The organism is Paracoccus homiensis (genome assembly GCF_900111675.1).
GTDB classification, from domain to species: Bacteria; Pseudomonadota; Alphaproteobacteria; order Rhodobacterales; family Rhodobacteraceae; genus Paracoccus; species Paracoccus homiensis.
Genome location: NZ_FOHO01000012.1, coordinates 1 through 55,714, shown reverse-complemented (window position 1 = coordinate 55,714; position 55,714 = coordinate 1). Strand labels below are relative to the sequence as shown.

Genomic DNA, 55,714 nt, shown 5'->3' with positions numbered 1-55,714 from the left:
GTTGAGGCCGACATACTTGGCCGACTCGGCATCGCGACCATCGCGCTCAATCGCAGTTGGACACGACCTGTAGTGTTCCTTGGTGTTGTTTTTGTCGCCATCAGTTTCGCGCTGCGTGGTGATGCAACCGGAGATCCGAGGTTGGCGCTTTCGACGCTTTTCGTCATCCATATCCTTGCTGCGAGCTTCTGGATCGGGGGCTTCTATCCGCTCCATGACATGGCTGGCAGCGGCAACGAGGCGGCGGTCCGGACTGTCGAGCGGTTCGGTCAGGCGGCGCTGGTCATGGTCGGGCTGCTTGTTGCAGCAGGCGTCGTGATCCTGCTGATCTTGGCAGAACATCCGATCGCGGTCCTGACTCATCCCTGAAGGCAGTTCCTGACGCTGAAACTGGCCGTCGTGGCCCTGCTTCTCGGCCTCGGCGGGTTGAACAAGCTTCGGCTGACCACGGCCCTGGTCGAGACCGGAAACGCTGGCGCGCTGAGGGCGTCGATACGGTGGGAGGTCGCGGCCTTCCTCGTGATCCTGCTGGTCACTGCCACCTTCACATCCACGGTCGCGCCCGAGCACGTCGGCTAAGCCGGAAAGACACCGGGGGCGTTACGACGACGCCCCCGTTTCTCATCTCAGCCCCCGAGGGCGTGCAAACCCATCCAGAGGCCCATCACGATCATCATCAGGTTCTCGGTCAGGGAAATAAAGCCAAGCGGCACGTTGGAGTTCCCGCCGACGCAGGCACATTTCAATTCGCGCTTGTCGATGTAGACAGCCTTGAACACGCTGACCGCCCCAATGGTGCCGATGAACAGGGCAACGGGCGCGGAAATCCATGTCAGGACGCCCGCAGTCATCAGGATGCCAGCCAGCGCCTCGCCGTAGGGATAGGCCTTGCCGTAGGGCACCCAACGTTTCGCCAGCAGGTCGTAGTTCAGGAACATGGTCGAGAACTGCTCGACGTCCTGAAGCTTCTGGATCGCAAGCACGGTCATGGACAGCGAGATGAACCACTGGAAGCTCTGCCAGGTCAGGATCGTCCCGTATTGGTGCCACGCCAGCCCAAGCGCCAGCAGGGCACATACCGAAAAGATCGCGATAACAGGGCGGTAGGTCGTGTCGCTCTGTTCTTCCTTCGGCGGGTCGATCCCGAGGAAGATGCGCAGATCGTCATGACCCCCGATCCGTTCCCCGTCGATGAAGGTCTGCGGCGTCGTCTTGACGTCATGCTCGCGCTTGAAAGCCTCGGTCTCGTCCTTGGTCTTCAGGTGGTGATCTTCGACGACGTAGCCTTTGCGCTCCAGCAAATCTTTGGATTTCAGACCAAAGGGGCATGTGTGCTCAGGCATGACCATGCGGTATAGAACGGCGGTTTTCTCGGTATCGTTTGGCATGATCATTTTCCTCAATTCTCGCAGCGGTACTGGCCGCGGAAACCGGCTTCGTAGTCAGGGCCCGCGCTGATGACGAAGTCCTGAAGACCATCATCTTCCCTGTCGCGCACCTGAATCGTGATCGGGTCAGCCTTGAAGCTTCCTCCCGCGCCATCGAGGCGGACAAGATCCCCGCTGATCTTGACCAAGGCGGTGCCGTTTCCAGACACGAACACGGGCGGGCTCGTTTCAGTGTAGGTGGAGCTGCACGCGGCCCCATCCGGGAAGACCTGGGCGATATCTGCCTGCGTCAGGAACTCCGGATCGACCTTGGAAACGACCTCGCTGGACAGGGCGTCCTGAGCGGGCTTCAGTTCGGCTACCGGTGCATCCCCGGCGGGGGTCGCCTCTCCATTCGCCGAAATGTCCGCGATCAGATAGCGCATCTCCGCGATTTCCTTATCCTGGGCGTAGATGATGTCATCGGCCAAAGTGCGCACCCTGGGATCGGTGATTTCCGCGCGCGACGAAGTCATGATGGCGATTGAATGGTATGGGATCATCGCCCGCATGTAGGCGCGGTCCTGCACCGTCACCTGACTGCGCACCAGCCAGAGCGCCCCTGCGAAACCGATGATGGAGCCCGCGAATATCGCGATATTGAGCGTGCGGTTCTTGTACATGCCGAGCATGAAGGCCAGCATGACGAAGGCCATAACCGCCCCCATGACGATTGCCATATAGGCGCGTGTTTCTGACCAGAAGATATGGCTGATCAGATACGTGTTCAGGTACATCAACCCGAACATCAGGACCGTAGATACGGCAATCATCAGGAAAAAGCGGGAATAGGCCATCGTCACCTCCGAGTGCGCTTAAGGGAATAACAACCTTCCAGTGGGTGGATGTTCCCTAGAAGTTGACTTTTCTCGGCCTATTTCTGCTGAGTTCTTTCACGTTGATTGGCGCGTTCGCGCTCGGGCCAGGTGGATTTGATGTAGTCGAGGATCGCTCGAATTTCCGCATCCCTCAGGCTGTCGCCAAAGCCGGGCATGTCACTTTCATATCCCCCGCCGACCACCGAGGCAGTCCCGTCCCGCGTGATGCGGAACAGGATGTCGTCGCCATGATGCCAAGTGTGGCCCGTTGCATCATGGGGTGGCGCGGGAAGGCGGCCGTCGGGACCGGGGCTGCGCCAATCCGGCTGCCCCTGAAGCTCCGACCCATGGCAGGATGCGCAGTTCTGCTGATACAGAGCTGCGCCATCCATGCCTTCCTCTGCCGCAACGGCCTGCGCCCAGCTTGCAAGAGTTGCTGCAAGTGCGATCAGGCCCTTCATCTGACCATGATCCAGTTCGTCATGCCCGACGCTGCGTGCCCCAGCATGTGGCAATGCAGCAGCCACTTTCCCGGATTGTCCGCAACGAAGGCGATCTCCGTCGTCTCGTTGGGCATGACGAGAACCGTGTCCCGTAGAGGACCAAGGCTTCCGTCTTCCTTACGCGTCCTGAAATGCATCCCGTGCAGGTGCATCGCGTGCGGAAAAATCGTGTCATTGGTTATGCGGATGCGGGCCGTCTCGCCGCGCGAAAGCGTGGCAAACGGCGCCTCTCCCAGCCCGGCCTGTCCGGCCAGCGCCCAGAACTGTCCTTGTTGCACCAACTCCTGCCAGGTCAGTTTCTGCCCGTTGAAGGCTGCGCTTTCCAGGCCGCGCATCGCACCGCCCTGCAGCGGCATCTCAAGGACAGGCGCGGCGTCGACGCCCACAACCTCCATGCGTGGATTGCGTGGCAAGGGCTGAGGCGCACCGCGCGGAACTGAGGCGGCACGTCCTTCGACAGAAACTTCAGCCAGTACGCGCCAGGTATCATCCGCTGCGGCAAAGAGAAGTCCTGCGGTTTCCCTTTCCTCGGCGGTGACATCGACGATCAGATCCATGCGCTGTGCCGGTGCAAGCACAAGCGTATCCGTCACCGGTTCCGGCGTGTCGAGAGGCATGCCGTCGAGAGACACCGTCCAGCCGGTCAGCCCTTCCAGCTTCAGACCGAAGATCTGGGCATTGGCCGAGTTGATCAGCCGCAGCCGCAGCCGCTCGTTTTGCCGGGCCGAAAGCCTGTAATTGTAGCGCCCGTTCACCCCCACAAGGTTGCCGATCCGGCCTCCGTGGCTGCGCACCATTGGCGCTGCGAAGTCATCGACAAACAGGCCGGTATCGGGGTCCAGCAACCAATCGTCGATCATCAGGACCTCGTCCCGGTCCACATCCGGCGGTGTGGCCTCTTCGATGATCAGGGCTCCGGAAAGACCCCGCGCGACCTGTTCCATCGAATTTGTATGGGCGTGATACCAGTAGGTTCCCGCATCGGGCAGATCGTAGGCGTAGTCGAAGAACTCACCGGGCGGCACCGCGTCCTGCGTCAGCCCCGCGACACCATCCATGGCGTTGTCGATACGGATGCCATGCCAGTGAACCGAGGTCGGAACCTCCAGCGTGTTCACCAACCGTCGCTGCAACCGGCTGCCCTGAGCGGCGCGGATGACCGGGCCAGGGATCGTCCCGTCGTAGCTCCAGACCGGCGTCGCCGGATAGCCATCCGGGGCAAGCTGCACCGTGGCTGACCTGGCTGTTAGAAGCGGCATATCCTGAGCCTGTGCAGGGCGCATCAGTGGCACGGTGGCGAGACCTGCGCAAAAAACGCGTCGTGTCATCTTCATGTCAGTTGATCCCATTGGCGCGCTGTATTTCGCGGATGTAGGCAATGATCGACGTCACATCCGCACGGGTCACCCCGGGCTGCGGCGGCATGTCTCCGAATGTCCAATGATGTGCGCGTACGCCGTTCGCAGCCGCCATCTGGAAGGCCATGTCGCCATGATGCGACGGTTCGTAGATCTTGTGGATCAGCGGCGGGGCGATCCCCATTTTCCCGGCGGCATTGTCGCCATGACAATCAGCGCAGACCGCATCGAAAGCCCGCTTCCCCATCGTCCCCTCGGGCGACAGCGTATCGGGCAGCGTGATGGCCACCATGGCCGCGCCATCCTCTGGCGCCGTGGTTTCCTGTACGGGGGCGGTTTGCTCGGAGAAGCGGGTAACAGCAAAGATACCGAGCGCCACGGCAAGAACCGCGGCCCCGGCGAGGGTGAATTTGTTCATGATAGTATCCTGGCCTGCACGGCTTTGCGGGCCGCGCGCTCTGATGATGGGTCGACCGAAATCGACCCAGATTCAACTCAAGCTGGCTCAGGCGCGAGGAGGCGGGAGGTCCAAAGACAGACTGATCGTCGTGCCACTTCGTGGCTCCGGCCACGCATGACGGAGGCGTGGCAGATCAGTGTCACGGAAAGGCTGACTGGTATCGAGAAGGGCATAGGATGCGCAGATCGCCATGTCTGCGCAAGGCACGTCAGCTTGGTGCTGGTTCGCTGGGGCCTGCTGATCTGCATGTACCGTCGTTTCTGGGCAGGCCGCACAGTCATGCATCGCAGGCCCTGCCGCAGACATTTGCGGAAGGGCAGCGAGCATCATAATGCTGGTCAGGAAGATAACGGCGATTAGGCGCATAAAGACCCTCGATTGCAGCATCAAAAATGGGTTCGGACGGCGGCGCGGTCAATCCCAAAATGGAACCACTTCCCGTGCTTCCAGCCTCACTGGTTTACGCAGCCGACAACCGCAGTCCCACATGAGTGTCGGCGTTTGGTGCCATGCAGCGCGGGCAAGTATGTCGCGGAGCGGACGAATGCAGCCACAGCGAAACTTCGGCATGGTCACGGGTAGTTTGGGCTCTTCGCGTCGTTCTGCCGTTCAGTCTTTCCCCAGAACGATCCACAGAAATTGTGGATAAGTCGCGCCTGCAAAGAAAGGGGCCGCCCGAGGGCGGCCCAGTTAAACCTTCGTCGCAGAAGGATCTGTAGGGGGCGTAGAGAACTCGCTTACCCCCGTCAATCTTATTACCAGACAGCCCGCGCGGCCGCGGGCGCGGGACTGCGCAGCAGCTCCCGGCGCCCCGCCTGCGCGGCCTCTTCGACCTCGGCCGCCTGCCGCGCGGCTTCCTGCTGTTTGGCGAAAGGATGGCCGTTCATCGCATGAAATGCGGGCGCGGCCGGGGTGAATGCCTGATCGTAGGTTTCGAGTGACAGGCTGTTGCCATTGATCACTTGTCCGGCGACACCTCGCGCGGCGATCTGGACATAGGCCATGTGAAAGGTGGCGCGAGACAGCTCCACGGCCTCGACCCAGATATGCCGGGCCGGGTCGAAACCCTGTTTCTCGATCACATCGGCCACGGCCAGCACCATTCCGCCCGCGCCTGCGGCGGGTTCCGAGATAGTGATGAAGCCTTGTTCCTCGATTTGGGCCGACACATGACCAAGGGACATTTCGGCCATCATGCGGCTGACCTCGTAGGGGGAAAAGAACTGGCCCAGGCGGGCATCGAGTGCGCCGATCTCGGCCGCTGCCTGGCCGAAGAAATCGACGCCCCCGGCGGCAATGGTCTGGATGGCGATCGCCATCATTTCAGGCATGCGCCGCACGTCGTCCTTGTTCGGCAACATGCGGACGCACTCCAAAAATTGCGCTTCCAGCCGGTCGCGCTGATCGGCAAAGGGCGAGGCGCGCTTCGCCAGGGCGCAGAAGGCCATTTCGCAGAAGATCCGGAAAACCTCGGTGCGGGTCTTCGAGCGGTCGAACTGATCGAGTGCGCGCACGAATGCGGTCACGGCTTGATGGGCCATGTCAAAGTCCTTGTGGCGTTGGGGGCAGGGCGCCGCGCCGTCAGGCGCGGCGCGCGCGGCTCAGATGCGGGTCCAGTCACGCGACATGACGCGGCTGATGCGGCAATCTGCGCCTGTCGCGATGCAGGTGAAAAAGGTGGTCGCCCGGTTCGCCCCGGCGAAGCGTTCCTTGTTGACCCGGAAGGTCTGCCCCTCGCTGCCATCGCTGAACCTCAACGGTTCAGGGAACCGGATCACGTCGCCCGCCTTCAGGCGACGGCCGGTGCGGGCCGCGTGGCTGCGACACCACTGCCGCCAGTCCAGCGCATATTCATGGGTGGTGGTTGACAGCAGGTCCAGAAGTTTTGCCGGGGCTTCGCATTCGACCGGACCAGCCGTTTCGTCCATGTCCTTGTAGCCCCAGCCGCCGCCTTCCCGGCGTGTCAGGAAGACAGCGGCGAACGTATAGCCGCCCGTGGCATCGGTCTCGAAACTGCCGCTGGCATCGGTGCCGCTGACCAGCTGTCCGATCGCGGGTTCGCTGCGCACGGCGGCATACCAGACGGACCCCTTGCGGCTGATGAGGACGGGGAAACCCCGTCCTGTCTCGTTGTCCCATGTGCAAAGCCGTGCGATCTCGTCGCGGATGCAGACGGGGGTTTGGTTATAGATGAGCCAGTCCATATCAGCCCCTCCGCAGATCGAGGGCATCGGCGATGCTCTCACGCAATTCCGCCAGCGGGTGCGCGTCAAAATCATCCTCGCGGAAACTCTCGGGGTGATCGTATCCGGGGATTTCGTCATGAATCCGCTGCGCCAGAAGATCGACCAGATCGGGCAGGCGGGTGTTGGCATAGGCATGGCTGAGGTCGCGATATTCGACCAGCTCGCCCGTCAGGTCCACGATCCGGGCCAGAACCTCGCCAATCTCGCCCGGTAGGGCGTCGTGAACGATCTGCCATTCCTGCGCTTGGCGGTGAAAGCCATAGACTGACCAGAGGACGTGCTGTCCGGGGTCGCAAACTTCGATATTTCCCCCCGTGAGGGTGCCGCCCGTGTGGTGAACGGGCGAAACACGAAAACCGGTAAAGTCGAACACGGTCGTGCCGGATGGCAGGCCGTTGAGTTTCTGCGCCAGCGCGCTTTCGTCCATGCGCTGACCGGCACTGCGGAATTGCACAGAGCTGACCCATTTGGCTTCCACCTGTGCCCTGTCGCGCAATTCATCGAGGGTGAATGTGCCGAGGTATTCGCCGGTCACGTCGAACGCGGCCCAGAGATTGAGCCAGCGGCCTTCGCAGCGGGTCAGATCGTCAAAGTTCCGAAACATGGTGTCGTCCTTCTCTTGCGACGGGCGGCGAGGTCTCTGCCCCTTTCCGCCGATGGGCGAGACCTCTCTGCTTGTCGTCGAAAGGCCCCATGCCTTTCGGACGGCAAAGCGGGGAGGGCGTAGCCCTGCCCGCGGCCCTAGGGCTGACTGTCAAGGCTCGGGAAGGCGGGGTGGTGCGGCCCGCAGGCGCAGCCGAGGACACGGCCCGTCTGGACGACGACGCGCATCGCGCGGCGCTAGGGCATTGACCGTCAGACGCAGGGATGCGTGGCGGACAAAAGCAAATGGAAAAGTCGCCGGGGCGGGGGTGAGCGCGGGCGCAGCCCGCGTCGATCCCCCGCCACGTCCTCATCTCGTCATGGCCCGCGCCTCCGCGCGGGTCGCGCCTGTCCTGTCTGGCCGCAGGCTGTCGCGGTAGCGACTGGATGGAACGGTGAAGGGGCGGCTGTCGCCACCCCCTTGCCGTTACTCCTGGTCGTCCGCCCGTTTCGGGAAGGCGACCATATCGACGCCGGGGAACATGTTGTGGCGGACCTGGATCGAGGTGATCTCGCCGGCGGGGTTGCGGTTGATGAAGACGACCCCGCAGTCGTCCCAGAAGTTCTTGCCGTCCTTCTCGCCGGTTTTGACGCGGAGCTTCATGTTTTCGGTGGCCATTGGATTTTCCTCTCCTGCCTGGCGTTTCGATGAAACCTCTGCGGACAGGGCAGAATAAGCGGCTGTCAAAGGCGAATTTGGGGCGCGAGGAATGGCCGCAGGCCAGGGGAAATTCGTCGTTGAAGGCCGTCAGCCGCGCTGCCCTGTCATGTTTCATCTGGAAGAAACGCCCCTTGCAGGACAGGACCAACAGGCCACGGAGCCAAGTGATCGCCGAACCGGCAGCGAGAAGGATGGCAAGGGCTGGGGCTGAGCATGTCGTGTCCGGATCAACCGCAACCCCGCTAGTTTCGCTCGAAACCGCCCTCGCCGCCAGCTGTCCCGGCAGAATGCTCGCGTGCGGGACTGTGACTGACCGGGTTTGGCAGGGGCCGAAAGCCTGCCCAAGGGTCCGGTTGTGCGCGAGGGCTGAAGGCCGGCCCGCGCAAGTGACCGTCACCCGGATGGGCCAAGACCGGCGGGGCAGGGCGGTCAGGACCGGCGATCGAGGATCTGGCTCGGGACGAGACAGACCGCAGGCGCCGCAGCCGACCGCATCGCCCTGGCGGGCTTGGGTCGCGCGACAGCGCGACTGGGGCACGGTCGCCGGCCTGCCGGCGATGCGCCGTTGTCGCTCAACAGGGAATGAATATGGTGATGGAGGATCTGAAGCTGGCGGTAGAAGATGTATTCACAAAATGAGATTCCATCGTCGCGAATTGAGCAGGCGACAATGCTTGAAGGCCTGCTTACTGAACGGGCTACAGGTGGTTCGGCAGACGACGGTGTTTATCAGCATCTCCGCCGCGAGTTCATGGCTGATCCTTTTCTCTGCGACCTGCTTCCACCGTTTGTAAGAACCTACCGAAATCTGTCCGCTTTCTGGCCCTATATTAAACGGGCGTCAGAAACCTATGCCGGACGGCGCGAGATCATCAACAAGGCTTTCACACCCTTGATGGATAGGCTTGAGGGCAGCAACACGGCACCCGGCGACAAGGTGGCGTCTGATGCCCTGGAGACATTCGACGTGGCGGGCGTTCATTCCGTATGGGGCAAGGCTATTGCCCGCCGCAGTACCGATCCGGATGGGGCAATCACGGTGGCACGAACGCTCCTTGAAACCATGATCAAGCGTATCCTCGACGAGTGTGGCGAAACCTATTCAGATAAGGACGACCTGCCAAAGCTATATGCCACTGTTGCGAAGCTGTTGAATCTTGCGCCGAACCAGCACACCGAAGAACCAATCAAGGCCATTTTGGGCGGTGCATTGAACCTTGTGAACGGCATCGGCACGTTGCGCAATCGCCTGTCTGACTCGCACGGGCGTGGGGGCAAATTGCCGATCAGGGCTTCACCTCGTCACGCCAGCCTTGCGGTCAACACGGCAGGGGCGATTGCCACGTTTCTTGTCGAAACCTACCAAGAGAAGTGGGAGGAGCCATAAAGCAATTGGCGCTTGAAGGTTTCCCGTCCACTTCCAGTGGAAAACCTTCATCAGAGCCCTGCGCGGTCGGCGGATTCGGACACGCGAGGTCAGGGACGCCCGGCACGGGCGCTTGCAAGCCGCGCCCCTTCGGCGCGGCGCCGTCCTTGACCCGTGTGGAATAATCCACAGACCGTGCGGGGTGGTGCGGCCTGGCCCCGGCCGATGTTCGGCCGGGTTAACAGCCGGGCACAATCGAAGCCGGTGCATCCTGGTGCAACGAGCGGGTGGAGACGCCGCGCCGGGGGCGCGGCTCCGCGCGAAGCGCCGGCCCTGGCGATCCTTTCCCGGCGGATGCCGGGGGAGGGGGGCAGGGCAACTCGGCCCGACAGCAGCAGAGAGTGGATATCACATATCGGCTGGCAATCAGGGGTGGACGATAGCGGCAGGCGGAAAAAAGAGCGCCCCACGAAAATCGCGGGGCCAGTTGACCTTCGTCGCAGAAGGAAAAGGGTCAGTGCGAGAGGCGAAGAAAGAAACTTACAACAACCCTATGGCGAAGTGACGTAAAGTCAGCCACACTGAAAATCCTCCCTGTTGGACTGGCGGCAGGTCCGGCCTGCCGCCATTTCTTCAGAGGTTACATGACTGCGCAGGTTCACGCGGCGCGGGGTGAAGGGCAGGGCATCGAGGGCGATGCGCCCGGCCTCAAGGCTGTGCAGGAAATCCAGCAGATAGACCGGATCGGCGGGATAGGGTGCGCCGTTCCACGCGGCCCGGTCCCGGCGGCGCTGCCTTGGTGGCATGGCGTCGATCAGGCGGCGGGCACGCCGCCACTGATCGGCGCGGCGCTGGCGGCTGCGGGCCTCCTGCGCCGCCCAGACATTCGCGCGGGCCAGCATCACATCGTCGGGGCTTTTCTGACGGGCCGCGATCTCGGCGGCGAAGAGCGGCAGGGCCTCCCGGTCGGCTGTCTGTCTGCGGGCCAGCGCGGCCCGCTTGCGGGCGGTGTCGGTGAACGGGTGACGGGCCGATCTGATGAAGCGCATTGATCAGGTTCCCGTGGCGGATCGTGCGGCGACGGCCTCGATCCCTTCTTTGATCCGGCGCAGATCGGCGGCTTCCGCCTGATCGCCCTGCGCCACGGCGCGGGCAAGGTCGGTGTCCAACTGGTTGAGATTGTCTCTGCTGGTTGCGTATTCGCAGCCGATGGCATGGCCGACGCGGTAGCCCCCGCCACAGGTGCAGGAAAGCCCGTGCCATGATTTTTCCCGTGCATAGTCCATCTGTGCTGTCCTTTCTGAAACCGTGTTGCCGGGACCGGGGCGCGCGATCTTCGCGCGCGCGCCCCGCTGTTATCAGGCCATGCCCTCGGGGAGCCATGCCGCGATGCGGGCCTCCTGCGCCTCGGTGATCCCGAGCGCCTTGCGCGTGTCGGCATCACTGAACAGGGTTTCCAGCTTTGCCGCCTTCTCGCCCTTTTTCAGCTTGGCGAAGCTGGTGGCGGTGGGGTGATCGGCGGCGAGGTCCAGCAGATCGCACCACAGGTCGTTGAGGTAAGGGCCTCCAACGCGGGAAAAGAAGTTCGCGGCGGTGGGCGTCCAGACCTCGCGGATCGCGGGCTTGGTCTCCTTGTCGATCAGCGCGGCCAGTTCATCGGACCCGCCCCGGTAATGCGCGGCCAGCATCCGCACCAGTTCGCCCCGAACATGCTCGGCTCCCTTGGAACGGAAGGCGCGGAAGGATTTGGCAAGGTCCTTGCCATACATGTCGCGCGGCGGATTGGCGGTCAGGCGGTCGTCCAGCGCATAGCCCTCGGCCTCGGTGGTCGGCCAGTTCGGCACGTCCTCTGTCGCAAGCCCGAACGGCTTGCGCCAGGCAAGGCCGTGGCTCAACTGATAGGCCAGCAGGTCGATCAGCAGTTCGGGATCGCGCAGCGCCGCATTCTGCCGTGCGCCCTGCGCCACCCAGCCCAGATCGTCGCGCAGCGCGTTGCTGATGGGCGATTTCGGAGCGGCATCGGCGGTGCTGCCGTCGCGGCTGCGGGCGGCATGTCCGGTCAGCACCTCTGCCGCAATCGCGGCCTCGCGATCCTCGGCCCGGATATAAGCCGCCTGCACGGTCAGTTCGCCGCGACTGTCCACGAATACGAACAGCCCGGCATGGTCGCGCTGCGCATCGGTGAAGTCGCCCCGTGCCAGTGTTTCCAGCGCATCCAGTTCCGCCTGCCCTTCCTCGCCCAGAGCTTCGGCGGCGGCCAGTTCCGACAATTCGTCGTAACGCTCGGCTTGTTCCTCGGTCAGATCGCCTTCGACCCGATAGATGCGGTCCAGCTTCGAGGTCAAATCATAGCTGATCCACGACTCCGTGCTGGTCTCGACCCATTTCCAGCCATGCCCGATGGCCTCGGCGTCCATTGCCAGCTTTTCCGCGAACAATTGATCCAGCAATGCGCTATCGCCCAGAAAGACCTCGTTCGCGAAAAGGTCACGGGTGATCGGACCGCCCGCGCCTTCGTAGGCATCAAGCCCGACATAGACAGCACGGCGGTCGGTGTCGCGGATCGCCTCGGGTTGCAGAAGTTGTTTCAGGCGGTGGACCGACACGTCCTGACCGCGCATCCGGTCCAGCACATCGAGTGCAAGGGCTTCGTCCTGAGCCACGGTGAAGCATTTCGCGGCCTCAAGGGTGATTTCGCCCGCTTTCAGCGCATCGAGGATCGGTACGGGCAAAGCCGCAAGCGCAAGGCGGCGATAAACATGCGCCTCGGTCACGGCGAACACGCGGGCGATAGCAGGCACATCGCTGCCCGTCTCGGCCATGCGGCCATAGGCGCGGATTTCATCAGCGGGGTGCAAATCCTCGCGGGCCGCGTTCTCGACGCTGGCCCATGCCCGTGCGGTGGCCTCGTCGGGGGCCAGACGGACGGGGATTTCCGCCAGTTCCGGGCGGCGATCCAGCAGGTCGGCGTGTTTCTCGAAAGCGCGGATCAGGGCGCGCAGGCGGCGACCGCCCGCGACGATCCCGACATGTCCGGCCTCGTCGGCAAGGCCCGCAAGGTTCTGCAGCAGGCCCACGGCCACGATGCTGTCGGCCAGTTGGTCGATGCGGTCGGCATCGACGTCCTGCCGGGGGTTCATGTCTGAGAGATAGAGCGCGGACAGCGGGAAATACTGGATCGGGGCGGTGGTAATGGCACCTTGTTTCATAGGTCTTTTCCTTGTTTGCGACTGTGGTTTTGTGTTATCGGTGCCTCACCCCTGACGGGGTGAGGCGAGGGGGTCACATGACCCCGTGCTGGTTCAGGAAGGCGTGGCCGATCTTGGCGGAGTGACCGCCCTTCCTGATGAGCGCCCACGCTTCCGCGATCCGCGCCTCAAGCCATTGATTGATTGTTCTCACCTCCTTTCCGGTTGCTGTTGCGCTTGGCCGGCCCACCCGGAGCATGAAGCGGGCCGGGTTCGGGGGTTCAGTAATCGGAGGGGAACATGATGGTCAGGACGCGCCGGGTCGCGGCGGGGTTCGCGGGGTCAGGCGAGCCGTAGACCAGTTCCTCGTCGTAAAGGTCGATCTTCCAGAACAGCTTGACGGTCAGCACGGTGACGGTGCCGAAACCATGATCGCCGTAAGGATCACTGTCCGGGGTGAATTCGGTATCCCCGGCCACCGCCATGAGTGCGGCGGTCACGAAATCCCGGCCCATGCCGTTGACAGCAGCGGTCACGACAACCTGCCCACGCAGATCGCTTGCCGTCCCGGTGAGCATCCCCGCCCGAAAGCGGTCGTTCTGTTCCGCGATCTTCACGGCCTCGGCGGTCGGGAAACCGTGATCGGGCGCGGCGACATGACAGTGCGGGCAATGGCTCGGCCCGGTCAGGGCGGTGATGATCTTTCCGCAAGCGGTACAGGAAAAATCAACGGCAATGGTATCTTCGGCCAACATGGGCATCGTCCTTCTTTTGCGACGGGCGGCGCGGGTTTGGTGCCTGCTTTCCGCCGATGGGCGAGACCTCTCTGCTTGCTGTCTGAAAGGCCCCATGCCTTTCGGACGGCAAAGCGGGGAGGGCGCAGCCCTGCCCGCGGCCCTGGGGCTGACTGTCAAGGCTCGGGAAGGCGGGGTGGTGCGGCCCGCAGGCGAAGCCGAGGACACGGCCCGCCTGGACGACGACGCGCATCGCGCGGCGCTTGGCCATTGACCGTCAGACGCAGGGATGCGTGGCGGACAAAAGGAAATGAAAGGATCGCCGGGGCGGGGGTGAGCGCGGGCGCAGCCCGTGTCGATCCCCCGGCACGTCCTCAGTCCATCATGGCCCGCGCCTGCGCGCGGGTCTCCGGGTTCCTTCTACAGCGGACCACCGAACCCGGTTGGTTTCGCGTTATGCGTTCCGCGTTAATCGTAATGCGAAATTCGCCACCTGCCGCTTGCTGTCCGCCATCCACCGATTGCCGAACGGCAGCCTATGTACCCGATCACCACCCGGCGCATCGCTCTGCGCCTTGCGCCTGCGTCAGCGGTCCCGCCCGACAGGGCCGAGATCGTCGGGGCAGGGCGCGCAGGACCGGGGTTCGGGGGGACGGCTCGGGACGAGACGTTCAACCGGACGCCGCAGCCGCGCGCATCGTTCCGATCAGCTCGGGTGGAGGCTGAAGGCCGGAACCGGGGGCGCGACCCGAAGGGGGACGCTGTGGACATTGCCACTGCGGGTCCTGCATTCTAGCAACGCTTCGCGCTATAGCTGTATTCTCCAAGACCCGAAAACACATTACAACGAGAGCACATCCCATGAAATTATTAGGGACATTTGACGCAGACCCTCCCAATGGCCCACATGAGGCTCACTTCCGCCGCGGTTATCACCACGGCGCCTTGGCTATGGTGCGTGCGATGAAAGAGGGCGTTTCGATAGATGAACTGGAGGCCTTCGTGAACGCTGAACTTCGTGCTTGGCGCGAGGACCACTCGGTCCCGGCATTTCCTCCGGAACCAAGCCAAAGCAATCGCGTCTGAGCCACATCCCGATCCCATCAGGGTACTCTACCCTCTCTCGAAGAATCCTGGATGGGGCGTGTTCATACCAAAGCGGATTGCGCCATCGCCATGGCGTGCGTTGATCTGATCGAGCGCCCGCGAAACCCGCTCACCACGGGTCAGCTCGGCCGGGGCGAGAGGCATGAGCAGATCTCCGCGCCGATCCTGCAGAAAGCCCACATCGCCCAGGTGCACGCCGATACTGATGACCGCGCCCGGTCGCGCGGTGCGCCAGAGGCGCACCCACAGGGCGCGGTGAAGCCGCAGGAAGATCGCGGTATCCTGTGTCGGAAAGCAGCTGACGTTCCGGGACCAGACCCCGCCGGCCATGGAACTGACCGACAGGCTGAAGCGACCGGCCACGCGACCGTCGCGGCGCAGCCGCGCGGTCGCCTTTTCGACCAGCCAGCGGCCGACCAAGTAGGCACGGCGCGGATCGCGGTATTCGGGCGACAGCACCTTGCTGTTGCCGAATCCCCCTCGTTCCGTCGCGACCAGCGGAATATCCATGCCCTGGAGCATCCGCACGAACCGTTCGCCTTCGACGGAACGCCAGATCAGCCGGGCATGCCGCGGATCAAGCGCAAAGAGGCTAGGAACGTCGAATACGCGGGCACGGTAGAGCCGCGCCTTCATCGCAGCCGAGATCCCTGGCAGATCGTCCAGCGCTAGATGGGCGATGGCATCGGGCAGGTTCTCAGACCCGAGCCACTGGCACCCGTCCGGCTTTTCCAGCTTGCCGGCGATCTTGGCCAAAAGATGGTTCGGGCCAATGCCAGCCGAGAAGCGCAGGCAGTCGCCGACCTCGACGGCAATTGCCGCCTTGAGGCGCGCGACCAGATCGACGGCGCCGGCGAGGGTCCGGGCTTCGCCCGACAGCGCCAGCTGGAACTCGTCCACGCTGCGGATATGGGTCAGCTCGGCGTGACGGTCCAGCACGTCGGCCACGGCCAGGTTGAAGCGCACATAGAGCCGGTGTCGTGAGGGTCGGAAGATGATACCGGGGCAAAGGCGACGGGCGTCACGAACATGGGTGCCGGTTTTGACGCCGTAGGCTTTTGCCTCATAGGACGCGGCGACGCAGGCGCCGCTGTCCGAATCGACAGCCGTAATCGCCACCGGCCGCCCACGTAGCGCGGGATCGAGCTGCTGTTCGACGCTTGCAAAAAAGCTGTTCATATCGAGATAGAGGACGCGGAAGGGGGGCATGACACCAGATATCGAGAATGGTCAGATCGCACCTTATGTTCTATCTTTGTTCTCATTTGGCAAGGAGGGAAGATGGACAGGTCGGGTCAGCTCCGCAATGTCGCGTTCGGCGGCGCATGGTCGGAACAAATCGCCGGGCGCGAGGCCCAGGCTGCCGCGATCGCGACCCTTGATGCCGCGGCCGCCGGCGCGGCAAGACGCGATCCGCTATCCAGCGAGATCATGTCGGCGGTCGATCTCTTATGCGAACGACACCCGAAGGGTCCAATGTTAAGCGCAGCGTGGATCGCGGCAGCCCGGTTTGAGCCCGCCGCGCGCCGGATCGAAGCGCTGGCGCGTGTTTCGGCGCAGATCGCAGCGGCCTATGGTGGCATGAAAAGCTAGGAGGCGCGGGAGCGAGCATGTGTAATCTTTATGCGAACACGACGTCACAGGCGGCGATGCGCGAGATATTCGAGGTGATGGGGCAGCGCGATCACCTTGGCAACTATCGCGGCCAGTCGGCCATCTGGCCGAAATATGAGGCACCGGTCGTCCGCATACCCCTCCGGTCACATGCGGATTGTCCGCGAAGGCATCGGGATCACGTCAGACGATGCGTCCGCCGGTGGCGATTGACCGGGTGTTCGCGATAGCACGCTTCGGCCTGTGAGGCCGTGGTCGGTGTGGATGCGATCCGTGTCGTTTTTCACAAATAAGTTCAGCAGCCTGTCACAGACGGTTAAGGGAGCGGCCGCAGCATCGAAGCAGCCGTTCGCGCGAACCGCAGCGAACGGCTTGAAGGAGCCCAAACTACATTGCGGCACCAGAGCAGAGTTTCGCAATCGCAGAACGAAGGTTCCGGCGGAGTCGGCTCCACAGCCGCCGTTCGCTCTGTCTGGATGCGGCGTTGTGGCATTCACCAGGCCGACCATTTACTGGACGCGCAAAGGGCTATGCTATCGCGGTTAGCTCGTCTTCCTACCGGCCAGAGGGAAAAGGATCAGAACGCGCAGGCCCGGGTGATTGTCATCGAAACGCAGCGTTGCGCCGTGCAGATCGGCTATTGCCTTCACCATGCTTAAACCCAGGCCGTTGCCCGGTGTCGTGCGGCTTTTCTCTAGCCGATAGAAGCGGCGCAGTACCTTCTCACGTTCGCCCTCCGGGATGCCGGGGCCGTTATCCGAGACCTGAAGGAGGACGCGGCCATCCAGCCGCGATAGCGACAGCTTAATTCTGGTCTGGGCGGGGCAATGGCGCAGGGCGTTCTCGACCAGGTTGGAGATCATCTGGGTCAGAAGCTGCTGATCCCCGCGAACCAGAGCTTCGTGATCTGTCATCTTGACCGTCAGGAGTTGACGGTTTTCTTCGGCGACGGCCCCATAGGCGTCCTCGACGCGCTCGAGGACCAGCGCAAGCGCGGCATCGGCAAAGCGGTCAGCGCGCGCGCCGGCCTCGATCTGGGCGATCCGCAGCAGGGCGTGGAAGGTCTCGATCAAATCATCGGCGATCTCGAGCGCTTCATCGACAGCGCTGCGGATCGGGTCGGGCAAGTCGGGCGCGGCTTGCAGCGCATCCAGTCTTTGCCGAAGGCGTTGCATGGGGGTGCGCAGATCATGAGCGATGTCGGCCGAAATCTGCTTCTGACTATCGACCATGCGCTCAAGTTGGGCGATCGTGCGATTGATGTCATCCGCCATGCGCGCAAGATCGTTGGTATCGCCACCCGTGGTCGGAACGCGACGATCCAGCTGCCCGTCAGAGACCGCTTTCAGCGCGGCAGAAATCTGGGTCAGCCGCCGCTCGGTTCTATGCCCGACAATGACCCCCGCAAGAAGACCCGTCATGAGCATCAGGACGAAGCCTGCAAGGAACCCACGACCCAAAACCTCGCGCAGTTCCTCTTGGTAATAGGTGCTGCTGCCCAACGTCAGGCGATGCTGCCCGAGTTGCACCGAGTGAAGCAGATACCCGGTGACATCCTTATAGCGCGGCGTTTGGGCATGGATTGCATCGACGGGGATGTAACCGCTGTCGCCCGACAGATCGATGGCGTCGACGTTTCCGGCCAGAACCTGGCCCTCCGCATCGACAAGCAGATAAATCCGGTAATCCTCGAAATTGAATCCTGCGAATCCGGCCAACTTGGCCTGAACCGCATCCAGCCCTTCGCCTTGGTAAAGGTCCGCGAAGCCGGCCGCATCCTGGGCCAGTTGATCCGCCACCCACTGTCTCAACTCGCGATCCGCGAAGTGATAGGTCAAGCCAAGGACCAACGCCGTTATTACCGCGTAAAGCACCGCGAAACGCAGCGACAGCCGCGCCGAGGTCGAGCGCAGAAAGCCCGATATACCTGCGGCTCTAGCCATGCAGGCTGTAACCCGCACCGCGGATCGTGTGGATCAGATCGGTATCAAAGGGCTTGTCGATCTTGTTGCGCAGGCGGCTGATATGAGTTTCGACGACATTCGTCTTGGGGTCGAAGTGAAAATCCCAGACTGATTCCAGCAGCATCGTGCGTGTCAGGACACGACCGGCATTGCGCATCAGATATTCCAGCAGACTGAATTCGCGCGGTTGAAGGTCCAGCGCCACCCCCCTGCGCATGACCGTTCGGCGGATCAGGTTCATTTCCAGATCGGCAACCTGCAGGACGGTTTCCTCGACCCTCAAAGGGGGTCTGCGGGTCAGAGCCGCCAGCCGTGCCGACAATTCCTGAAAAGAAAACGGCTTGACCAGATAATCGTCTGATCCGGCCTCTAGTCCCTGAACCCGGTCGTCGATCCCATCCATGGCACTGAGGATCAGGATCGGCGTTTCGACGCCTGCGCCCCGCACCGATTTGACGAGTGTCAGCCCGTCCAGACCAGGCAACATCCTGTCGAAAATCATGACATCGTATTGATTGTCCAGCGCCGACAGAAACCCCTCGCGACCATTGCTGCAATGATCGACCAGATGGCCCTGCGCCTGCAGGCTGGAGGTGACATATTCCGCCGTTTCGACATGGTCCTCGACCACAAGGACACGCATGGGACCAGCTCTCTGTTGTCTGACCCGAAGGCATAGCGACATGGGCGCGTGGGTCAAGAGATCGAAAGATTACCAATCGGTATAGTTCCGGCAACCACCCGGACAGATCGCGACTGCTAGGGAGTGGTCGACATCACAAAGAAGCCTATCGGGCAGGATCCAAGAATGACATTGAACGAGGCCGAAACAGGCCACATATCGGTCCCCAGAAAAGACCGGTCTTTTCCGCTGCCCGCGCTGCCGGATCTGCAGCTTGAGCAAGCAACGCGACGAATTCTGATCGTCCTCGCGTCGGCCTTTTCGGTCTTGCGGCTATGGGTGGTTTTTGCAGTCCCTTTCACCGACTCGACGGAGGCGCGCTATGCCGAGATGGCCCGCAAGATGGTCGAGACCGGGAACTGGCTGATCCCGCAATTCGATTATGGCGTCCCTTTCTGGGGCAAGCCGCCGCTGCATACATGGCTGTCAGCCGCCGGAATGCAGGTCTTTGGCACGACCGAGGCGGCAGCGCGCCTGCCAATTCTTCTGACGGCACTGGCGATACTGTTTCTGATCTGGGCTTGGGTGCGCGATACTGTCGGGACCAATACGGCACTGGTGGCGACGGTTGTGCTGGCGACGATGGCCATGTTCTTTGGTGCTTCGGCCTTTGTGATGACCGATATACCGATGACTCTGGGCACGACGCTGGTCATGATCGGGTTCTGGCGGGCGGCCATAGATTCAGACAGCCACTGGGGCTATGCCGTGTTTCTGGGACTGGCAATCGGCATGCTGGCCAAGGGGCCTGTGGCCGTGGTCCTGTGCGCCATCCCCGTCACCCTTTGGCTGATGGTAACCTGGAACTGGGGGGTGCTGCGCCGCCTGCCCTGGACGGGCGGCATGGCTCTGCTGATGGTGCTGAACGTGCCGTGGTATCTTGCGGCCGAGATCGCGACCCCCGGCTTTCTGCATTACTTTTTGATCGGCGAACATGTTCAGCGCTTTTTGACGCCCGGCTGGCAGGGCGATCTCTATGGATCGGGCCATCAAGAGGCGATGGGCACGATCTGGCTGTTCTGGCTGATGGCGGCCCTGCCATGGAGCCTGATCCCCGCAGTGCTGCTGGCGCGGCCAACGAGGCTTGCAGGTGCCTTTCGGCAAGACCGATCGGGTTGGCTTGTCTATCTGCTGCTCTGGTCGCTGTCGCCGCTGATGCTGTTCACGCCCGCCTCGAACATCCTTGCAGCCTATGTGCTGCCCGGCCTGCCGGCGGCGGCTATTGTGCTGGTCGTTCTGTCGTCTCAGGTTCTTGGCTTGCGCCCCAACCGGGCGTCGCGGATCGGATTCGCTGTTGCGGGCTTGGCGATGCTTTCGTCGTTTCTGGCACTGACCATCGGATTGGTCTTTGCCCCGCAGCAAATGCGGCTGAAATCCGACAAAGGGCTGGTCGCCGCGGCGATGACCGCGCATCCCGACGCGCCGCTTTATACCGTGGGCGGACGCAGCTTCTCGGCCGAGTTTTACTCGCACGGTCGGGCGCGGGCCATCGATGAGGCGGATTTTGCCCGGCTGGCCGGCAATGGTGCGCCGACCGCATTTTCGGTCTCGCCATCCATGACGACAACGGCCGAGGCATTGGGACTTGAGAACATGGGCGAATATGGACGGCATGTGCTGTTTGTGACGCAGCCCGTCAAAGAGGTGAAGTGATGGGGCGCATGCACGACATCAACCGCGAAACAGCGAACCTGCTGTCAACCGCCCCTGATCCCGGGTCGGCCATCCCGGATCTGTCCTTCGTCATCCCGGCCTATAACGAGGCGGAAACGATCACGGAAACGCTGACCCGCGTGTCGCGTAAAGCACGCAGGCTGGTGCAGCATGCCGAAATTCTGGTCGTCGATGATGGCAGCACCGATGAGACCTTGAGCCTCGTCGAATCCGGCCATTGGGAGGTGCCGGTGCGCCTGCTGCGCCTCTCGCGCAACTTCGGCAAGGAACAGGCGATCATGGCAGGGCTGCGCCACGCGGTGGGCCGTGCCGTGGTGATCCTCGATGCCGATCTGCAAGAGCCCCTGCGCTATGTTGACACAATGCTGGAACATTACCGCGAAGGCTATGAAATCGTCTATGCTGTGCGAGCCCATCGTGATGACGAAAGCTGGTTGAAACGCCGCTGCACCGCCACTTTCTATCGTTTCCTGAACTTCGGCAGCGACGTGCCCATGCCGGCGGGCGCGCGGGATTTCCGACTGATGGACCGCAAGGTCGTCGATGCGCTGTGTTCGCTGCCCGAAAGCAACCGCTTTATGAAGGGACTTTATGCCTGGGTCGGCTTCCGCTCGCTCGCAATCCCTGTCGAGCTTCAGCCGCGCGGCGGTGGCAGCACGAAGTTCAGCTTCCCGCGACTGCTGAAGCTGGGAATGACCGGGCTGACAGCCTTTACCGACTGGCCTTTGCGGATGTGGACCGGCATCGGGATGGTGCTTGCCAGCCTGTCAATCCTCTACGGGCTGTTTCTGGCCGGCCGCACCCTGTTTTTGGGCCATGACGTGCCGGGTTGGTCCACGCTGGCAGTGGCGATCTTCTTCTTCAGCGGTATCCAGTTGATGTCGATTGGCGTCCTGGGCGAATATCTCGCCCGCGTCTTCAGTGAGGTGAAGGGCCGTCCGGGCTATGTGATCGCCGAGAACACCACGATCTCTGCCGCGCCAGAATGCTAGGTTTGTTTATGCGTTTTGCCCTTACCGGAGGCGCGGCGACGCTTGCCCATCTGGCCGTAGCGATGCTGCTGATCCAGCTTGATGTCCAGCCACTTGTTGGCAATGCGGTCGCTTTTGCGATTGCCTTCTTGGTCAGCTTTCTGGGACATCATCTGTTCACCTTCGCCGGTCATGGCGCGGCAGCGTCAAGGACGCTGCCGCGCTTTACCGTGGTGGCTGGTGTCGGGTTTCTGGGCAATGAAATCCTGCTATTCCTGCTGCTGAACACGGGCGCGCTTGCCCCCGAAGCCGCCGTTGTTTTGTCAACGGGATGCGCCGCAGCCTCGACCTTCATGCTGTCTCGCCGTTGGGCCTTTGCGGGGTCGGCACGCATGCAATAACCCCGGCGGTTTCTGCCAGGAGCGGCAGCGGTGGCATGCCCGAAAGGGTGGCAGCTTCGTGCGGCAGCCAATAGCGCTGGAAATTTGGCGTAAAGATCTTACGGTATGGTGTCGGGCGGCAGAGTTGGCGCGGTGGATTGCTCTTTTTCGGCATGCATAGGGCTGTCTTTTAATGTCCGTTGCGCGAGTGGCCGCTTCCTGGTTTTTTGCGTGCCCGATGCCGCCAAGCGGTAGGCCAGCATTGCGGCCGGTGGTCTGCGTCGGTCAAGGTTTCGCTGCGCTAGGCTTGAACGTCCACATACTCAGACTGCTGCGGGCGCAATGCTTCCGCGCCACAAGTCCGCTCTCCGCCGGGGCAGGGCGATGCCGCGGGGACGCGGGCCCTGATCTTGCGCTCGCAGCGAAGTGGTGTTTTGTCCGCAGACCGACGTATTGGTCAAAAAAAGCTGCGCGATGCTCGAACGGCTGCTTTGACGGGCCGCACCGCAGCATTCGGACCGCGGGGCGAAGGTCGGCTCTGGGCGGTGAGCCGACTTTCGCCGCATGGAGCACCAATGTCCGAGATTGCACACTAGCGGACCTTCGCGCCCCCAGTGCGGCAGGGTTGATCGACGTTTACTGCAAGGCCTGGGTGCCTTGTGCAGCAACTGCGCACCGAGCTCTCACAGCATGAGCGTCGCTTCAGTGACAGGAGATCGAAGCGGCGTGTGTTGCGGCGCGAACTCTGGTTGTCCGTTGCCCTCTACCCGGAAATACCGCAGGTTGCGGGCAAACCAGACGAGAAAATTCAAATGCCTCTGACACTTGCGCAGCTTGAGCGCCACCTATTCAGCGCAGCCGACATTCTTCGCGGAAAGATGGATGCATCGGAATTCAAGGAATACATCTTTGGAATGCTGTTCCTGAAAAGGTGCTCTGACGTATTCGACCAGGCGCGAAGCGACGTTATCAAGAAACGCATGGGAAATGGCGTTCCCGAAAAACAAGCTGCGCAGGATGCTGAGAATAAAGTCTGGTACGGAAAGACGGGTGCATTCTGGGTACCCCCTCAATCTCGCTTCAGCTATCTCGTCGACGAAGCTCATGAAAACATTGGCGACAAGCTCAACAAGGCGCTTGGCGGCATTGAAGCTGAAAACATTGCTCTCGAAGGCGTTCTCGATCACATCGATTTCACCCGAAAAGTCGGCCAGAGCAAGATCAGCGACCAGAAGCTCCGGCAATTGATCAACCACTTCGGTGAGATTCGACTCCGCAATGAAGATTTCGAGTTCCCCGACCTCTTGGGTGCTGCATATGAATACCTCATCGGGGAGTTTGCGGATTCCGCCGGCAAAAAGGGGGGTGAATTCTATACCCCCCGATCCGTCGTCCGAATGATGGTCAGGCTTTTGAAGCCGACGCTCGAGCACGACATCTACGACCCGTGCTGCGGGTCAGGTGGCATGCTTATCGCGGCCAAGGACTACATCGACGAGAACGGTCAGGACGGGAGCAAGGCCAACCTCTTCGGACAGGAGTTCGCGGGCACCGTCTGGTCGATCGCCAAGATGAACATGTTGCTTCACGGCATGAGCAGCCCCGACCTGCGCAACGAGGACACCCTCGGAGAGCCGCAGCACGTCGAGAACGGTGAACTTCGCCGCTTCGACCGGATCCTCACAAACCCGCCGTTCTCGATAAATTGGGGGTCGAAGGACAAGGACAAGTCCGGCAACTACGTCTGGGAACCCAAGTTCCCCGAACGCTTCTTCCATGAGGTGCCGCGAGGTTCGAAGAAGGCCGACCTGATGTTCCTGCAGCACATGCTGCACGTCACTCGTGACGGCGGCATGATCGCAACAGTCATGCCCCACGGCGTCCTCTTCCGCGGCGGCGATGAGGCCAAGATCCGCCAGAAGATCATCCAACGCGACCAGATCGAAGCAGTCATCGGCCTCGGCCCTCAGCTCTTCTACGGCACAGGCATCCCCGCCTGTGTCATCGTCCTGCGCCAGCAGAAGCGTGACGGTGCGGAGCTCATCTCCGGCAAGCCTGCCGACCGCCAAGGCAAGGTGCTCTTCATCAACGCCGACCGCGAGTATTTCGAGGGCCGCGCGCAGAACCACCTGATGCCCGAGCATATCGAGAAGATCGTCACCACCTTCGAGGAATACCGCCAGATCCCCGGTTTTTCGACCATCGTCGACATCGACACGCTGGAAGCGAATGACTGGAACCTCAACATCCGCCGCTACGCCGACAACGCGCCGCCGCCCGAACCGCATGACGTGCGCGCCCATCTCGTGGGCGGCATCCCCAAGCCGGAGGTCGAGGCCAAGGCCGCGCTGTTCAAATCCCACGGCCTGAACCCGATGGACCTGCTGACCCCGCGTGATGAACGATATCTCGACTTCGCGGCAACAATTACCGTCAAGGCCGACATCAAACCGGCCATCGAGACCAATGCGGGCCTCATGGCGCGCGAGGCCGAGATCTGGGACAAGTTCAACACATGGTGGAACGCCCACACCGATGAAATCACCGCGCTGGCAGGGGATGACAGCGCGACCGCGCTGATCGCCCTGCGCGACGAGCTTCTGTCCAGCTTCTCGACCACGCTCGAAAGCCTCGCCATGCTGGACCCGTTCACCGTGCGCGGGATCATCGCGCAGTTCTGGAACCAGTCGCGCTTCGACTTCCTCACCCTCATGGCGCGCGGAACCAAGGGCGTGGCCGATGCATGGCGCACCTCCATCGTCACCGCGCTGGAGGACAAGGGCAACAAGGAGAACCCGCTGGACCACAAGCTGGTCAGCTTCCTGATGGGCGGCTTCGTCACCCAGATCGCCGAGTTGGAGGCCGAGAAGGCCGAGCTGGATGCCAAAATCAAAGCCGCGACCGCCAAGCCCGAGGAAGGAGAGGAGGAAGAGGATGATGCCGAGCCGGTGGACGAGGCGCAGATCAAGGCGTGGAAGAAGGACCTGACCGAGGTCAAGAAGACCCTGAAGGCCAAGAAAGACCAGTTCACCACCGAGTTGAACAAGGGCGTTGATGACCTAACTGAGGAAGGGGCGGCAGAGCTTCTGCTGAAGATTCTGCATGATGACATGCAGAAGATCCTGACCCGCTACATTGCTGCGCAGCGCGGGCAGATCGTCTCGTCCTTCGAGAACTGGTGGGACAAGTATCGCGTCACTCTGACCGAGATCGAAGGCGCGAGGTCTGATGCCACGGAAAAGCTGGCTGGATTCCTCAAGGGGCTGGGTTATGTCTGAGGAACGGCAAACGGAACGCCTTGGAGATATCTGCTATATTAAGGCGCGCATCGGTTGGCGCGGCCTATCTTCGTCCGAATACACAGAAGATGGCCCATACCTGATTGCAGGTCAGCATATTCGTGGCGGGCAGATCACATGGGATAAGTGCGATCACATCACTGAACAACGGTATCTGGAATCGCACGAGATCATCCTGCGCGATGGTGATGTGATCATTACCAAGGACGGGACGATAGGACGCGTTGCACGGATAGATGACCTCCCAGGTGACGCAACGATCAACGGAACGATGATGCTTGTGCGGCCGTTGCGCAGGCTGGATTATCGCTACCTCTATCATATCTTGAATGGGCGAGGCTTTCAGAAGCTGATTGATGACAAAGTGTCGGGAAGCTCGATCCCGCACCTCTTCCAGCGTGACATGGTTGAATTGAAGGTGGAGCTGCCTTCTCCCGATCACCAATCCAAGATCGCCGAGATCCTCGATACGTTGGATGCGGCGATACGGGGGACCGAGGCGGTGGTGGCCAAGTTGAAGGCGATGAATCAGGGACTGCTGCATGACCTGCTGACCCGCGGCATCGACGCAAACGGAGACCTCCGCCCCCCACACCCCGAGGCCCCCCACCTCTACAAACAAACCCCGCTCGGCTGGCTGCCGAAGGAGTGGGATGCACGCCTACTCGATGAGGTTGCTATCCGCGGAAGCGGCCACACCCCGAGCAAGTCCATAGCGTCGTACTGGAACGGCGGTATCAAGTGGGTCTCGCTGGCAGACTCTCATCGGCTGGACCAAGTATTCATCCGGGAGACCGACAAGGAAATCAGTGAAGCCGGACTCGCGAATTCTTCCGCGGTGCGGCACCCAGAAAACACCGTCATTCTCTCCCGTGATGCAGGGATCGGGAAAAGTGCCATCCTTGCGTCAGAAATGGCGGTAAGCCAGCATTTCATGGCATGGCGGTGTGGATCGAAGCTGAACCATGTCTTCTTGTACTACCTGCTTCAGCGGGAGAAGCCTCGCTTCGAGGCAATCGCCATGGGGAGCACGATCAAGACCATCGGCCTGTCGTTTTTCAAGAAGTACATGATCGCTCTGCCACCGAAGGATGAGCAAGATCGCAGTGCAGAAATACTGCTGGAAATCGAAAGCGATATCGTTCGCCACGAACAGGAACTCCAAAAGCTCCGCGCCACGAAATCCGGCCTGATGGACGACCTGCTCACCGGCAGGACGCCTGTCACCGCTCTGTTGTAACCGAAGGGTCTGCCCATGGGACATGAATACAACGATGTTGAAAAGCCCTTCATCGACCAATGCGTCGCCATGGGCTGGACCGCGCAGGCCGGCAGCAAGGATGACCCCGCCCTGACGGGCCGCACCAGCTTCAAGGAGGTCATCGCCGAGGCCACGTTGCGCGAGCGCCTGCGCGCGATCAATCCCGGCCCCGATGGCCAGCCCTGGCTCGACGATGCCCGCCTGTCAGAGGCCGTCAGCGCACTCACCCGCCACGGCCATCGCGGGCTGATGGAGGCCAATCAGGCGGTCACCGAACTGCTCCTCAAGGGCCTGACGGTCGAAGGCCTGCCCGGCTGGTACGGCGGGCGCGGCCAGACTATCCGCTATATCGCCTGGGACGATGTGGCGGCCAACAGCTTTACCGTCGCGAACCAGTTCCGCGTCGATTGCCCGCCCGGCCATGACGTGGGCAAGGGCTTCATCATCCCCGATGTGGTGCTGCTGGTGAACGGCATCCCCATAGTGGTGGTCGAGGCGAAGAGCCCTGCCATCCCCGAACCGCTGGCCGAGGCGGTCAAGCAGCTGCGCCGCTACCACAACGCCCGCAAAGCCGCGCTGGAGGTCGAGGAGAACGAGGGCACGCCCGCGCTCTTCGCCAGTGTCCAACTGCTGATCGCCACCAGCTTCGACCAGGCGCGCGTGGGCTGCATCGGCGCGGGGCTGGAGCATTACGGTCAGTGGAAGACGGTGGTCGGGCCGGATGGCACGGGGTCGGAAGACGACGTGATCAAGGCCTTGGGCAAGAAGGGCCTGTCGGAGCAGCAACGCCTTGTCGCGGGGATGCTGCGGCCTGCGCATCTTCTGGATATCCTGCGGCATTACCTGCTGTTCATGAACTTGGGCGGCCATACCATCAAGACCGTCTGCCGATACCAGCAATACCGCGCCGTGAACCGTGCCTTGGAGCGGCTGCGCAGCGGCAAGACGCGACTGCAGGATGGCGAGTATGACCGCCGCGGCGGCATTGTCTGGCACACCCAAGGTTCGGGCAAGAGCCTCACCATGGTGTTCATGATCCGCAAGATGCGGACGGATCTGGCGCTACGGAAGTTCAAGGTGATCATGGTCACCGACCGCAAGGACCTGCAGCGGCAGCTGTCGGAGACGGCAACCCTGTCGGGTGATGTGGTCGAGATGGCGACGAGCAATGGATCGTTGAAGAAGCTGGCAAAGCGCAAGGGGCCGGGCCTCGTTTTTGCCACCATCCAGAAGTACCGGACTGACGAAGACGTGGCTGAGGTCAGCAAGGGGCCGGCCTTCGAGGTGCTGAACGAGGACGAGACGATCGTGGTCGTGGTGGACGAGGCGCACCGGACGCAGGCGGGCGATTTGCACGCAAACCTGTTGGCCGCTCTGCCAAACTGCGCCCGTATCGGCTTCACTGGCACGCCGATCATCATGGGCGAGAAGAAGCGTACCACCCAGATCTTCGGTGACTTCATCGACAAATACACGATTAAGGAAGCCGAGGCCGATGGTGCGACGGTGCCGGTCCTGTACGAGGGCCGGACGGCCGAGGGCGCGGTGAAGGATGGCGCCACGCTGGACGGTCTGTTCGAAGACATGTTCCGTGGCCGCACGGATGAAGAGCTGGAAGCGATCCGCAAGAAATACGCGACCAGTGGCAACATCCTGGAAGCCCCCGCCCTGATCGCGGAAAAGGCGCGCGACATGTTGCGGCATTATGTGACCAATCTCCTGCCGAATGGATACAAGGCGCAGGTGGTGGCCTACAGCCGCACGGCGGTAATCCGGTATCACGCCGCATTCCTTGTTGCCCGAGATGAGTTGATGGCAGAGGCCGCCGCACTCCCCGACCACGACAAAGCGATGGACGATGAGGTTCTTTGCACCAAACCTGCGGTGTTTCAGGCCTTAGTGCAGGCCTGGCGGTATCGCGACACCTTGGAGAAGATCGAGTTCGCCGCGATCATGTCTGGAGGCAACAACGACGACGCTTCGTGGAAGCAGTGGACGGAAGGGTCTGCACAGGAGACCCGGATCAAACGGTTCAAGAAGCCCTTGTTCCACAAGGATGCCACGAAGTCGGATCCACTGGCTTTCCTGATCGTCAAGTCCATGCTCCTGACAGGGTTCGACGCGCCTATCGAAGGGGTGATGTATCTCGACCGCTCCATTCGGGAGGCCGAGCTGTTGCAGGCGATCGCCCGTGTGAACCGGACGGGTTTCGGAAAAACCTGCGGTATTATCGTGGATTACTTCGGCGTCGCGCATCACCTGAAAGCCGCACTGGCTGCCTATTCCGACGAGGACATCGACGGTGCTCTTGTCAGCCTGAATGATCAGATTCCTGTGCTTCAGGATCGGCATATTCGGGTCGTCGACATTTTCAGGCGTGCTGGACTTGATGACCTTTCGAATGACGAAGATTGTCTGGAAGTGCTCTCCACAGAGAAGGCCAGAGCGGAGTTTATCGTCAAGCTCAAGGATTTCCTGAAGTCGCTCGAGATCATCCTTCCACGCCCCGAGGGCTTGCCCTTCGTGCATGACGCCAAGCGACTTGCATATCTGCAGGCGCGCGCCCGCAATCGGTATCGCGACATGCCAGTCATTGGTGCGGATGTCGGAGCCAAGGTGCGGAAGCTGATCGATGATCACGTCATTTCCCTTGGCATCGACCCGAAGATTCCACCTGTGCAACTGACGGATGCAGAGTTTGACAATCAAGTTGGGAAAGCCACAGGCGGCCGAGCGAAGGCATCAGAGATGGAACACGCTATCCGTTCTCATATACGCAAGAACCTCGAAACCGATCCAGTTCGCTTCAGGAAGATGTCGGAGCGACTGAACGACATTCTAAAAGGCTTTGGCGAGCAGTGGGATCAGATCATCGAGCAGTTGCAGGCTATCATCGACGAGCTTCGCGGCGGAGCCACCGACCCTGACGAAACCACCCCGGACATCCCGGAGATCTATCTGCCTTTCCTCCGCACGGTCCTGGCGGCGAGCTCTGCAGACCAAACTACCTCAGCTGACCAACTTCACGCATTGCACGAAGTGACACGGATTGTGGTGGGCCGAATTATCGAGGAGATCAGCGCGAACCGCTCATTGTGGAGCAGCTTCAAGATGGCGGATCAGGAAAATCTAAGATCAGAGATTTTTGAGATCATCTTCGACGCGCAGATCCAAGGGTTCGGAGTCGACGAGGCAGAAGCCCTTGCTGATCAGCTGATGCAGCAGGCCAAAGCCAATGACGACAAGCTGCGAGCGGCCTAATGTCCAAGCTTCCCATGACGCCAATTCGAACTGGCGGAAAGCCCGCTCGCGTGAGCGAGCACCGACTGGAGATTGATGGTCTTGCTTTTGACGTTCACCGTAGTGATCGCCGTAAAACCATGCAGATCACAGTGGAACGTTCTGGGGACCTGTCGATAGTTGCGCCTTCGACAGTTCCTGCCGATCAACTGGTCAGCTTCGTCGAAGAAAAGTTGGCCTGGGTACACACTAAGGTTGAAGAAAAAGCCAGACTTCAACAACGTGCTCCGATGAAGGAATTCGTCGAGGGTGAAGGCTTTCTGTACCTAGGCCGGAGCCACCGACTGCGCCTTGTTGATAACCAGCTAGTAGACCTCAGTCTGAAGAACGGCCGGTTCTGCCTGCGGAGCAGCTCTATCCACCGGGGACGAGACATTTTTGTCTCGTGGTATACGCACAGAGCTCAGCGATGGTTCGAAAAACAGGTCGCCGAGTTCACCAACCGTATGGGTGCGAATTTGCAGGAGGTAAAAGTTCAGGATCTTGGCTTCAGGTGGGGGTCTTTCGGTTCCGATGGTCGCGTTTCGTTCCACTGGAAGGCTATCCTCCTGCCTCCTCGTATTGCCCAGTACGTTGTGGTGCATGAATTGGCGCATGCTCATTACCCTGATCATTCCGCGAATTTCTGGATCAAGGTGGAACAACATCTGCCAGATTGGCACTTGAGAAAGACTTGGTTGGCGGAAAATGGCATTCAAGTTGAGGGTCTATAGAGCTCAGCCGTTCGCCGCACCGGTTGCGAATGTCCGCAATGGGCCGCGACCGGTCATGCCCGGCGCCTAGCGTGAACGTCGGCCTTGGGCCGACAGCGATCGCATCGCGCTGGAAATTTTAATCGGAAAATGGACTCGCAGCGAAATGCCTTGGTCCTACAATTCCGCTGATCCACGTCGGTGGGGTGTCCATTTCGAACGGCGCCGGTGTTTGCACGTCGCCCTCGGGCTATCTCACCCGTTCCACAAGCCAAGATTGGGCGCGCAATGCCGCCCCGTTAGCCGGAACCCACAATCAGATGGCCGCCCGTGTGGGCGAAGATCCGGACTGCGCTGTCAGATGCGAGCTTGCACTGCGACTTGATCATCTATATACCATCCATATGGATGGAGTAGGATATGGCGGACATACACCGCCTGCCCGACCGGCAGGCCGACCCGGAAAAGATCACGATCAACCTCGGTCATGTCGACCTCGGCCGCATCGACCTGCTCGTGCGCGAGGGTGTCTACGCGAACCGGACGGACTTCATCCGCACGGCCATTCGCGCGCAGCTTCGCGAAGAGACCGAGACCGTCGAGCGGTCGATTGCCCGTCATCAGCTTGAGCTCGGTCTCTTTGACCTGACGCGAGAGGCGCTCGAGGCGGTCGTCGCACAAGGCGAAGCCTTGCACCTCAAGGTGCTGGGCCTCGCGCGGATCGCCTCCGATGTCTCGCCGGAGCTGGCGGTGCGTGCCATCGGCTCAATCCAGGTCCTAGGCGCTTTGCAGGCGCCCAAGGACGTCAAGGCGGCCCTGAAGGACCGCATCACCTGATACCCCCGTCCGGACCCTTCTGTTCGGTCTCACAGGAGACGACCCATGACCCGACCCTTCCACCCGGCTTTTCGCCGGCGCTTCACGCATGCCCGGACGCAACCGATCGACGTCAACCAGGTCATCAACGATGCACTGTCGCAGGCCGGCCTGTCCGGTGGCCAGGCCCCGCGCATGCCATCCTTCGATCTGCCGGGCTTGGGTGATCTGGCCAATGGGCTGAACCTCTCCGGTCGGCCTGACGCCACACCACCCCTTCCGGAAGGGGGCACATGGGCGCTGCGCCGCCATGAAAGCCCTGCGGGATCGCGGGATTACCGTCTGTTCGTTCCAGCCGGAGGCGCATCGGAAGGGTTGCTCGTCATGCTGCACGGCTGCACGCAAACTCCGGAGGATTTTGCCCGGGGCACGCGCATGAACCAAGCCGCCGCCAAGGCCGGTCTTGCAGTCGCCTGGCCGCAGCAGGGCCCCGCGCACAACCCGCAATCCTGCTGGAACTGGTTCCGCCCCGAGGACCAGCAGCGCGAAGGCGGCGAACCCGCCTTGCTGGCTGCGCTGACGCAAGAGGTCTTGGCCGACCTCGATCTGCCGCATGGGAGGTCCGCCGTGGCGGGTCTCTCTGCCGGGGGTGCGATGGCGGCCATTCTCGCGGTGACGCACCCGGATGTCTTCGTGGCTGCAGGCGTGCATTCAGGACTGCCTGCCGGGGCCGCGCGGGACATAGGCTCTGCCTTCGCTGCGATGCGCGGCGGCGCCCGGGTCGCCCAGGGGGACGGCGCGCCGCTCATCGTGCTGCACGGCACCGCGGATGCCACAGTCTCCGTTGCGAACGCCGAAGCGCTGGTGCCCCCCGGAGGCTTCGAGACCGCACATGACGACGGCGGACGCAGTTGGACCCGTCGCGTGGCTCCCTCCGGCTCGGAGCTCTGGCGCGTGGACGGCGCGGGCCACGCCTGGTTCGGCGGCGACCGCGCCGGTTCCTACGCCGACCCGGCAGGTCCCGATGCCTCTACGGAGATTATCCGCTTCGTCTGCGCACAGATGCGCTGATCGGAGTGCCGCCCCGGCGGACGGCACACACAGACAAAGGGCCGTCCGCGACGAGATCGCCTCAGACCATCCCACAGGCCCGACGGCCAGCCTCGGCGCCCTTGGCCACCACGGCAGACCTCGGGCCGTTGGAAATGCTGCGGCGAGGATGGAAGGCAGCTTCGGTGACGCCGCGCTGCGGCGGCAGTTGCCAGGTTGAAGGTCCGCAGAGGGCCGCCCTTACCGGTGATGTTTCGCCCATCGAGTTGAAATGCTGCGACCGATCCATTGGCGGAAAAGAGCCCAGAGTGACGGATGCTGCAAAGCAGCTAGATGATCCTTTGCTCTAGCTCGGCAGGATCATCGACATCTACCTGCCAAAAGTCGCGCGCTTCAGGCGATAGCTTCGCTAAAACTCGCTCGAAGTCCCTCCGGTTCGTGGATCGCCGAACCGCCCATGCCGTTGCCTCAATTGCATTGTCCGGCGTTAGATTGTGGTTCACCCTCACCGCTTTGACCTCGGAAACGAGCCTTTTGCGGTCATAAAATTCAGTGCGGGATTCCGTAACGTCCCAGTTTTGCACAAAAATCGCACGAAGAACGCTCGGCAGGACACTTGCGAATTCCAAACCCTCTGGGGCACTCAAACGACGCCGAAACACCTGCAAGACCGCATCGACCGCCGTGTACGCCATGTTGTCAGACTCAAGGCACATGCGCTCTTTCGCATCATCGAGGAAAGCGCGCCATTCTCTGGAAGCGTGTCGATATGTCCACGGCATTGGCACGTGTAGCTGGTCCCCTTCAACGGAATCATCGCCCACATTGATATCGAATTTCCAAAGAATTGTCGAAGAAACGAACGGCAGCTTCGTCCCGCGATCCGTGAGTTAGCGATGGTTGGGAACTTACAGTCGCAGCGAATGTCGCCTCTGACGGGCCGCACCGCAGCACGCTGCTTGCCGGGTGAAAGGCCGCAACGGGCCGGCCCTGCCGAAACCTTCATTCTGCGACCGCGAAATGCCGCCTTGGCGGCACGAGGTAGTTTGGGCTCTTCGCGCCGATCTGCCGCCTCCCTGGCGCAGGGCAGCTTTCATTTTTCTACCTCTTTGTGGACATTCGCGCCTCTCGGCATCTGCGCTTTTGCTTTATAGACGGTGCCGCGCGAGATCCCCATCTCGCGAGCAACTTCCGTCGGAGAAAGGCCTGCACCCAGTTTGGCTTGAACCGCCTTCATGTCGATCTTGGGCGGACGTCCACGGTAGACACCTTTGCGTTTCGCGGCGTTAATACCTTCGGCCTGCCGCTCCCGTCGTAGATTGGTCTCGAACTCAGCAAAGACACCAAGCATGTCAAAGAACGCCTTGCCCGCCGCGGTTGACGTATCCACGGGCTGTTCGGTGGCGGCCAAATGGGCGCCCTTCTGCTTCAGCCTGGCAACAATAGTCTGAAGATCCTGCATCGAGCGCGCCAGCCGGTCGATCCGTGTGACCACCAGTGTTTCGCCTGGGTGGATGAAGTCGAGGATCGTCCTCAACTCTGGACGGCCTTCCAGCGTGGCCCCGCTGCGCTGTTCTTGACGCACCATCCCACATCCCGCCGCCATCAGAGCCTCAATTTGTGCATCAAGGTTCTGATCGACGGTCGATGTTCGGGCATAGCCGATTTTGGGGCTTGGCTTGTTCATTTTGAGTATGACCTTGGCGATATGTGTTCAATAAATAAAAACGCACCAAAAATGAACAACTATTCCGTTGTAGGCGGTGTTCACGAATAGCAATCATTATGGGTATACCCAAATAAGACGCAGGCTAAGATGAATTGTGGGCCGCCCCTTAATCGTCCTCCGCAGGTCGCATCTCTCTGATGTTTCCCATCATCCGGCTGTGGATGTACCAGACGATGCCAGCTAGCGCGGCCGTCATCGGCCACGAACTGGCAGTGCCGACGAGACTGGCGACAGGCAGACCGACAAGGACGAACAGAAGGATCAGCGGCACGGCCTGGCGGAGTGCCAGGAAGAAGGCGCGACTTTTCTCTTCCGAGGTAGGCGTCCATGAAGCGTTCTCAGAGTAAGTTTGTTGAGAAGATGCCTTCGCCCGGCGTTTGACAATGCGATCGAACTCCATCTGCGCCGCAGCTTCACTGCCAAAAAGCTCACGGCCCTCATCCAGCAAATGCGCCGCAGCCTGTTCCCACGCTTCCCACTCTAAATCCGATTCGTCGTAGCGGCTCTGCCACTCGCGATTGCGAGCCGATTTTACACGTGCGGCTTTACGTTCCTCTTCGCGTTGGCACTGCAGGAAGGCCACCACCTTGCCCTGACTGGCAGTTCTGATCTGAATGGGCCGGGTCATAACTCGTTCTCCTTTCAGCTGGAGTTTACCATGTTCGCATTGAATGATGGAAACATTACGTGAACAAATCTCGATTTTCTGCTAGAAACCGTGGCATGAAGTTCCCTGCTCTTATTGTCCTCAGCTTCCTGGCGCTGTCGATCGTCACCATCAACCCGGCGGAGCGATTTCCCGACTACGTTCCGTGGCTGGTGCCCATCCTGGCCCCGGAAAAGATCGCAGGTCCGGTCACACATGTGCGCGACGGCGACACAATCGATGTCGGCGGACATGCCATTCGCTTCGGATCGCTCGATTGCGCCGAACTGGACACACCGGCCGGACAGCGCGCGAAGACCGAAATGCAACGCCTGGTCGAAGGGGCCTATCTTGTCTGTCGGACCGATGGGCGGCGCAGTCATGACCGATGGATCGGCAGTTGCAACCTGCCGGATGGCAGGGATCTTGCCGGCATCATGATCACGCGGAACATATGCCGCCGCTATTGGTAAGGTGTCGAAACCGGCTGCGAGACAATCAGGATCGAGCGCCGGTCCGGTATCGACTGGAAAGTCACTCTGGGTCAGCATCTGGTGCAACTTCTTCCTTCAGTCCCATCTCGTCGGCCCGTTTCCAGAACGCTTCGTGCTGTGCGGAAACCTCTCGCGCACGGTCAAAGGCATCCTGCCGCGCGGCGTCGAGGCAAGCGATGTAGGGCCCGACTTCCGAAAAATACCGCTCGAAATCTTCTGCCACCAGGTCGCCATATTCCCCGAAAACTGCGTCATCGGCCGGCACGAAGGGCTCTTCCGGCGGGATGCAGAGCGGTGCCTGCGCAAATGCCGGGTGAATGAACAGAAGCAGGATCGCGGCGGCCGCAATTTCGGGTTTCATTATCCGTGACCTGCCCTTTGGCGTTCGCTGAGCCCGATCAGGCTGCGGATCAGATGTAACTCGCCCCGGCGATAGCGGTCGGTCATGGCGCGCAAATAGCCGCCGGGCTTGAAAATAATGTTCCCCGGCTCTGATTTACGAGCATCGAGGATCAGGATCGACAGCATGGCGCTATCCTCGCCCATCACCTCGCGGGCCGTGTTCCAGGCGTCGGGGCTGATCCCGAGTTCAGGCACCCGCCGCTCGGCAGCCCAGACAAAATCATAGAAACGCAGGTATTCAGGCTCGGCGCGTCCACACAGGTAGAGCTGCATTTCCGGTGACGCGAGATTGAAGAGCCTCTGTGGTCCAAGCCGGGCGATAAATTCGCTCTTGAACGCTCCGCTGGCGGCATCAACATTTTTTTCATTGCAATTCGGGCCGCCGTCAGGCGGCATGACATGAATTTTATCTTGCGCGGGTTTGCCCGCGCTCTGCATATCGACTGGCTCGTTACAGGATACTGAGGATTCTTTGGTTGTATCTTGTATATAAGGCCGCTCGTTTTCGAGCGGCCCACCGCTTGTTTTCTCCCTTTTTTCCAGAAGATCGAGCCCGGCTCTGCACAGTTGGTCCGCCTCATCTACATGCGCAGCAAGTGTTGCAAGGTCCATCCGGTGAAGCCGGTCCGCCGAGGGCCACGCTGCCGCCGCCTGCCGGATTGCGGCAGCTTCCGAACAGTAAGGGCTGATCTCGGACAGGCGCTCCAGCGTGTGCTTTAGATAGCGCTTGGCCGTGCTGCGTTGGCCTCGCAGAAAGATTGCCCGCTGTCGCTCTTCGGTCAGCTGGTCGTCCAAGGCCATCAGTTCGTCGACACGCGCAATCGCTGCGCCAAAATAAAGTCCGGTTCCTGCCGCCCGCGACCGACTGCCATTGGCCGCGGTGCGTCGCTCGATCAGACCGGCGCGCTCCAGCTCAGCGGTGATTGCGCGGGTCCGCGGTTGGGACAGACCAAGCATCTTCGCGACCTCGCCGGCTTCCGCGTAGATGAAAGGTGTCCTGACTTGGCTGGTCCAGTCGCTCGGTCGTGTCATTGCTGCCAGGCGCACAAAGGCATGCGCCGCTGCCAGCCCCACGCCAAGGCGCGGCGACACGCGTTCGACTATGATCGCGAAGTTGTCGCGCTGCATATTGCCCGGCAGCGCCGGGTGTCTGTATTCGGGGTCGCGGTAGGCCCGCGTTGCGGCGGGATGCACCGCCTTCTGAAATACCATCTCTGTCCTCATTTTTGTTGAGGCACAGGTTCCGCAGGCAACAGCTCTGTGTTCGCACAGATGCGTTTTTGCTCTTGATTTTCAGGGCTGGGAAAGTAACTATGCTCGTAACACCTAGAGCAATGCAGGTCGCCAAACCTGTGTTACACCCCAAAGCCCCCTCGTGCGGACCCCGTGCGGGGGGTTTTCATTTCTGGGTGGTCTGTCTGATTCTTCTCATGCTCCTCTTTGAGACTTTATTGCGCTGCGCACGACTAGTGAGGTCGTGCGGCTACTCTTGCTGGAGAGCTGGGTGCATGATCAATGATCAGTAGTCGATCCAGACATGATTGGCGGTTTCCCCATAGTCGTGATACCGTATCAGGACGGCGCGGAAGCTGCCGCGATCACCGGCTAGAGTGTTTCCTGTATGCTCTCTAGCTTGGCCTTCAACCCACCCTGGCACCAATGAAACCGACACGCTTTGGTTTTGGAAACTACCAGCATCATCGTAGAAGTGACGCATTGCAGACGCAGAGACTTCGCGTCCATCGCCCGTGCTGTATGATGATTTCGACACAAGCCAGACTTCAATCCCATCACGATAGGCGCGGACTTCGGCTGGAAGATCGCTTGGGATGGAAAAAACGCCAGATGACCCGCCCATAGGGCAATTCCAGATCTGTAGCGGTGGCTCGACCGGCCACGGGGTGATGCGTCTGATCACCTCTGCTCGCGCTGCTGAGCATTCACCCGACGCAGGGAACCCTCCAGGAAGGCAAAGAAGGATCGCGCAGTCGATAGGGTAAGCCTCGGCAGCCGAAGCCATAGCTATAGGAAGGCAGCCAGCAAGTAAGCTGAAGATAGATCGCCGCAGCAAGCGTTTAAAAATCATAATACCTATCCGCAAAGCGTTTAGGTATTACGATTACTCTGCCTTTGCATCTGAGGCAATGCCCGATTGTGCGTATGCCTTCGGCCTCACTGCAGCAGAAGGATCGAAGCTAAAATTGGCAGGAACCGAGATCTGCGAGATTTCGCCCGTGTTCCAGCGGTACTGTGCTCGAACGCCGGTGCCCTCAGGGCATGCCTGGGTCAGAATGGCTTCGCGTCTTGTCGTATGATCACTGTGCCTCATCATGCTATCCCATCAAACTTAAGTATCTAGAGCCAGTCCGAATCTGATTTCGAGCAGCAAAGGTATATCTGTGCGCCCTCGGTACTCGCTTTGTCTTCGCTGGCACGTAATGTCACGATATGATACGAAGCGGGGCGAAATCAGACGAAATTTGGATTGATATAGCATTGATAAAAAACGGAAAATATTTTTCTCTTCCTGAGGATAGTGACGACGATTTCAAGTCGCTCTTCATGCGCGTTGCGGCAGCTGGCATCGGCCGCCCCGTCGATAACGACGGGTGTCCGCAAGGGCCATGGACACCGGAGTTGCTGGCTGAGGCGATTTCACAGATCGGCCCTAACCGTAACGGGGTCGAGCTGCGGACAGTTCAGCTCTGGTTCAAGGACAATGAGAAGGGGATAAGCACAACTAATATCCGGTGGCTTGCAAGGGTTCTTGGCTGCAATGACCCGGAAGGAGCGAGCGCGTGGCAAGCCGCATTGATAAAGTCGCAAGCCCGCCTGACGACCCGTCGCCAGGCCCGTCAACTGCAGGATACAGAGAGCAAAGCGGAACGCGACGAACGGTCAGAGGACAACAGCCCTATAATGATCCACCAGGGTGATGACCCCCACGAGGGGCTCAGCCTCGCTCGCGTCTCGGAGGCAATCTTCAGTCACGGATCCCCTCTCAACTTGCCGGCTTCGGTTTTTGCAGGTGCTATCGCACTGCAATTCATCTCCTACTTCCTGTCGATCCACAGCATCACTTACGTTCGCAGTGATGGTATCAGCAAGCAGGTTGGGTTCCTTTGGGCACCAAACTGGACCTTCGTTTTCCTGATCTTCATGCCCATCTTCTTCGCTTTTGTGGCCGATCAGGTGACAACTTGGAAGAACGAGAACCGCGCCGGACTGCTATCCCAACTCAGCGAGCATGATATCCCCGATGGCTGGATGAGTCGGGTCGAGGCATCATCTTATACCTATTGGGTCGCTTTCATCCTCTGTCTCGGTTTCGCGGGAATCTTTCAGTGGGTAAGTGTTCGTCTGCGTCCGGTCCTGGATGGTGCCGGCGCGATTGCTATAGATTGGGGATCTTTGGCCTTCGTTCAGCCGGACAAATTTGGGTTCGTCAACCAGGCCTTGTTCACTGGCGCTGCGTATCTTTACATGAGCTTGTGTTTCTACCTGTTTATCGCGGGCCTCATCCTGCTGTGCAATCTGGTCGATGACTTCACACATATCGGCAGGACTCTAGAAAAGCAGCCCAAAGCAGTACCTTTAAAAAAAGTACAGGCTGCGGGTTCGAGTATCATACGAGGGATAGTCCGTGCATCGCTCTCCGGGCTTCTAGTCGCAATGTGCATGAAACTACAGAGTCTGTATGTCGTCACAGCCGCCCCGAACATCTGGCAATGGCTCACCTCGGATGCCCGGTCGGTTATGACCAGCCTCGGAGCCCAAGTGGACTGGGGCGACTACAGTATGCCAACCCATTTCACGAGCCTCTTGGTGGCTCTTTTGGCGGTTGCGGTCTATCTGTACGCTGTCATCCGCATTGGCTTAACCGCGCCTTTTCATGTGCCTTTGGCGAGACCCACGACCGCGATACTGTTTCTTGCCCTTGCCTACCTGCTAATCGGCGTCGCGGCTGGCTCCTCGATTTTGCTGGCATTCGCGATCGCGGTCGCCATTTATGGTTTTTTCGATCCTAACTTCAGCGGTCATTACAAGCGGCGAGAGGATTGTCTGCATGTATTTTAGGTTGCTGGACCGGTGGGACGAGCGCCGCGGGCAACGCAGTGCTGCTGGAAAGAAAAGGGTGGAGCTGAACCTCCGCAGAGACCTAGCCTTTCCAGAGGCCGAGAGTGTGACCACCCTAGCCGAATTTGGCGCAATAGCCGCTAGGGCCGTCGAAGACTCGTCCTCTTTCTATCGCCTGGATGATGAGGTCGCAGCGACGAGCTGGGAAGGCGGCTGGATCAGCTTCCCATCGAGAGTTTTCACCGAGACCTCCGAAAACAACACGGTTTGGGCCAAAGTTACGGAAGCCAGGTCATCCGATCATGCACTGGTCGTCTTCCATCACTGGAATGCGACCTCCCGCAACCCCCAACTTGCCCGATTTTTTGCGTGGCATGGCCTCACGGTTGTTGAGATTGCCATGCCGTACCACCTTGAACGTAACCGTCCAGGCTCTACGCACGCCGACTACATGCTAAGCGCAAATCTTGGACTCACAATCCGGTCCGTGCGCCAAGCTGTGTTGGACGGACGGCAGCTAATCGCCATTCTGCAACTGCGCGGATACAAAAAACTTTCTGTTCTCGGTATCAGCTTGGGGTCTTGGGTAGCTGGCCTTATCGCGGCCCACGATCCCACGGTCACGAAAGCGGCCTTGTTTCTCTCTGCTGGCAGCCTAGCCGATATGGTGTGGACTGGCAGTGCAACGCGCCACATTCGCGCGAGCTTTGAAGGCGAAATTGATCTACACGAGCTTCGCCGTGCTTGGGCGCCCATCAGTCTTGACAATTACGTAGATAAACTGGCCCGCCCAAGTCTCGAACTGCAATTACTGCTAGCCAAACGAGACAGGGTTGTGCTGCCCGCTTTGTCAGAGAGTCTGATCTCCAAACTGGACCGCTCGGGCGCTCGGTCGAGGGTTACCAGAGTGAACTGCGGGCACTACTCTCTCAACCTACCACCTTACATCATCAAGGCAGGGCTGGACACCGCGCGATTTCTAAGCTGAACCGCCCCGGGTTTACCGGAGAGTTTCTGGTCCAATGATTATGCTCTGCCCCCTAAAACTTGGACCTTTCTAAGCTGGAGTTTCCGGCTAAGCTTTCCTGGCTGGGAGAGGAGCGGCAAAGCATGAAGGCATCGAAGTTCACGGAGGCGCAGAAGGCGTTCATCCCCGCACGTGCGGGGAACAGTCGATGTATTGCGGCGCGTCCTTGGTCGTCCACGGTTCATCCCCGCACGTGCGGGGAACAGTGCCCCCGTCGCAGTATAGCCACGGTTTCTATCGGTTCATCCCCGCACGTGCGGGGAACAGGGGCAAGGATCTGAACACGGCTGGCCGCGATACGGTTCATCCCCGCACGTGCGGGGAACAGCCGCTGCCAACGCCAGGTTGTTCGCATACAGGCGATTCATCCCCGCACGTGCGGGGAACAGTGATATAGGTTTTTGCGTCGGGTGCTGTGCGCCGATTCATCCCCGCACGTGCGGGGAACAGTAGTGCCCCGGCCAAAGCTGCGACAGTTCAGGCGATTCATCCCCGCACGTGCGGGGAACAGACTTCTTAGAAGTCATTGGCTAAAAACGATATTCACGATGTCGCCTGCCCTACCGAAATGTCCGGCTCTCGCAGCACCCTATTCTCGAGGGAAAAAGGACACCAGCTTCAACCCGTCGAAATCGACCGGCATGCGGCGGTTGCGGCCCACGGTCATGAAATCGAAGCCCTGATCGGTCGGGGCCTTCCAGATCATCACCGCGTCGCCCTGCTCGATATAGGCTTCGACCTGATCCCAGATCCGGGACCGGGTGCGCGCGGAATAATCGCCGACGAAGACGCCCGCACGGACCTCCAACAGCCAAGCCGCCAGCCTGCCGCGCAGGCGAGGCGGCGCGTTGCTGACCACAATCACCATCATCCGCGATGACCCGCATCGCCTGCCGGATCGCCGTCCTCGAAGGCCGGGCCAATCGCGTCGGGCGGCGGTTCGGGACGGGACAACTCGCCGGCCGACAGCACGTCCTCGATGCCGGGGATGATCTTCGCCAGAAGGCCCGTGCGGCGAAAGGCGTCGCGGCACGCCAGACGCACCGCGCGGTCGGGCGGCATGTCCAGCCGCCCCTTGGCGTGCTGGCCGGCGATGCGGAACGCCTCGGGGACGACGGTGTCCAGTTTCCACAGATCCGCGATGTCATAGACGAAGGACAAGGGCTTGCCGCTGTGCAGAAACCCGATGGCGGGCGCGTATCCGGCGGCCAGAACGGCGGCCTCGGTCAGCCCGTGCAGGCAGGCGGTGGCCGCCGACAGGCAGCGGTTGGGCACATCGCCAGCCTCCCAGTCGCTGGTGTCATATTGCCGCCGCTTCCAGGTCACGCCATGCGTCTGCGCCAGCAGCTCATAGGCCTTGCGGACGCGCACGCCCTCGATCCCGCGAAGCTGGTCGATGGAACGCCGCTCGGGCGCGGGCTCGCCAAAGCGGGTCTGATACATGCGGCGCACGACGCGCAGGCGGGCGGCGGGATCCAGCGCGATGGAAGCCTGCCACAGCAGCCGGTCGGCGCGCGCCCCGCCCGGCTGACCGGCGGAATAGAGCCGAACCCCGGCCTCGCCCACCCATGTGATCAGCGTGCCCACCCGCGCGGCCAGCGCCACGGCGGCATGGCTGATCCGCGCGCCCGGCTCCAGCATGATCCCTGCAAGGCCGCCCACCGGGATATGGGTGCGCGTGCCATCCGCGTTGACCGCGACGAAGGCGCCGTCCTGCACATCCAGTTGCGCGCGTTCCACGAAGACCAGCGAGGCGCGATCCTTCATCGGGATCGGACGCGCCGGCGGCAGACCCGTCACACCTGCCCCCCGATCATGGCGCGCGGCGGACCAGCATCAGCCCGCAGCCAAAGGCCTTGGCCCGCCCGAAACCCTGCGCCATCTGCGCCACGAAATCCGCAGGCGCGGTGATGCGCAGGCGGCCCGCCATCTCGATGATGCCGAATTGCGGCTGTCCGCGCCTTTTGCCGCGATGATCCGGCAGCGGCACGACCGAATAGTCGGCGGCGGCGAAATCCAGCAGATCGAAGCCCGCGCGCGCACCCTGCCGCGCCAGCCAGTCGCGCCCGGCATCTGTCGCGGCATCCATCCGCGCCACCCGCCGCGCATCGCTGTCCTTGCCCGAGGGAAGACCGTGCAGCGCGTCCATGACCACATCGACCCGCTGCCCGCGCACTTGGGCGCCCAATTTGCGGGTCCGCGTGGCATTGGCGCGCAGCACGAAACCCAGCCGGTCGCCCGCCCGCAGATCGGGCGCGAAAGGCTTGATCTCAGGCGGATCGAACAGCCCCGCCCCGTCTGGGGCGGGCGGGCGCGGCGACAGGATCAGGAACCGGCCCTTGCCTTCGGACCGCCACAGAAAATCGCGTTCGGCACTGGCATCGCCCGCGAATAGCGACCAGATCAGCCGGTGATGGGCGTCCATGACCCGACCCCGGTCCGGGTCATGCAGCCCCACCCCGCGCGCCTCGGGCGGGTCGATCAGCGCCTTCAGCGCAGTGGTGGCGGGGCTGCGCGACAGGGTGGCGCGCGACAGATACAGGCTCATGCGCCCCCCTGCCCTGCCGGGCGATGCAGAAACTGCTTTCGCTGCCCGAAATGCCAGCGGGCGCGATCAACGGGCAGATCGTTGCGCCCCTCGACCTGATCTTCCGGCGCGATGGATGTGTCGGACGCGATCAGCCGCAGCCCGCCGCCATATCCGAACGGCGGCCGCGCGGCCTGTTCCAGCGCCGCCAGCGGCCCCTCTGCCGTCACGATCCGCGCGCCCGGAGGCGCGGCCAGAGGGCAGGATTTCCGGCCCAGATACAGCGTGAAGACGGGCCGGTGCAGGGCCGCGCGCATCGCCTCCAGCGGTGGCGGCGCGGCTGCATCCGGCCCCGGCCACATCGCCACGGCATAGGCCACGCCCACGCGGTAATCGCGCAGGGTGATCGTGGTGTTGGTCCGCCGCCCGGCCCTGCGGATGGCCGCAGGCCTGCTGTCGGGACTGCGGGCGGCGGCCGTCGGCACCGTCTCCACCGTGTGGTAATCGCGCAACGGCACCCCATCCTCGATCACGCCCACGGCAGTCCGCAGCCCGTCCAGCGCCGCGAAAGCCGCCGCATCGCCGCGCCGAATGCCCATGGCCGCAGCGACAAGCCCGATCAGCGCCGACCGCCCCGGCCAGGTCAACGAGCCGCGCCGTTCGTGCCCGGCCAATTCCCCCATCGCGCCCATCGCGGCGCAGAGGGTGAAGACCAGATGCTCAGTCATCGCAGATGGCCGAAGCCGCGAATTCCGCGATCTTGCGCAGCGTCCCCTGCGCCGCCGCCACGTCCAGCATCTCATGGCGTGCGGGGGCGCTGTCATAGGCGCGGTCGATCAGGTCGCGCATGTCGGTCAGCGCCGTGACCGAGGCCGCCATCAGATCCTCGCCCGTGACCGGCTTGAGGAAAGCGCCGGTCAGATCGCGCGGCGCGACATCGCCGATCTCGGCCAGCACGAAGCCCGCGAAAGGGTGGTGGGCATGGCTATTCTGCTTGCCGCGCGGCGTGGCCGTCGCCAGTGACCGCGCCAGCGCCTCAAGCCCCTGCCGTGCCAGCGCCCTGTCGCCCGCCAGATTCTCGACCAGCAAATCCGTATTCACGCAGGCATAAAGATAATAGACCCCCGACCCGAAGGCGTGTTCGCCCAGATGCGCGCCGCCCGCATCATCGTCGCGAGTCTTCAGGTCGTCGACGGCGGTGAAGAAATCATCCTCGGATTGCGCGCGATGGGTGGTGATGGCGTGGCCCACCTGCACGGCGGCCTCGCGGTTGAAATCGGGATTGTCGGCTAGCATCCGCCCGAACATCGCGATATCGACCGCACCCCCGGCACTGCGCAGCACCAGCTTCGCCAGTTCCTTGTCGCCCGGCACCGCCTCGCCCGCCAGAACCTGCCGCGTCAGATCCAGCGCGAAGCCGCGTTCCTCGGGCGAAATAAACGCCAGCGTCGTGCCGCTGATCCGCTCGGGGCGCTTCTTGTCGGCGGCCTCGATCTTGCCAAAGACCCTGGCCACCGCCTCCGCCGCCTCGCGCGCCTTGCCCGGCTCCACCCCCTCCTCGACCAGCACCTTACGGATCGCGTCGCCCGCCAGCTTGGTCCGCTGCCCCATCGCGCCTGACAGCCCGTCGCGGAACGGGTCCGACAGACGCAGCGCGCGCTTGATCGACTGGCTGGACAGCCGCAGCCGCGGCGCACCGCCGAAAAACGCCTCTTTCGGGCGCCCCTGATCGTCGCGGTTCGGGTTCGAGGGCGGATAGGCCGTCAGCAGATGGAATTGCACAAAGGTCGTCATTCGGTTTCCCCCGAAACATGGTCGGATACGGTCCCGGCGGGCGGTCGCGCGCCGTAATAATCAAAGCACCAGCGCACCCGCACCGGCTCGGACCAGTGGACCAGATCCGAGGCCAGCGAGGCGACGTTGCAGGCATGGCCCACCATCGGCAGCGCCCGCCGCAACCCCTGCGCCAGCGCGTCGGAGGCGTCCACCCGGATCAGCCGCTGAAACCGCAAGGGCGACAGCGCCTTCGGATCGCCCGTCCCGAAAGCCTGCGCCAGCCGCCGCGCCTCATGCCGCTCGACCTCGGCCAGAACCTGCGCCAAAGCGGCCAGCGCCTGGGGCGATATCCGCCGGTCCAGCCTGTCGTAAAGCCCGATCACCGCCGCCTCGGCCAGCACATCCACCACGCCGCGCGACCGGCGCAACCTTGCCCGCAAGGCCCGCGCCGCGCCGCCATCCTCGGGCGGGCGCAACGCGCCGCCCCACCAGCCAAGCGCCACCGCGCCCACGCTGTCACCGCTCATGCCGCCTCCCCTTTCGCCCGCGCCGCAGGCTCCAGCCCCAGCCGCAGAAACACGTCCGAGCCGGGCTTGCGCCACCCGGCCAGAACCGCACGCAGCCCGTCACGCGCCCGGATGATCCGCTCCATCGCCTCGGGCGGGCGCCGGTCCAGCCCCGGCAGCGCCTGCCGGTCGAAGATCGCGAGGGCCACCCGCGCCATGGTCGCCACCCAATCCGCAGCCACCGCCCGACCGCGCAGCAACCCCGCCAGCGCAATCTCGAAATCCGCCTGAGTCTCGACGAAGAACTCCTCGCGCAGCGCATCCAGCGCCGACCCCTCGCCAGCGACCCCCTTCAGCGCCCCGCGCAAGGCACCGCCGAACACCTCGGCCGACTGGATCATCGCGATCAGCGTCTTCTGATCGACCTCCGGCAGAACCGGCTGCCGAGACCAGACGAAATCGCGCGGCTTCATGTTGTCCATCGACCAGCCCGCCACGATCACGCTGGCCCCGGCCCGGTCGCGCGGCAGAACCCGCCGCTCGTAGCTGTCCAGACAGGCGGAGCGGCGACGCAGATCGGCCTCGTCGCCCGGCATCTCAACCACGACGCCCAGCCAGTTGCGATAGCCAAAGGCCCCCGCGCGCGGATGCAGGGGCAGCAGCTCGGCCCCCTCCTTCACCCGATAGGCGGGCGTCAGCGGATGAACCCAACCGGCGTAATTCGTTCCCCACGGCTTCTGGATCACGCCGGTGACGGCATCCCCGCCCAGCAGCCGCAACCGACGCGGCATCCCGAAAAACGCCTCGGCGGGATGGGCGGCGGCGGGGTGGATCTGCGCCCCCTTCTGCGATGTGACCGTGTCCCGCATCCACGGCAACGCATCGATATCCGCTGCGCGACCCTCGGGCACATTCGCCCAGACCAGATCCCACAAGCGACCCCTGCCCGAATCGACCAGCGTCACCATCGGCCCGCCGCCCCGCATCGAGGTCCGGTTCCCCGCCCCGCCCGAGGGCGCATGAGCCTGCAACGTATAAAGCGCCATCGCCGCCATCGGCAGATCCAGCGCCGGATACCGGCCCCGCCGCACCATCAGATCGGCATTGTTGCGCGCCGTATTGCCGCCCGCGGAATCGATGAACAGCATATCCGGGCCGGAGGCCTCACCCTCCAGCGCCTCGAGATCCTGCAGAAACCGAGGCCCCTCGCCCAGCAGATCGAAAGCCCGCGCAAAAGGCGCCAGCTTCGCCCGCAGCCGTGCCGGGTCGGCACTGCGTTCCGCCCAGTCGATATCGTCCTCGGGCGGGTCGGCCAGAAACACCAGACCGATCAGCAGTTCCAGGCAGGCGATGTTCAGATCGGCGCGCGGCCAGTCGGGAAAGATCACCCCCGGCTCGGCGATCTGATCGGGCCGGATCACCCTGTCCCCGCCATCGCTGCGCGTCACGGGGATCCAAGCGTCGGTGATCAGGTTCAAGGGCATGGCAAAATCGCAATGGTCAATGCCCCATCAGCGCAAGCGCATCCGGTCCTGTCAAGGATTTCATCGCACTATCGGGGACACAAAGCTCAGCCCGATCTCGCCGTCATAAGTCAACCCCTCGCAGATCACACCGTCCTCGACCGGGCACAGCGTCACCGCATCGCGCCGCCATTCCGGCCAGTCGCGCTTGGCCGCCGCAATCGCGGGGCTGGCCTGATCGGGCAAGGGCAGCCGGTCCAGCCGCGCCTTGGCCGCGCTGAGTTCGGACATCTGCCACAGCTCGTCCAGCGAGGTCCCCTCGCCCGCCCAGGGCACCAGACAGCCACCCTGCCACCGCGCCAGGGCCAGCTTGCGCGTCTCGCGCCCCAGCCGCGTCGGATAATGCGCATCATCCGCGCCCGAAGCCCCGCCCCGGTATCCCGCCCGAAAATCGATCACGTTCTGATCGCCCATCGAACGGCGGGCATAGCCTTCCCCGATCCGTTCCCGCTCGGCCCGTTCCAGAACCTCGGGGATCGGGTCCGCACCGTCGCCATGCACCGGCTCGATCAGGTCGCGAAGCCCCTCGGGCGCGCGGATCTCGCCCGCGCGGAACAGCAGATCGGCGGTGCGCCATTGCAGGTCCAGCGGATAGACCCATGCCCCCGCGCCCAGCACCTCGCGCAGCCAGCGGTCGTCACGGACCTCGGCAGGATCGGGTGACAGCACATGCAGCACCGGCGCCGCGACCGGACGAGCCTCACGCGGGCGCATATCCATATGCCGCCACAGCCGCCCTGCCCGCTGGATCAGCGCCGCCATCGGCGCAAGGTCCGACACCATCACATCGAAATCCAGATCCAGACTGGACTCGACCACCTGAGTCGCCACCAGCACGCGCCCTGCCCGGTCCACGCCATCGCGCCCGAACCGCGCCAGTTCCGCCGCCTCGATCCGCTTGCGGTCGCACAGCGCGAACCGAGCGTGCAGCAGCGAGGCCAGGACCCCCCGCACCCGCAGCGCCTCGACCGCCTGAATGGCATCGTCCACGGCGTTGCGGACCCATAGGCAGGCAGCCCCTTGCTTAGCATTATATTCCAATATATTCAATGCATTATCGAATTCAGGCAAGCACCCGATACCGACCGCCCCCTTGGCCGAGTCAAGCGCCCTGACCCCCTGCACCGCGCCATTGACCGACAGCGCCGGATAAGCCCGGCTGGCATCCGTCCGAACCTGCCGCCCCGCGCCCTCGGCAAAGGCCCGGCTCAGCCGGTTCCGCGCCGCCAGCGGCAAGGTCGCCGACAGCAGAATAGCCGACCCGCCCTGCCCCGCATGGACCCGCAGCAGCGTCTCCAGCAGCGCGGCCATATAGCCGTCGCCCTGAATCTCATGCGCCTCGTCCACGATCAGGATCTTCGAGGACAGCCCCCACAGCCGCAGCGCCGAAAACCGCGCCCGCATCACGGCCAGCAGCGCCTGATCGATCGTGCCGATCCCGATATCCGCCAGCAGCGCCCGCCGGCTGTTATCGGCCAACCAGGCCGTCGCGGTGACTTCGTCGCCCGTCTCGGCCCGACCCGCCACCAGATCGCGGAACGGCACCGACAGCCCTGCCCGCCCATGGGCCAGCGTCAGCGCCGGGTTGCGCATCAGCCGCCCCGCGAATGACGCGGCCCGCCTGAACATCGCATCCGCCGTCGCCGTGGTCGGAAGCCCGAAGAACAAGCCGCGCCCCTTCCCCGCCAGCAACATCCGTTGCGCAAGGACCAGCGCGGCCTCTGTCTTACCCGCGCCCGTCTCATCCTCGATCACCGCCAGCACCGGCCCTTCCGGCAGATCGATCCCGACCGCTGCCGCCTGCATGGGTCGTGGCCGGAAATCGAACAGCGACCCCGCCAGCGCCTCGGCCCCGCCAAGCCCGGCCTCGGGCACAGCCCGCCGCGCCCGAGGCCGGGCCAGTTCCAGATAGTCGATCAGGGAAAGGTCGGCCTCCCGCGCCGGAAACCACTCCGCGTTGGACCCAACCCAATCCGCCACATTCGTCAGCCCCGCCAGCCACCAGCCCAAACCAGCCGCCTGCCGCCGCCCGATCCCCTTCAGCGAAGCCTCGGGCCAAAGCGCGGCAAAGTCCCGCGCGATGGTCACCACATCCGCCCCGGCCGCGGCTCCGGCCGAGAGGCACATCTTCGAAAAGAACCGCTCATCCTGTCTGGATGGTCGCCCATGATGTCCGGCCACAGCCCCGATCAACGCCTGCATGACCCAAGGGTCCGCCTGCAATCTCTCAGCCAGAAACTCGTCCTGCGTCAGCCACGCCTCGGACAATTCCCAATGCCGAACGGTCTGCGACAGGCCCTCGCGGATCATCGCTCGAAAGCCGATCCCGACCTTGCCCAGATCGTGCAATCCGACCAGCAGCGCGAGTGCGTCCCGGACCTGCGCCGGAAAATCCTCGCGCGCGATCAGGATTTCCGCCACGGCCGCGACGTCCAGCATATGATAGACCGCCGGATGCTCCGGCCCGCCGTTACGGCCGCTTTTGCCCGGCCAATTGACGATATATGCTGGCAAATTCATGGTCGCCCCCTTTGAAGTAACAGCTGTGAAGTCTAGGCCGCCTTCCGCATCAGAGCCAACACCATCGGGCCACAAGAGCATGTACCGGTCCCATTGCGGCCATGGCCTCGGACCGAGCGGATTCCGAGATGCCTATAATCGACCGGACCAGCTCCGCGGCGCGAACAAGGTGATGCCAGTGGTGCACCTTTTCGTCAGCATAGGCTTGGATCTCACGGCAGACGGAGAGGACGAGACCTATCGGGATGAGTGGTAAGGGCATGTCAACTGGTATGGGGCCAGGCGGGATTGCCAGCTTTTTGTGATGCGTACGAATTCGGCCTGAGCGGCGTCTTTCAGGCGGTCATCTCGAGGGCGTATGCGACCCACAGCTCTTGGGAATCGGATCTGGCTTGGTGATATGATGTGGCGAAAAGGCGATAGCGGCGGGGCCTGAAGATCGGGTAGACTTGGTCATGCGCGACGAGGAACCTCTGTGCCTGCCTTGGTGACTTGAACCTACCCATAAGCTTCTCGTGCTTTCTGGTCGGCCTGTGGGGCCCTTCGATACAGTTGTTCGAGCCCCGATGCGCTCGGCGATCGGCACCCGGCGCCAATTCCCGAATTGGTTTTATGTAGCTGCGCAGCTTGTCTGGGAAGATGACACATGGTGCGCTGAACCGCTCGATCAGCACTTTCAGGAAGCGCCTTGCAGCTCTGGCGTTCCACCGGGGCTGAACCAGAATGTCGAGCACCTGACTGTCCGCGTCGACGGCGCGCCCGTGCCCGTGTTTCGTCCCGCGGATCGCGATGACGACCTCATCGAAATGCCACTTACCGCGGGCGTTGGAAGCCACTCTTCTGATCTCACTTCCAGCTTTTCTCAAACCAACAAACCTTTCCTCTCATATTCTGACACTTGCGAGAGAGGACTTTAACAGCTGTTAAGTCGTCAGTCCCGAGGTGGCGGAACAGTACGCAGTCTCTCAGCCTTAACAGCTGTTAAGCTGCAGATCGTCGTCCCATCAATGCCATGACCATCGGCCCACATGAAAACTCACCGGCCGCAGCTTTGGCAGCCAGAGCTCGCAAGTATCCACCAGGTGATCTGATGCTCTCAAAGCGTTCCAGCATTGCAGCAACTACGATCGACGCTTGCTCCGGACCCATGAACCGCTGCGCTTCTTCCCATGCAGACGCACTGATCCCCATGGCTGGCCGCACATGGCATGCCGCATCGAAAAGTTGGTGCCAATGTCGGATTTCGCCTTCGTAGAAGGTCTTGAGCGAGGGACATGCCGCGATCACCAGGTGCAGCGGGATCTTTGGTAGGTGTCTTGTGTCCTGTTCATCGACGTCAGCAACGGGCCCATCCCTGTCAACATCTGGCACGACGGCTGCCGCCCCGCTTTTTTCTAAAGCAGGTTCAAGATCTATAGAGTCTTTATTTGAATTATGATGGTGACGCTCAAATCGGGCATCATTGGCGCTCATTTCTTCTGTTTCAGAGCCATCAATTATGTTGCGTGCCTGGTCGAGGAGAGCTTCAAGATCGGCTCGATAGGCCTCGAGGTCCTCAATTGAAAGCTTGCGGCGAAGCGCGCGCGCTGTGAGGGCTGCCTTGTCGCGTAGATGATCCCAGAGGCCTAGGCCTGGCTTTATCTCGTCTCCGAACTCCGCGAGGGCCGCAAGATCACGTCGCATCAGACTTACGACCTCTCTCAAGCGCCTGACACGATCCGCAGCTTCGCGCACGACCTCAGCGGCCCGCGCGATCTCCTCGGACTGGCAGTAGAGCGGGGAAAGATCGAAGCCAAAGGCGACGCGCTCTTCGCCGTGCTTGCGGACGTAGCGCTTTCCATTGGGGCTATCACGCCGCTGGAGCAAACCAGCATCGACAAGACGCGCGAGGTGACGACGCATCGTGGAGCAGGGCATACCATTCAGGCGCTCACAGATCGCCTTGTTCGAGGGGAAGACTACCATCTCGGCGTTCCCGCCAAGTGCATCGTTTGGAAAGAAGCTGAGGAGCCCCTGCAAAACAGTCAAATCACGTTCTGACACGCCAAAGGCCGCTTGCGCCTTCGAGAGTTCGCGCAGGAGTTCCCACTTATTGACGGGTCTACCCGGAACAGATGCCTCGGGTCGCTCGATCACGCGTAGATGGGCGTGCGAGATCGTCCGCATAAACGGCGAAATCGGTGTGTACTCCATGAAAACGTCCACGAAGGCAAAATTTCTACGGCCCGCGAATCGCTTTGCGCTTGCGGGGTAGGGGCCAGAACGCTACATTCAGAAGTGCGAAAACTGAGATTTTGTAGCGGGCTGATCCCGGTGCGAAACCTTACAAAGGTCTCGTGAAGCTAGCTTCTCGGGGCCTTTTTCTTTTTTGCCTGTATCGTGCCTCCTTCTTGTTGGTTGCTCTTCCTCAGTCTTCTGAACGCTTCCAGCGCTCATGAAGCTCGGTAATCAGCTTTGAGGCATTGCCCTCCAACCAGCTGACAAATTCAGGTTCATCCGTAGTCAGATCGAGTTTTAGCTGCTTGCCTTGGCGACCGGTCTTGACTGTCGCAGCTCCGACACCGGGGATCGCCAAAGCAGGCGCGCCCTTGCGAGGCGGACTTGCTTTCCTCTCCGCGCTCTTCGCAGCTTCCAGAACTGCGAGAAACGCACGATCAGAAACCTCATCGACCGAGCCGGAACTTTCGGACTTAGCTGTATGAGCTGCGGCTTGCAGTTGGTCTCGATCACCGTCGTAGGCAACCAAGGCCTTTTTGAGTTCTTCCCATCTTGGGCGACCAATCCCAGGAGCTGCACCAATTGCCTGGATGAGTTCCTCGCCGACTGTCCGAACGACACTCAAGAGTTGTGAAACCCCAGCTTCGTGGAGGTTAAGGACTTCGGCGACACCACGATTGGTGCGCTCAGCCCCTTCCAAATGGTCACCGTCCAGAAGCGCCGTTGCAACAAGCGCACGTTCAATAAAGCTCAGATCACGACGCTCTTGGTTCTCGAGAAGCTGATCTCGAAGCGCTTGATCACCCTCAACTTCCGTGACGATGGCTCGAACTTTGATGCCGAGTTCGCGACATGCTTCTAGGCGCCTGCGGCCATAGATCAGGTTGTAGCGATGGCCTTCCAGTGGGCGGACCAATACAGGCACACGTTGACCGTTCTTGGAGATAGAGTTCTTCAGGCCCTCAACTTCAATCTGAAGCCTGTCATCCAACCGTCCTTCGGTAACAATCTGCGCCGGATCGATCTCAAATACACCACCACGCAGTCGGCGCCCTTCAAGAGCGTCAGGAGCGTTGCGAAGGGTCTGCAGCGGCAGGCCGAGTTTAGGCTTTCTTGCCATTCCGCCCCCATGTGTTCTGGATGATTTCAGCGATCTCATCGTTGACTGCGTTCATGGATTCGATCGCACGATCAAACGTCTGACGCGTGAAGTCCTTTTTGTCAGCTTCGTAGAGCGTTTGCTTGGTCAAGCCGGCATCAGAAATTGCGGTCGATTCAACCATGTGATTGGTCAGGACCGACCTCCCGAACAGTCCGCGAATGAAAGCGATGACTTCGGTTTGTGGCGCGTCGCCGACTTTGTATCGCGTTGGCAAAAAGCGCAGCCAATCGAAGCGCAGATTTGCGCCTGCATCCCTGATCACTCCCAGGAGATCCGCGGTCATTCGCAGGAATTGGGACATCGACATGAGGTCAAGCATCTGCGGGTGAACCGTCACGAGGACACCCGAGGACGCGGAAAGTGCTGACATCGTCAAGAAACCAAGCTGCGGCGGGCAGTCGATCACAACAACGTCGTAGTTCGCTTCAACACTATCGAGTGCGTCATGAACTCTCGCGAAGAACGCTTTCGCTCCGCCTCGCTGGATAGCAGCAGGCGTCTCGTGCTCGAACTCCATGAGTTCAAGGTTGCCCGGGATAAGATCAAGGCCGCGGATGTAGGTCTTGCGGATCACTTCGGCGATCGGAACCGGATCGTCATAGCGAACGGCATCATAGAGGGTTCCGCCCTCCATAAGGTCGAGTTCTGGCTGGATTCCGTGAAGAGCCGAAAGAGATGCTTGGGGGTCGAGATCGATCGCAAGAACCCTGTACCCCTTGAGCGCCAAGCGCTGAGCGAGGTGAGCAGACGTCGTCGTTTTGCCGGACCCGCCCTTGAAGTTCACCACTGAAATAACTTGAAGCTCGTCACCGTCGCGACGCCCAGGCACGTAAGTTCCAGACTTTTTTGCGTTTCCTTCAAGCGTCTGCCGGATTTCCCAGATATCGTCGAGAGTATAGCGACGATGACTTCCAGCCGTCGTCTCGACGTCAACGATCTTTCCTTCTCGATGAAGCTTCCGAAGATAGGTATGGTCGACGCCAAGGAGCTCGGCAGCTTCGCCGCTGGTCAAAGTGCGCATCACCTTCTTTGCATCCGGAGGGAAGTGTGCGGCGCGCTGAGCATGCAGGTTCGACGCGAGAAGTTCCGCGTAGTGCCCGATGGCGATGTCTAGATCCTGCTCTGCTTCGCTCATGTCTGCCCCGATCCGTGGGCGCGTTTTTTATGTGACCGCGCGTTATTTTTCGAGACTATTGCCCGACCAACCAGATTCGTGCAAGCACTTTCTAGATTTAGTGGCAATCGGTTAGGCCAACACAAGTGTGATCCTCAGAGGAGCCCCAGCTTTTCAGCACGCTCCAGCAGCATTCTGACCGAGGAAGGCTGCCAGCTGGTGCGACCGCGAGGGGTGCGCTCACGCATGGATTCCAGTCGGTCGCAGATTGCCTGCAAGGTGATCTCGGGGTCAGCACCTTTGATTGCGGCGACAATCGCAGGCAGGCGATCGTCGGTTTCGCGGCGGCCAGCTCGGGCTAGGACCTCGGCGGGTAGAAACCCGTCGCGCACCCATGCCTTCACGGCGCGGAGCAGGCGGCTTTGCGTCCAGCGCCGATCATAGGGCAGGGGGGCATTGATAATCCGCAGGACGTCTTCCCACGCCATGTCGGGGCGCAGGCGGCGCACATGCGGCACCCAATCCTGCGCTGTCTCGTTCAATCGCTCCATGTAGCCGTCCTGTCGCGCCAGCCGCACCTTGCGCAGCGCGGCAGGGTCCTTGGCGCGAAGCCCTGGGTTGCCGCCCACGCGCCCTTTGGCGCGCGCCGAAGCAAGCCCGGCCTTGGTACGCTCACGGATCAGGGCACGTTCGAACTCGGCCGCAGCGCCCAGAACTTGCAGCGTGAATTTGCCCTGCGGGGATGAGGTGTCGATGGGGTCCTGCAGGGAGCGGAAGAAGGCGCCCTTGGCCTCCAAACGCTCAATCACCTCGAGAAGGTGAGACAGAGACCGCGCAAGCCGGTCGATTCGTACGACAACCAACGTGTCGCCCTTGCCAATCCGCTCCAGCACACGTGCAAGCACCGGCCGCGCCCGATTGCCGCCCGAGGCGTGCTCTTCAAAGATCTCCACGCAACCCGCAGATTGAAGGCCCTCGGACTGGGGCAGGGGGGTCTGATCGTCTGTGGATACACGCGCATAGCCTATCAAAGGCATGAAACCGGGCCGTTTGCAATTTAAGATATCGCTACTAAACGACCGTTTGTAAACGTGTGCAACGGGTGTTTCTCTCGTCGTGCTGAGCACGAGATGCCTTGTTTTTATGGGCTGAAGCTCACGAGAAGCGCGCCAGCAGTCCCGAGAAGACAGCATGCTCGAACACCTCTATAGTAAAGAAACTAGAGAAGACTCAAATTCCATCGTCAAGCGCGCAAAATAGATTTATAATGCGCGGATGAGTGGATTTCGTCATAGATCATGGGACGAGACCGGGGTGCCTCTTGAAGACCCAGAGGCGTCCGAGGACAAGGATAATGCGGATCTCTGGTTTCTGCCCGGGCCGCTCGATGATGATGAACCGGTTTACCTGCCGCCCGGACCCGCGCCCGAGGCCAGGGAATCTGAAATCGTCGATGCATGGCGAGCGGCCGAGGCCGGGCAGGCGGCGCAGCTTGCTCGTGTCGCCGCTCGCTTGGGGATCCTCGATGAACGCTTGCGCCGAGGCCCAGCAGGCTGGCGGCAGCGGCTCGCCCTGATCGAGGCTGCTGACCTGAGTTGGTTAACGCAAGACCGGATCGGCCTTGACCGGCTGTCGCTCTACATGGCGCTGCGGGTGTCGACCGCAACGGATGATGCGCAGGCTATGTACCGGATCGGCTGGGCCGTGCGCCGACTGTCCGGCGGACCCGCGCTGCTGACGCTTCGGTCCGGAACGGACGACCTGGAGGCCTTCCTTGATCG

51 protein-coding genes, 2 pseudogenes and 1 CRISPR repeat array (1 of these 54 cut by a window edge) are annotated in these 55,714 nt (G+C 61.8%); of the genes and pseudogenes, 18 read left to right on the top strand and 35 right to left on the bottom strand.

Features of this window, described 5'->3' with window-relative positions; translation table 11 throughout:
• Both BMX67_RS19915 and BMX67_RS19910 read left to right on the top strand, forming a co-directional pair.
• On the top strand, positions 1-369 hold the 3' portion of the coding sequence (locus BMX67_RS19915; RefSeq protein ID WP_245739474.1) for a hypothetical protein. Its footprint begins 42 nt before the window's first position; 369 of the gene's 411 nt are visible here — the last part of the coding sequence; the start codon falls outside the window, past its left edge; its stop codon occupies positions 367-369.
• Between the two features lie 30 nt (positions 370-399).
• Positions 400-579, top strand: a complete 180-nt coding sequence (locus BMX67_RS19910; protein ID WP_245739473.1) for a hypothetical protein — start codon at positions 400-402, stop codon at positions 577-579.
• Between the two features lie 47 nt (positions 580-626).
• Here the strand turns inward: BMX67_RS19910 and BMX67_RS14530 are convergent, their stop codons facing one another.
• From BMX67_RS14530 to BMX67_RS14490, 9 genes are all read right to left on the bottom strand, one after another.
• Positions 627-1,388 (bottom strand): glutaredoxin family protein, encoded by a 762-nt coding sequence (locus BMX67_RS14530; protein WP_175479923.1) that lies wholly within the window; start codon positions 1,386-1,388, stop codon positions 627-629.
• An 11-nt stretch (positions 1,389-1,399) separates the two neighbouring features.
• A complete protein-coding gene (locus BMX67_RS14525; RefSeq protein ID WP_175479922.1) occupies positions 1,400-2,224 on the bottom strand; it encodes a DUF305 domain-containing protein in 825 nt (274 codons plus the stop codon).
• A 77-nt stretch (positions 2,225-2,301) separates the two neighbouring features.
• Positions 2,302-2,706: a c-type cytochrome gene (locus BMX67_RS14520; protein ID WP_139206541.1), complete on the bottom strand. Its 405-nt coding sequence runs from the start codon at positions 2,704-2,706 to the stop codon at positions 2,302-2,304.
• On the bottom strand, positions 2,703-4,082 hold the full coding sequence (locus BMX67_RS14515; RefSeq protein ID WP_139206540.1) for a multicopper oxidase family protein: 1,380 nt from the start codon (positions 4,080-4,082) through the stop codon (positions 2,703-2,705). Before BMX67_RS14515 ends, BMX67_RS14520 begins: the two co-directional genes overlap by 4 nt.
• A 1-nt stretch (position 4,083) precedes the next feature.
• Entirely contained in the window at positions 4,084-4,524 is a 441-nt protein-coding gene (locus BMX67_RS14510; RefSeq protein ID WP_090736497.1) for a c-type cytochrome, read from the bottom strand.
• A gap of 797 nt (positions 4,525-5,321) precedes the next feature.
• A complete protein-coding gene (locus BMX67_RS14505; RefSeq protein ID WP_090736491.1) occupies positions 5,322-6,107 on the bottom strand; it encodes an N-6 DNA methylase in 786 nt (261 codons plus the stop codon).
• Positions 6,108-6,167: 60 nt separating this feature from the next.
• The gene (locus BMX67_RS14500; RefSeq protein ID WP_090736488.1) at positions 6,168-6,770 is read right to left on the bottom strand and encodes a DUF6927 domain-containing protein; all 603 of its coding nucleotides are present in this window, start codon (positions 6,768-6,770) and stop codon (positions 6,168-6,170) included.
• Between the two features lies 1 nt (position 6,771).
• On the bottom strand, positions 6,772-7,416 hold the full coding sequence (locus BMX67_RS14495; RefSeq protein ID WP_090736486.1) for a hypothetical protein: 645 nt from the start codon (positions 7,414-7,416) through the stop codon (positions 6,772-6,774).
• Positions 7,417-7,881: 465 nt separating this feature from the next.
• Positions 7,882-8,073: a hypothetical protein gene (locus BMX67_RS14490; RefSeq protein ID WP_090736483.1), complete on the bottom strand. Its 192-nt coding sequence runs from the start codon at positions 8,071-8,073 to the stop codon at positions 7,882-7,884.
• 712 nt (positions 8,074-8,785) lie between these two features.
• Between BMX67_RS14490 and BMX67_RS14485 the strand changes: the two genes are divergently transcribed.
• Entirely contained in the window at positions 8,786-9,502 is a 717-nt protein-coding gene (locus BMX67_RS14485) for an abortive infection family protein (protein WP_245739472.1), read from the top strand.
• 551 nt (positions 9,503-10,053) lie between these two features.
• Here the strand turns inward: BMX67_RS14485 and BMX67_RS14480 are convergent.
• The 4 genes from BMX67_RS14480 to BMX67_RS19795 form a co-directional block, all read right to left on the bottom strand.
• Positions 10,054-10,530, bottom strand: coding sequence for a hypothetical protein (locus tag BMX67_RS14480; RefSeq protein WP_175479921.1), 477 nt, complete (start codon positions 10,528-10,530; stop codon positions 10,054-10,056).
• Positions 10,531-10,533: 3 nt separating this feature from the next.
• A complete protein-coding gene (locus BMX67_RS14475) occupies positions 10,534-10,767 on the bottom strand; it encodes a hypothetical protein (RefSeq protein ID WP_090736476.1) in 234 nt (77 codons plus the stop codon).
• Positions 10,768-10,839: 72 nt separating this feature from the next.
• Positions 10,840-12,690, bottom strand: coding sequence for a ParB/RepB/Spo0J family partition protein (locus BMX67_RS14470; RefSeq protein WP_090736473.1), 1,851 nt, complete (start codon positions 12,688-12,690; stop codon positions 10,840-10,842).
• Between the two features lie 260 nt (positions 12,691-12,950).
• Positions 12,951-13,424, bottom strand: a complete 474-nt coding sequence (locus BMX67_RS19795; RefSeq protein ID WP_090736471.1) for a DUF3768 domain-containing protein — start codon at positions 13,422-13,424, stop codon at positions 12,951-12,953.
• Here BMX67_RS19795 and BMX67_RS19790 point away from each other — a divergent pair.
• Entirely contained in the window at positions 13,423-13,677 is a 255-nt protein-coding gene (locus tag BMX67_RS19790) for a hypothetical protein (RefSeq protein WP_090736468.1), read from the top strand. The genes BMX67_RS19795 and BMX67_RS19790 overlap by 2 nt on opposite strands.
• An 839-nt stretch (positions 13,678-14,516) precedes the next feature.
• Here the strand turns inward: BMX67_RS19790 and BMX67_RS14455 are convergent.
• The gene (locus tag BMX67_RS14455; protein WP_245739471.1) at positions 14,517-15,689 is read right to left on the bottom strand and encodes a DNA polymerase Y family protein; all 1,173 of its coding nucleotides are present in this window, start codon (positions 15,687-15,689) and stop codon (positions 14,517-14,519) included.
• Positions 15,690-15,791: 102 nt separating this feature from the next.
• Here BMX67_RS14455 and BMX67_RS14450 point away from each other — a divergent pair, with 102 nt between their 5' ends.
• Positions 15,792-16,103, top strand: a complete 312-nt coding sequence (locus tag BMX67_RS14450; RefSeq protein ID WP_090736463.1) for a hypothetical protein — start codon at positions 15,792-15,794, stop codon at positions 16,101-16,103.
• Positions 16,104-16,666: 563 nt separating this feature from the next.
• Here BMX67_RS14450 and BMX67_RS14445 read toward each other — a convergent pair.
• Together BMX67_RS14445 and BMX67_RS14440 are read right to left on the bottom strand one after the other, a co-directional pair.
• Positions 16,667-18,067 carry a sensor histidine kinase gene (locus BMX67_RS14445; RefSeq protein WP_245739470.1) on the bottom strand — a complete coding sequence of 467 codons (1,401 nt, stop codon included), beginning with the start codon at positions 18,065-18,067 and terminating at the stop codon, positions 16,667-16,669.
• On the bottom strand, positions 18,060-18,731 hold the full coding sequence (locus BMX67_RS14440; protein ID WP_090736461.1) for a winged helix-turn-helix domain-containing protein: 672 nt from the start codon (positions 18,729-18,731) through the stop codon (positions 18,060-18,062). Before BMX67_RS14440 ends, BMX67_RS14445 begins: the two co-directional genes overlap by 8 nt.
• Positions 18,732-19,049: 318 nt before the next feature.
• Here BMX67_RS14440 and BMX67_RS14435 point away from each other — a divergent pair, with 318 nt between their 5' ends.
• The 9 genes from BMX67_RS14435 to BMX67_RS14395 all read left to right on the top strand — a co-directional run bounded on the left by BMX67_RS14435 (position 19,050) and on the right by BMX67_RS14395 (position 32,234).
• Positions 19,050-20,423 (top strand): ArnT family glycosyltransferase, encoded by a 1,374-nt coding sequence (locus tag BMX67_RS14435; protein ID WP_245739469.1) that lies wholly within the window; start codon positions 19,050-19,052, stop codon positions 20,421-20,423.
• Between the two features lie 8 nt (positions 20,424-20,431).
• Positions 20,432-21,436: a glycosyltransferase family 2 protein gene (locus tag BMX67_RS14430; protein ID WP_090736655.1), complete on the top strand. Its 1,005-nt coding sequence runs from the start codon at positions 20,432-20,434 to the stop codon at positions 21,434-21,436.
• Positions 21,437-21,444: 8 nt separating this feature from the next.
• Positions 21,445-21,816, top strand: a complete 372-nt coding sequence (locus tag BMX67_RS14425) for a GtrA family protein (protein WP_175479920.1) — start codon at positions 21,445-21,447, stop codon at positions 21,814-21,816.
• A 638-nt stretch (positions 21,817-22,454) separates the two neighbouring features.
• Positions 22,455-25,073, top strand: a complete 2,619-nt coding sequence (locus BMX67_RS14420; RefSeq protein ID WP_245739468.1) for a type I restriction-modification system subunit M — start codon at positions 22,455-22,457, stop codon at positions 25,071-25,073.
• On the top strand, positions 25,066-26,334 hold the full coding sequence (locus BMX67_RS14415) for a restriction endonuclease subunit S (protein ID WP_090736455.1): 1,269 nt from the start codon (positions 25,066-25,068) through the stop codon (positions 26,332-26,334). Before BMX67_RS14420 ends, BMX67_RS14415 begins: the two co-directional genes overlap by 8 nt.
• A gap of 15 nt (positions 26,335-26,349) precedes the next feature.
• Positions 26,350-29,616, top strand: coding sequence for a type I restriction endonuclease subunit R (locus BMX67_RS14410; RefSeq protein ID WP_090736453.1), 3,267 nt, complete (start codon positions 26,350-26,352; stop codon positions 29,614-29,616).
• Positions 29,616-30,368 (top strand): M48 family metallopeptidase, encoded by a 753-nt coding sequence (locus BMX67_RS14405; RefSeq protein ID WP_090736451.1) that lies wholly within the window; start codon positions 29,616-29,618, stop codon positions 30,366-30,368. Before BMX67_RS14410 ends, BMX67_RS14405 begins: the two co-directional genes overlap by 1 nt.
• 399 nt (positions 30,369-30,767) lie before the next feature.
• Positions 30,768-31,184, top strand: coding sequence for a CopG family transcriptional regulator (locus tag BMX67_RS14400; RefSeq protein WP_090736448.1), 417 nt, complete (start codon positions 30,768-30,770; stop codon positions 31,182-31,184).
• A gap of 45 nt (positions 31,185-31,229) precedes the next feature.
• Positions 31,230-32,234: an extracellular catalytic domain type 1 short-chain-length polyhydroxyalkanoate depolymerase gene (locus BMX67_RS14395; RefSeq protein ID WP_090736445.1), complete on the top strand. Its 1,005-nt coding sequence runs from the start codon at positions 31,230-31,232 to the stop codon at positions 32,232-32,234.
• Between the two features lie 308 nt (positions 32,235-32,542).
• Here BMX67_RS14395 and BMX67_RS14390 read toward each other — a convergent pair whose 3' ends face one another.
• The 3 genes from BMX67_RS14390 to BMX67_RS14380 form a co-directional block, all read right to left on the bottom strand.
• The gene (locus BMX67_RS14390; RefSeq protein ID WP_281249175.1) at positions 32,543-32,995 is read right to left on the bottom strand and encodes a DUF2267 domain-containing protein; all 453 of its coding nucleotides are present in this window, start codon (positions 32,993-32,995) and stop codon (positions 32,543-32,545) included.
• Between the two features lie 311 nt (positions 32,996-33,306).
• Positions 33,307-33,900 carry a recombinase family protein gene (locus BMX67_RS14385; protein ID WP_090736439.1) on the bottom strand — a complete coding sequence of 198 codons (594 nt, stop codon included), beginning with the start codon at positions 33,898-33,900 and terminating at the stop codon, positions 33,307-33,309.
• A 148-nt stretch (positions 33,901-34,048) separates the two neighbouring features.
• Positions 34,049-34,570, bottom strand: coding sequence for a hypothetical protein (locus BMX67_RS14380; protein ID WP_090736436.1), 522 nt, complete (start codon positions 34,568-34,570; stop codon positions 34,049-34,051).
• A 59-nt stretch (positions 34,571-34,629) separates the two neighbouring features.
• Between BMX67_RS14380 and BMX67_RS14375 the strand changes: the two genes are divergently transcribed.
• The gene (locus BMX67_RS14375) at positions 34,630-35,061 is read left to right on the top strand and encodes a thermonuclease family protein (protein WP_139206538.1); all 432 of its coding nucleotides are present in this window, start codon (positions 34,630-34,632) and stop codon (positions 35,059-35,061) included.
• Positions 35,062-35,122: 61 nt separating this feature from the next.
• Here the strand turns inward: BMX67_RS14375 and BMX67_RS14370 are convergent, their stop codons facing one another.
• Both BMX67_RS14370 and repC (BMX67_RS14365) read right to left on the bottom strand, forming a co-directional pair.
• Positions 35,123-35,443: a hypothetical protein gene (locus BMX67_RS14370; protein ID WP_090736429.1), complete on the bottom strand. Its 321-nt coding sequence runs from the start codon at positions 35,441-35,443 to the stop codon at positions 35,123-35,125.
• On the bottom strand, positions 35,443-36,696 hold the full coding sequence (gene repC, locus BMX67_RS14365) for a replication initiation protein RepC (RefSeq protein WP_175479919.1): 1,254 nt from the start codon (positions 36,694-36,696) through the stop codon (positions 35,443-35,445). Before repC (BMX67_RS14365) ends, BMX67_RS14370 begins: the two co-directional genes overlap by 1 nt.
• Positions 36,697-37,932: 1,236 nt before the next feature.
• On the opposite strand from repC (BMX67_RS14365), the gene BMX67_RS14355 reads away from it, so the two are divergent.
• Both BMX67_RS14355 and BMX67_RS14350 read left to right on the top strand, forming a co-directional pair.
• The gene (locus tag BMX67_RS14355) at positions 37,933-39,561 is read left to right on the top strand and encodes an RcgA family putative transporter (protein WP_245739466.1); all 1,629 of its coding nucleotides are present in this window, start codon (positions 37,933-37,935) and stop codon (positions 39,559-39,561) included.
• On the top strand, positions 39,494-40,549 hold the full coding sequence (locus BMX67_RS14350) for an alpha/beta hydrolase family protein (protein WP_425438985.1): 1,056 nt from the start codon (positions 39,494-39,496) through the stop codon (positions 40,547-40,549). Before BMX67_RS14355 ends, BMX67_RS14350 begins: the two co-directional genes overlap by 68 nt.
• Positions 40,550-40,704: 155 nt before the next feature.
• A CRISPR array of direct repeats spans positions 40,705-41,099; the repeat unit is 29 nt; unit sequence CGGTTCATCCCCGCACGTGCGGGGAACAG.
• A 78-nt stretch (positions 41,100-41,177) separates the two neighbouring features.
• Here BMX67_RS14350 and cas2e read toward each other — a convergent pair.
• The 14 genes and pseudogenes from cas2e to BMX67_RS14280 all read right to left on the bottom strand — a co-directional run bounded on the left by cas2e (position 41,178) and on the right by BMX67_RS14280 (position 54,970).
• On the bottom strand, positions 41,178-41,459 hold the full coding sequence (gene cas2e / locus BMX67_RS14345; RefSeq protein ID WP_090736418.1) for a type I-E CRISPR-associated endoribonuclease Cas2e: 282 nt from the start codon (positions 41,457-41,459) through the stop codon (positions 41,178-41,180).
• Positions 41,456-42,388, bottom strand: coding sequence for a type I-E CRISPR-associated endonuclease Cas1e (cas1e, locus tag BMX67_RS14340; protein WP_245739464.1), 933 nt, complete (start codon positions 42,386-42,388; stop codon positions 41,456-41,458). The genes cas2e and cas1e overlap by 4 nt, the downstream gene beginning before the upstream one ends.
• Before the next feature lie 13 nt (positions 42,389-42,401).
• Positions 42,402-43,136, bottom strand: coding sequence for a type I-E CRISPR-associated protein Cas6/Cse3/CasE (cas6e, locus tag BMX67_RS14335; RefSeq protein ID WP_090736416.1), 735 nt, complete (start codon positions 43,134-43,136; stop codon positions 42,402-42,404).
• Entirely contained in the window at positions 43,133-43,843 is a 711-nt protein-coding gene (gene cas5e, locus BMX67_RS14330; protein ID WP_175479918.1) for a type I-E CRISPR-associated protein Cas5/CasD, read from the bottom strand. Before cas5e ends, cas6e begins: the two co-directional genes overlap by 4 nt.
• Positions 43,836-44,909, bottom strand: a complete 1,074-nt coding sequence (gene cas7e / locus BMX67_RS14325; protein ID WP_090736410.1) for a type I-E CRISPR-associated protein Cas7/Cse4/CasC — start codon at positions 44,907-44,909, stop codon at positions 43,836-43,838. The genes cas5e and cas7e overlap by 8 nt, the downstream gene beginning before the upstream one ends.
• Entirely contained in the window at positions 44,906-45,418 is a 513-nt protein-coding gene (casB, locus tag BMX67_RS14320) for a type I-E CRISPR-associated protein Cse2/CasB (RefSeq protein WP_090736407.1), read from the bottom strand. The genes cas7e and casB overlap by 4 nt, the downstream gene beginning before the upstream one ends.
• The gene (gene casA, locus BMX67_RS14315) at positions 45,415-46,881 is read right to left on the bottom strand and encodes a type I-E CRISPR-associated protein Cse1/CasA (RefSeq protein ID WP_090736404.1); all 1,467 of its coding nucleotides are present in this window, start codon (positions 46,879-46,881) and stop codon (positions 45,415-45,417) included. The genes casB and casA overlap by 4 nt, the downstream gene beginning before the upstream one ends.
• Before the next feature lie 60 nt (positions 46,882-46,941).
• Entirely contained in the window at positions 46,942-49,440 is a 2,499-nt protein-coding gene (gene cas3 / locus BMX67_RS14310; RefSeq protein ID WP_175479917.1) for a CRISPR-associated helicase Cas3', read from the bottom strand.
• A 49-nt stretch (positions 49,441-49,489) separates the two neighbouring features.
• Positions 49,490-49,702 carry a replication initiation protein RepC gene (gene repC / locus BMX67_RS20060; RefSeq protein ID WP_090736402.1) on the bottom strand — a complete coding sequence of 71 codons (213 nt, stop codon included), beginning with the start codon at positions 49,700-49,702 and terminating at the stop codon, positions 49,490-49,492.
• A 73-nt stretch (positions 49,703-49,775) separates the two neighbouring features.
• Positions 49,776-50,285 (bottom strand): annotated as a pseudogene (locus BMX67_RS14300) (IS6 family transposase); the annotation flags it as partial.
• A gap of 136 nt (positions 50,286-50,421) precedes the next feature.
• Positions 50,422-51,633, bottom strand: a complete 1,212-nt coding sequence (repC, locus tag BMX67_RS14295) for a plasmid replication protein RepC (RefSeq protein ID WP_090736643.1) — start codon at positions 51,631-51,633, stop codon at positions 50,422-50,424.
• Between the two features lie 214 nt (positions 51,634-51,847).
• Positions 51,848-52,777, bottom strand: coding sequence for a plasmid partitioning protein RepB (repB, locus tag BMX67_RS14290; protein ID WP_090736397.1), 930 nt, complete (start codon positions 52,775-52,777; stop codon positions 51,848-51,850).
• Positions 52,761-53,954: a plasmid partitioning protein RepA gene (gene repA, locus BMX67_RS14285; RefSeq protein ID WP_009827042.1), complete on the bottom strand. Its 1,194-nt coding sequence runs from the start codon at positions 53,952-53,954 to the stop codon at positions 52,761-52,763. The genes repB and repA overlap by 17 nt, the downstream gene beginning before the upstream one ends.
• A 134-nt stretch (positions 53,955-54,088) precedes the next feature.
• Positions 54,089-54,970, bottom strand: coding sequence for a recombinase family protein (locus tag BMX67_RS14280; RefSeq protein WP_090736394.1), 882 nt, complete (start codon positions 54,968-54,970; stop codon positions 54,089-54,091).
• A 238-nt stretch (positions 54,971-55,208) separates the two neighbouring features.
• Between BMX67_RS14280 and BMX67_RS14275 the strand changes: the two are divergent.
• Positions 55,209-55,714: pseudogene (locus tag BMX67_RS14275) on the top strand (hypothetical protein); the annotation flags it as partial.

Excerpts from the sequence above, each read along its gene's own strand:
- BMX67_RS14355 (WP_245739466.1), top strand. The coding sequence starts at position 37,933 with ATGATACGAAGCGGGGCGAAATCAGACGAAATTTGGATTGATATAGCA.
- BMX67_RS14390 (WP_281249175.1), bottom strand. The coding sequence starts at position 32,995 with ATGCCGTGGACATATCGACACGCTTCCAGAGAATGGCGCGCTTTCCTC.
- BMX67_RS14425 (WP_175479920.1), top strand. The coding sequence starts at position 21,445 with ATGCGTTTTGCCCTTACCGGAGGCGCGGCGACGCTTGCCCATCTGGCC.
- BMX67_RS14470 (WP_090736473.1), bottom strand. The coding sequence starts at position 12,690 with ATGAAACAAGGTGCCATTACCACCGCCCCGATCCAGTATTTCCCGCTG.
- BMX67_RS14495 (WP_090736486.1), bottom strand. The coding sequence starts at position 7,416 with ATGTTTCGGAACTTTGACGATCTGACCCGCTGCGAAGGCCGCTGGCTC.
- cas7e (WP_090736410.1), bottom strand. The coding sequence starts at position 44,909 with ATGACGACCTTTGTGCAATTCCATCTGCTGACGGCCTATCCGCCCTCG.
- BMX67_RS14450 (WP_090736463.1), top strand. The coding sequence starts at position 15,792 with ATGGACAGGTCGGGTCAGCTCCGCAATGTCGCGTTCGGCGGCGCATGG.
- BMX67_RS14380 (WP_090736436.1), bottom strand. The coding sequence starts at position 34,570 with ATGACCCGGCCCATTCAGATCAGAACTGCCAGTCAGGGCAAGGTGGTG.
- BMX67_RS14400 (WP_090736448.1), top strand. The coding sequence starts at position 30,768 with ATGGCGGACATACACCGCCTGCCCGACCGGCAGGCCGACCCGGAAAAG.
- casA (WP_090736404.1), bottom strand. The coding sequence starts at position 46,881 with ATGCCCTTGAACCTGATCACCGACGCTTGGATCCCCGTGACGCGCAGC.
- BMX67_RS14430 (WP_090736655.1), top strand. The coding sequence starts at position 20,432 with ATGCACGACATCAACCGCGAAACAGCGAACCTGCTGTCAACCGCCCCT.
- repB (WP_090736397.1), bottom strand. The coding sequence starts at position 52,777 with ATGGCAAGAAAGCCTAAACTCGGCCTGCCGCTGCAGACCCTTCGCAAC.
- repA (WP_009827042.1), bottom strand. The coding sequence starts at position 53,954 with ATGAGCGAAGCAGAGCAGGATCTAGACATCGCCATCGGGCACTACGCG.
- repC (WP_090736402.1), bottom strand. The coding sequence starts at position 49,702 with ATGCCCTTACCACTCATCCCGATAGGTCTCGTCCTCTCCGTCTGCCGT.
- BMX67_RS19795 (WP_090736471.1), bottom strand. The coding sequence starts at position 13,424 with ATGTTGGCCGAAGATACCATTGCCGTTGATTTTTCCTGTACCGCTTGC.
- BMX67_RS14415 (WP_090736455.1), top strand. The coding sequence starts at position 25,066 with ATGTCTGAGGAACGGCAAACGGAACGCCTTGGAGATATCTGCTATATT.
- BMX67_RS14350 (WP_425438985.1), top strand. The coding sequence starts at position 39,494 with ATGGTTTTTTCGATCCTAACTTCAGCGGTCATTACAAGCGGCGAGAGG.
- BMX67_RS14455 (WP_245739471.1), bottom strand. The coding sequence starts at position 15,689 with ATGAACAGCTTTTTTGCAAGCGTCGAACAGCAGCTCGATCCCGCGCTA.
- BMX67_RS14510 (WP_090736497.1), bottom strand. The coding sequence starts at position 4,524 with ATGAACAAATTCACCCTCGCCGGGGCCGCGGTTCTTGCCGTGGCGCTC.
- BMX67_RS14485 (WP_245739472.1), top strand. The coding sequence starts at position 8,786 with ATGCTTGAAGGCCTGCTTACTGAACGGGCTACAGGTGGTTCGGCAGAC.
- cas6e (WP_090736416.1), bottom strand. The coding sequence starts at position 43,136 with ATGAGCCTGTATCTGTCGCGCGCCACCCTGTCGCGCAGCCCCGCCACC.
- BMX67_RS19790 (WP_090736468.1), top strand. The coding sequence starts at position 13,423 with ATGGGCATCGTCCTTCTTTTGCGACGGGCGGCGCGGGTTTGGTGCCTG.
- BMX67_RS14385 (WP_090736439.1), bottom strand. The coding sequence starts at position 33,900 with ATGAACAAGCCAAGCCCCAAAATCGGCTATGCCCGAACATCGACCGTC.
- BMX67_RS14395 (WP_090736445.1), top strand. The coding sequence starts at position 31,230 with ATGACCCGACCCTTCCACCCGGCTTTTCGCCGGCGCTTCACGCATGCC.
- repC (WP_175479919.1), bottom strand. The coding sequence starts at position 36,696 with ATGGTATTTCAGAAGGCGGTGCATCCCGCCGCAACGCGGGCCTACCGC.
- BMX67_RS14525 (WP_175479922.1), bottom strand. The coding sequence starts at position 2,224 with ATGGCCTATTCCCGCTTTTTCCTGATGATTGCCGTATCTACGGTCCTG.
- BMX67_RS14475 (WP_090736476.1), bottom strand. The coding sequence starts at position 10,767 with ATGGACTATGCACGGGAAAAATCATGGCACGGGCTTTCCTGCACCTGT.
- BMX67_RS14445 (WP_245739470.1), bottom strand. The coding sequence starts at position 18,067 with ATGGCTAGAGCCGCAGGTATATCGGGCTTTCTGCGCTCGACCTCGGCG.
- BMX67_RS14490 (WP_090736483.1), bottom strand. The coding sequence starts at position 8,073 with ATGGCCACCGAAAACATGAAGCTCCGCGTCAAAACCGGCGAGAAGGAC.
- BMX67_RS14440 (WP_090736461.1), bottom strand. The coding sequence starts at position 18,731 with ATGCGTGTCCTTGTGGTCGAGGACCATGTCGAAACGGCGGAATATGTC.
- cas2e (WP_090736418.1), bottom strand. The coding sequence starts at position 41,459 with ATGATGGTGATTGTGGTCAGCAACGCGCCGCCTCGCCTGCGCGGCAGG.
- repC (WP_090736643.1), bottom strand. The coding sequence starts at position 51,633 with ATGGAGTACACACCGATTTCGCCGTTTATGCGGACGATCTCGCACGCC.
- cas3 (WP_175479917.1), bottom strand. The coding sequence starts at position 49,440 with ATGAATTTGCCAGCATATATCGTCAATTGGCCGGGCAAAAGCGGCCGT.
- BMX67_RS14410 (WP_090736453.1), top strand. The coding sequence starts at position 26,350 with ATGGGACATGAATACAACGATGTTGAAAAGCCCTTCATCGACCAATGC.
- BMX67_RS14520 (WP_139206541.1), bottom strand. The coding sequence starts at position 2,706 with ATGAAGGGCCTGATCGCACTTGCAGCAACTCTTGCAAGCTGGGCGCAG.
- BMX67_RS14530 (WP_175479923.1), bottom strand. The coding sequence starts at position 1,388 with ATGCCAAACGATACCGAGAAAACCGCCGTTCTATACCGCATGGTCATG.
- BMX67_RS14280 (WP_090736394.1), bottom strand. The coding sequence starts at position 54,970 with ATGCCTTTGATAGGCTATGCGCGTGTATCCACAGACGATCAGACCCCC.
- BMX67_RS14480 (WP_175479921.1), bottom strand. The coding sequence starts at position 10,530 with ATGCGCTTCATCAGATCGGCCCGTCACCCGTTCACCGACACCGCCCGC.
- casB (WP_090736407.1), bottom strand. The coding sequence starts at position 45,418 with ATGAGCGGTGACAGCGTGGGCGCGGTGGCGCTTGGCTGGTGGGGCGGC.
- cas5e (WP_175479918.1), bottom strand. The coding sequence starts at position 43,843 with ATGACTGAGCATCTGGTCTTCACCCTCTGCGCCGCGATGGGCGCGATG.
- BMX67_RS14405 (WP_090736451.1), top strand. The coding sequence starts at position 29,616 with ATGTCCAAGCTTCCCATGACGCCAATTCGAACTGGCGGAAAGCCCGCT.
- BMX67_RS14515 (WP_139206540.1), bottom strand. The coding sequence starts at position 4,082 with ATGAAGATGACACGACGCGTTTTTTGCGCAGGTCTCGCCACCGTGCCA.
- BMX67_RS14505 (WP_090736491.1), bottom strand. The coding sequence starts at position 6,107 with ATGGCCCATCAAGCCGTGACCGCATTCGTGCGCGCACTCGATCAGTTC.
- BMX67_RS14370 (WP_090736429.1), bottom strand. The coding sequence starts at position 35,443 with ATGAAACCCGAAATTGCGGCCGCCGCGATCCTGCTTCTGTTCATTCAC.
- BMX67_RS14500 (WP_090736488.1), bottom strand. The coding sequence starts at position 6,770 with ATGGACTGGCTCATCTATAACCAAACCCCCGTCTGCATCCGCGACGAG.